This window comes from Chloracidobacterium sp., from assembly GCA_016716305.1.
GTDB lineage: Bacteria > Acidobacteriota > Blastocatellia > Pyrinomonadales > Pyrinomonadaceae > OLB17.
Window position 1 is genome coordinate 346,029 of the sequence record JADJWP010000001.1, and the last position, 57,671, is coordinate 403,699.

The 57,671-nt window shown below is 53.8% G+C and carries 54 protein-coding genes, 2 tRNA genes, 1 other RNA gene and 2 pseudogenes (2 of these 59 cut by a window edge); 27 read left to right on the top strand and 32 right to left on the bottom strand.

The window, feature by feature from the left end:
• On the bottom strand, positions 1-475 hold the 5' portion of the coding sequence (locus IPM28_01455; GenBank protein ID MBK9171665.1) for a sigma-70 family RNA polymerase sigma factor. 83 nt of this gene lie to the left of the window's left edge; only the first 475 of its 558 coding nucleotides appear in the window; its start codon is at positions 473-475; the stop codon falls past the left edge of the window.
• Between the two features lie 184 nt (positions 476-659).
• On the opposite strand from IPM28_01455, the gene IPM28_01460 reads away from it, so the two are divergent.
• Complete coding sequence (locus IPM28_01460; GenBank protein MBK9171666.1) at positions 660-3,956, top strand: VCBS repeat-containing protein; 3,297 nt, start codon at positions 660-662, stop codon at positions 3,954-3,956.
• A gap of 234 nt (positions 3,957-4,190) precedes the next feature.
• Positions 4,191-5,036 (top strand): hypothetical protein, encoded by an 846-nt coding sequence (locus IPM28_01465; protein ID MBK9171667.1) that lies wholly within the window; start codon positions 4,191-4,193, stop codon positions 5,034-5,036.
• 48 nt (positions 5,037-5,084) lie between these two features.
• On the opposite strand, the gene IPM28_01470 is transcribed toward IPM28_01465, so the two are convergent.
• Positions 5,085-7,199 carry a PD40 domain-containing protein gene (locus IPM28_01470; GenBank protein MBK9171668.1) on the bottom strand — a complete coding sequence of 705 codons (2,115 nt, stop codon included), beginning with the start codon at positions 7,197-7,199 and terminating at the stop codon, positions 5,085-5,087.
• 146 nt (positions 7,200-7,345) lie between these two features.
• On the opposite strand from IPM28_01470, the gene IPM28_01475 reads away from it, so the two are divergent.
• The 7 genes from IPM28_01475 (at position 7,346) to IPM28_01505 (ending at position 17,858) form a co-directional block, all read left to right on the top strand.
• Positions 7,346-8,791 carry a YncE family protein gene (locus IPM28_01475; GenBank protein MBK9171669.1) on the top strand — a complete coding sequence of 482 codons (1,446 nt, stop codon included), beginning with the start codon at positions 7,346-7,348 and terminating at the stop codon, positions 8,789-8,791.
• 244 nt (positions 8,792-9,035) lie between these two features.
• Complete coding sequence (locus tag IPM28_01480; protein ID MBK9171670.1) at positions 9,036-12,170, top strand: tail fiber domain-containing protein; 3,135 nt, start codon at positions 9,036-9,038, stop codon at positions 12,168-12,170.
• Positions 12,171-12,243: 73 nt separating this feature from the next.
• Positions 12,244-12,741, top strand: a complete 498-nt coding sequence (locus IPM28_01485; protein MBK9171671.1) for a carboxypeptidase regulatory-like domain-containing protein — start codon at positions 12,244-12,246, stop codon at positions 12,739-12,741.
• 412 nt (positions 12,742-13,153) lie between these two features.
• Complete coding sequence (locus IPM28_01490; protein MBK9171672.1) at positions 13,154-13,675, top strand: hypothetical protein; 522 nt, start codon at positions 13,154-13,156, stop codon at positions 13,673-13,675.
• Positions 13,676-13,781: 106 nt separating this feature from the next.
• On the top strand, positions 13,782-14,138 hold the full coding sequence (locus IPM28_01495) for an iron-sulfur cluster assembly accessory protein (GenBank protein MBK9171673.1): 357 nt from the start codon (positions 13,782-13,784) through the stop codon (positions 14,136-14,138).
• Between the two features lie 470 nt (positions 14,139-14,608).
• On the top strand, positions 14,609-15,310 hold the full coding sequence (locus IPM28_01500; protein ID MBK9171674.1) for a C40 family peptidase: 702 nt from the start codon (positions 14,609-14,611) through the stop codon (positions 15,308-15,310).
• A gap of 463 nt (positions 15,311-15,773) precedes the next feature.
• Positions 15,774-17,858 (top strand): carboxypeptidase regulatory-like domain-containing protein, encoded by a 2,085-nt coding sequence (locus IPM28_01505; protein ID MBK9171675.1) that lies wholly within the window; start codon positions 15,774-15,776, stop codon positions 17,856-17,858.
• A 75-nt stretch (positions 17,859-17,933) separates the two neighbouring features.
• Here the strand turns inward: IPM28_01505 and IPM28_01510 are convergent, their stop codons facing one another.
• Entirely contained in the window at positions 17,934-18,143 is a 210-nt protein-coding gene (locus IPM28_01510) for a hypothetical protein (protein ID MBK9171676.1), read from the bottom strand.
• Positions 18,144-18,417: 274 nt separating this feature from the next.
• On the opposite strand from IPM28_01510, the gene IPM28_01515 reads away from it, so the two are divergent.
• Together IPM28_01515 and IPM28_01520 are read left to right on the top strand one after the other, a co-directional pair.
• Positions 18,418-20,283 carry a S8 family serine peptidase gene (locus tag IPM28_01515; GenBank protein MBK9171677.1) on the top strand — a complete coding sequence of 622 codons (1,866 nt, stop codon included), beginning with the start codon at positions 18,418-18,420 and terminating at the stop codon, positions 20,281-20,283.
• A gap of 477 nt (positions 20,284-20,760) precedes the next feature.
• On the top strand, positions 20,761-21,639 hold the full coding sequence (locus tag IPM28_01520; GenBank protein ID MBK9171678.1) for a carboxypeptidase regulatory-like domain-containing protein: 879 nt from the start codon (positions 20,761-20,763) through the stop codon (positions 21,637-21,639).
• 139 nt (positions 21,640-21,778) lie between these two features.
• Here IPM28_01520 and accC read toward each other — a convergent pair whose 3' ends face one another.
• From accC to IPM28_01555, 7 genes are all read right to left on the bottom strand, one after another.
• Positions 21,779-23,278, bottom strand: coding sequence for an acetyl-CoA carboxylase biotin carboxylase subunit (gene accC, locus IPM28_01525; protein ID MBK9171679.1), 1,500 nt, complete (start codon positions 23,276-23,278; stop codon positions 21,779-21,781).
• A 37-nt stretch (positions 23,279-23,315) separates the two neighbouring features.
• Positions 23,316-23,606: a hypothetical protein gene (locus IPM28_01530; protein MBK9171680.1), complete on the bottom strand. Its 291-nt coding sequence runs from the start codon at positions 23,604-23,606 to the stop codon at positions 23,316-23,318.
• Position 23,607: 1 nt separating this feature from the next.
• Positions 23,608-24,036: a hypothetical protein gene (locus IPM28_01535; GenBank protein MBK9171681.1), complete on the bottom strand. Its 429-nt coding sequence runs from the start codon at positions 24,034-24,036 to the stop codon at positions 23,608-23,610.
• Positions 24,033-24,677 carry a CDP-alcohol phosphatidyltransferase family protein gene (locus IPM28_01540; GenBank protein MBK9171682.1) on the bottom strand — a complete coding sequence of 215 codons (645 nt, stop codon included), beginning with the start codon at positions 24,675-24,677 and terminating at the stop codon, positions 24,033-24,035. The genes IPM28_01535 and IPM28_01540 overlap by 4 nt, the downstream gene beginning before the upstream one ends.
• Before the next feature lie 54 nt (positions 24,678-24,731).
• Positions 24,732-25,199, bottom strand: coding sequence for a transcription elongation factor GreA (locus tag IPM28_01545; GenBank protein ID MBK9171683.1), 468 nt, complete (start codon positions 25,197-25,199; stop codon positions 24,732-24,734).
• A 34-nt stretch (positions 25,200-25,233) separates the two neighbouring features.
• Positions 25,234-26,319, bottom strand: a complete 1,086-nt coding sequence (locus IPM28_01550; GenBank protein ID MBK9171684.1) for a 6-phosphofructokinase — start codon at positions 26,317-26,319, stop codon at positions 25,234-25,236.
• A 143-nt stretch (positions 26,320-26,462) separates the two neighbouring features.
• A complete protein-coding gene (locus IPM28_01555; GenBank protein ID MBK9171685.1) occupies positions 26,463-28,097 on the bottom strand; it encodes a S41 family peptidase in 1,635 nt (544 codons plus the stop codon).
• Positions 28,098-28,317: 220 nt separating this feature from the next.
• Here IPM28_01555 and IPM28_01560 point away from each other — a divergent pair, with 220 nt between their 5' ends.
• From IPM28_01560 to IPM28_01570, 3 genes are read left to right on the top strand one after another with little or no spacing between them, the layout of a single operon-like run.
• Positions 28,318-29,067, top strand: coding sequence for a glycosyltransferase family 2 protein (locus tag IPM28_01560; GenBank protein MBK9171686.1), 750 nt, complete (start codon positions 28,318-28,320; stop codon positions 29,065-29,067).
• Positions 29,051-29,794 carry a pyridoxine 5'-phosphate synthase gene (locus tag IPM28_01565; GenBank protein ID MBK9171687.1) on the top strand — a complete coding sequence of 248 codons (744 nt, stop codon included), beginning with the start codon at positions 29,051-29,053 and terminating at the stop codon, positions 29,792-29,794. Before IPM28_01560 ends, IPM28_01565 begins: the two co-directional genes overlap by 17 nt.
• A gap of 6 nt (positions 29,795-29,800) precedes the next feature.
• Positions 29,801-30,730: a tetratricopeptide repeat protein gene (locus IPM28_01570; GenBank protein ID MBK9171688.1), complete on the top strand. Its 930-nt coding sequence runs from the start codon at positions 29,801-29,803 to the stop codon at positions 30,728-30,730.
• Between the two features lie 6 nt (positions 30,731-30,736).
• Here IPM28_01570 and IPM28_01575 read toward each other — a convergent pair whose 3' ends face one another.
• The 5 genes from IPM28_01575 to IPM28_01595 form a co-directional block, all read right to left on the bottom strand.
• Positions 30,737-31,543: a hypothetical protein gene (locus tag IPM28_01575; GenBank protein ID MBK9171689.1), complete on the bottom strand. Its 807-nt coding sequence runs from the start codon at positions 31,541-31,543 to the stop codon at positions 30,737-30,739.
• 136 nt (positions 31,544-31,679) lie between these two features.
• Positions 31,680-34,583: an excinuclease ABC subunit UvrA gene (gene uvrA / locus IPM28_01580; GenBank protein MBK9171690.1), complete on the bottom strand. Its 2,904-nt coding sequence runs from the start codon at positions 34,581-34,583 to the stop codon at positions 31,680-31,682.
• 50 nt (positions 34,584-34,633) lie between these two features.
• Positions 34,634-35,566 (bottom strand): putative sulfate exporter family transporter, encoded by a 933-nt coding sequence (locus tag IPM28_01585; protein ID MBK9171691.1) that lies wholly within the window; start codon positions 35,564-35,566, stop codon positions 34,634-34,636.
• 85 nt (positions 35,567-35,651) lie between these two features.
• On the bottom strand, positions 35,652-36,392 hold the full coding sequence (gpmA, locus tag IPM28_01590; GenBank protein MBK9171692.1) for a 2,3-diphosphoglycerate-dependent phosphoglycerate mutase: 741 nt from the start codon (positions 36,390-36,392) through the stop codon (positions 35,652-35,654).
• Between the two features lie 31 nt (positions 36,393-36,423).
• Positions 36,424-37,692 (bottom strand): bifunctional folylpolyglutamate synthase/dihydrofolate synthase, encoded by a 1,269-nt coding sequence (locus IPM28_01595; protein MBK9171693.1) that lies wholly within the window; start codon positions 37,690-37,692, stop codon positions 36,424-36,426.
• A 66-nt stretch (positions 37,693-37,758) separates the two neighbouring features.
• Between IPM28_01595 and IPM28_01600 the strand changes: the two genes are divergently transcribed.
• Positions 37,759-38,919: a Gfo/Idh/MocA family oxidoreductase gene (locus IPM28_01600; GenBank protein ID MBK9171694.1), complete on the top strand. Its 1,161-nt coding sequence runs from the start codon at positions 37,759-37,761 to the stop codon at positions 38,917-38,919.
• On the opposite strand, the gene IPM28_01605 is transcribed toward IPM28_01600, so the two are convergent.
• The 7 genes from IPM28_01605 to IPM28_01635 form a co-directional block, all read right to left on the bottom strand.
• A complete protein-coding gene (locus tag IPM28_01605) occupies positions 38,916-39,362 on the bottom strand; it encodes a DUF1572 family protein (protein ID MBK9171695.1) in 447 nt (148 codons plus the stop codon). The two genes, IPM28_01600 and IPM28_01605, sit on opposite strands and share 4 nt — an antisense overlap.
• A 6-nt stretch (positions 39,363-39,368) precedes the next feature.
• Complete coding sequence (locus IPM28_01610) at positions 39,369-40,241, bottom strand: acetyl-CoA carboxylase carboxyltransferase subunit beta (protein MBK9171696.1); 873 nt, start codon at positions 40,239-40,241, stop codon at positions 39,369-39,371.
• A 114-nt stretch (positions 40,242-40,355) separates the two neighbouring features.
• Entirely contained in the window at positions 40,356-41,120 is a 765-nt protein-coding gene (locus IPM28_01615; protein MBK9171697.1) for an inositol monophosphatase, read from the bottom strand.
• A gap of 79 nt (positions 41,121-41,199) precedes the next feature.
• Positions 41,200-42,447 (bottom strand): aminopeptidase P family protein, encoded by a 1,248-nt coding sequence (locus IPM28_01620; GenBank protein MBK9171698.1) that lies wholly within the window; start codon positions 42,445-42,447, stop codon positions 41,200-41,202.
• A gap of 123 nt (positions 42,448-42,570) precedes the next feature.
• Complete coding sequence (locus IPM28_01625) at positions 42,571-43,017, bottom strand: hypothetical protein (protein ID MBK9171699.1); 447 nt, start codon at positions 43,015-43,017, stop codon at positions 42,571-42,573.
• Positions 43,018-43,028: 11 nt separating this feature from the next.
• The gene (locus tag IPM28_01630; protein ID MBK9171700.1) at positions 43,029-43,907 is read right to left on the bottom strand and encodes an esterase family protein; all 879 of its coding nucleotides are present in this window, start codon (positions 43,905-43,907) and stop codon (positions 43,029-43,031) included.
• A gap of 56 nt (positions 43,908-43,963) precedes the next feature.
• Positions 43,964-44,899, bottom strand: a complete 936-nt coding sequence (locus tag IPM28_01635; protein MBK9171701.1) for a DUF2270 domain-containing protein — start codon at positions 44,897-44,899, stop codon at positions 43,964-43,966.
• 145 nt (positions 44,900-45,044) lie between these two features.
• Between IPM28_01635 and IPM28_01640 the strand changes: the two genes are divergently transcribed.
• The 6 genes from IPM28_01640 (at position 45,045) to IPM28_01665 (ending at position 47,976) form a co-directional block, all read left to right on the top strand.
• On the top strand, positions 45,045-45,506 hold the full coding sequence (locus IPM28_01640; protein ID MBK9171702.1) for a nucleoside deaminase: 462 nt from the start codon (positions 45,045-45,047) through the stop codon (positions 45,504-45,506).
• A 37-nt stretch (positions 45,507-45,543) separates the two neighbouring features.
• Positions 45,544-45,633: transfer RNA gene (locus tag IPM28_01645), tRNA-Ser, on the top strand.
• A 156-nt stretch (positions 45,634-45,789) separates the two neighbouring features.
• Entirely contained in the window at positions 45,790-46,548 is a 759-nt protein-coding gene (aqpZ, locus tag IPM28_01650) for an aquaporin Z (protein MBK9171703.1), read from the top strand.
• Between the two features lie 32 nt (positions 46,549-46,580).
• Positions 46,581-46,671: transfer RNA gene (locus tag IPM28_01655), tRNA-Ser, on the top strand.
• 178 nt (positions 46,672-46,849) lie between these two features.
• Positions 46,850-46,948: signal recognition particle sRNA small type (gene ffs, locus IPM28_01660), an RNA gene on the top strand.
• A gap of 143 nt (positions 46,949-47,091) precedes the next feature.
• A complete protein-coding gene (locus tag IPM28_01665) occupies positions 47,092-47,976 on the top strand; it encodes a hypothetical protein (protein MBK9171704.1) in 885 nt (294 codons plus the stop codon).
• Positions 47,977-48,231: 255 nt separating this feature from the next.
• On the opposite strand, the gene IPM28_01670 is transcribed toward IPM28_01665, so the two are convergent.
• The gene (locus tag IPM28_01670; protein ID MBK9171705.1) at positions 48,232-48,378 is read right to left on the bottom strand and encodes a hypothetical protein; all 147 of its coding nucleotides are present in this window, start codon (positions 48,376-48,378) and stop codon (positions 48,232-48,234) included.
• A gap of 110 nt (positions 48,379-48,488) precedes the next feature.
• Here IPM28_01670 and dnaX point away from each other — a divergent pair, with 110 nt between their 5' ends.
• The 4 genes and pseudogenes from dnaX (at position 48,489) to IPM28_01690 (ending at position 52,729) form a co-directional block, all read left to right on the top strand.
• Positions 48,489-50,279 carry a DNA polymerase III subunit gamma/tau gene (gene dnaX / locus IPM28_01675; GenBank protein ID MBK9171706.1) on the top strand — a complete coding sequence of 597 codons (1,791 nt, stop codon included), beginning with the start codon at positions 48,489-48,491 and terminating at the stop codon, positions 50,277-50,279.
• Between the two features lie 135 nt (positions 50,280-50,414).
• Positions 50,415-51,224 carry a TPM domain-containing protein gene (locus tag IPM28_01680; GenBank protein MBK9171707.1) on the top strand — a complete coding sequence of 270 codons (810 nt, stop codon included), beginning with the start codon at positions 50,415-50,417 and terminating at the stop codon, positions 51,222-51,224.
• A gap of 16 nt (positions 51,225-51,240) precedes the next feature.
• Positions 51,241-51,963, top strand: a complete 723-nt coding sequence (locus IPM28_01685) for a hypothetical protein (protein ID MBK9171708.1) — start codon at positions 51,241-51,243, stop codon at positions 51,961-51,963.
• Between the two features lie 68 nt (positions 51,964-52,031).
• A pseudogene (locus IPM28_01690) lies at positions 52,032-52,729 on the top strand (LemA family protein).
• Between the two features lie 22 nt (positions 52,730-52,751).
• Here IPM28_01690 and IPM28_01695 read toward each other — a convergent pair.
• From IPM28_01695 to IPM28_01735, 9 genes are all read right to left on the bottom strand, one after another.
• On the bottom strand, positions 52,752-53,069 hold the full coding sequence (locus IPM28_01695; protein ID MBK9171709.1) for a hypothetical protein: 318 nt from the start codon (positions 53,067-53,069) through the stop codon (positions 52,752-52,754).
• A 9-nt stretch (positions 53,070-53,078) separates the two neighbouring features.
• Positions 53,079-53,360: an ethanolamine utilization protein EutN gene (locus tag IPM28_01700; protein ID MBK9171710.1), complete on the bottom strand. Its 282-nt coding sequence runs from the start codon at positions 53,358-53,360 to the stop codon at positions 53,079-53,081.
• Between the two features lie 9 nt (positions 53,361-53,369).
• On the bottom strand, positions 53,370-53,648 hold the full coding sequence (locus IPM28_01705; protein MBK9171711.1) for a EutN/CcmL family microcompartment protein: 279 nt from the start codon (positions 53,646-53,648) through the stop codon (positions 53,370-53,372).
• Positions 53,649-53,650: 2 nt separating this feature from the next.
• Entirely contained in the window at positions 53,651-54,046 is a 396-nt protein-coding gene (locus IPM28_01710) for a DoxX family protein (protein MBK9171712.1), read from the bottom strand.
• A 1-nt stretch (position 54,047) separates the two neighbouring features.
• Positions 54,048-54,323, bottom strand: coding sequence for a EutN/CcmL family microcompartment protein (locus IPM28_01715; protein MBK9171713.1), 276 nt, complete (start codon positions 54,321-54,323; stop codon positions 54,048-54,050).
• A 73-nt stretch (positions 54,324-54,396) separates the two neighbouring features.
• Entirely contained in the window at positions 54,397-54,675 is a 279-nt protein-coding gene (gene eutM, locus IPM28_01720) for an ethanolamine utilization microcompartment protein EutM (GenBank protein MBK9171714.1), read from the bottom strand.
• Between the two features lie 49 nt (positions 54,676-54,724).
• Positions 54,725-55,525: a class II aldolase/adducin family protein gene (locus IPM28_01725; GenBank protein ID MBK9171715.1), complete on the bottom strand. Its 801-nt coding sequence runs from the start codon at positions 55,523-55,525 to the stop codon at positions 54,725-54,727.
• A 70-nt stretch (positions 55,526-55,595) separates the two neighbouring features.
• The gene (locus IPM28_01730) at positions 55,596-55,931 is read right to left on the bottom strand and encodes a hypothetical protein (protein ID MBK9171716.1); all 336 of its coding nucleotides are present in this window, start codon (positions 55,929-55,931) and stop codon (positions 55,596-55,598) included.
• A 23-nt stretch (positions 55,932-55,954) separates the two neighbouring features.
• Positions 55,955-56,635: a redox-sensing transcriptional repressor Rex gene (locus tag IPM28_01735; protein ID MBK9171717.1), complete on the bottom strand. Its 681-nt coding sequence runs from the start codon at positions 56,633-56,635 to the stop codon at positions 55,955-55,957.
• A 166-nt stretch (positions 56,636-56,801) separates the two neighbouring features.
• Between IPM28_01735 and ruvA the strand changes: the two are divergent.
• Positions 56,802-57,411: pseudogene (gene ruvA, locus IPM28_01740) on the top strand (Holliday junction branch migration protein RuvA).
• A 105-nt stretch (positions 57,412-57,516) separates the two neighbouring features.
• On the top strand, positions 57,517-57,671 hold the 5' end (the start) of the coding sequence (locus tag IPM28_01745) for a CPBP family intramembrane metalloprotease (protein MBK9171718.1). It continues 607 nt past the right edge of the window; 155 of the gene's 762 nt are visible here — the first part of the coding sequence; its start codon is at positions 57,517-57,519; its stop codon lies beyond the right edge, outside the window.

Consider the following 57,671-nt stretch of genomic DNA (forward strand, 5'->3'; position numbering starts at 1 on the left):
CGGCGGTCTCCTCGATTGTAAGGCCGCCGAAATATCGAAGTTCAACGAGGCGTGCCTGATCAGGATCGAACGCGGCCAATTCCCTGAGTGCATCATCAAGTTCGAGCAGCTGCCGGTCGACCGCAACCGGGATGCTCGGCGCGTCATCAAGAGCGAGTTTCTCGGCGTCGCGTTTGCTGGCCTGTCTTGAACGGGCAGCATCGATCAAGATCCGCCGCATGGCCTGAGCTGCGATCGCAAAGAATTGGCCGCGGTTTTCCCAATCGACCGAACGCTGGTTTGTGAGCTTGAAATACGCTTCGTGAACTAACTCGGTCGTCTGGATCGAAGCCGCGTACTCGCGGTTCAAGAAACTGCCCGCAAGACGCCGAAGTTCGTTGTAAACAAGCGGCAAAAGACGGTCAAGTGTTTCACGATCACTTCCTTTTCCATCTTTCCCAAGCTCGTTCAGTAAGATTGTAACTTCAGTCGCCATGCGATTTGCTGGATAAGAGTTTATCACAACGATTGGCAAGGGGTTGCAGTAATTAGTTGCCTATTCCACAGCACCTTCGAGTCGCTCATGTCTGAAGAAAGCAAAATTTGCTTAGTAAATTGAGCCGACCCGGACCATAACTTCGCGTAGCGGTTCGCCAAGACCCTGTTTTAGGAGAATCGCTATGATCAATACGAGAATTTTCGCATCCTTTACGGCCATCATTTCGCTCGTTGCTTTTTGGACGAATACGTCGTTCGCCCAGAACGCATCAGACGGTTTCAAAGGCGATGTAAATGGCGTCGTGGGCCGTGTTGCCATCGACACATCCGGCTCAGTATACATTGCCGGCCAGCTATTTACGTCAGTTAACGGAGTTTCAAAGAGTCATCTTGCACGCCTCAATCGCGACGGCACCCTTGATACGACGTATAACCCAAACCCCAACAGCACACTTCAGGGAATAGCGGTCAGCGGTTCTAAGCTGGTGGTCGTTGGCGGTTTCTCATCGATCGGCGGTGGAGCATCGGGCGGTATTGCGCGTTTGAATTACGACGGAACGAACGACGGAGCATTTACCGCGTCGATCAGCGGTGCAGGAGCACTTGCTGTCGATACAAGTGCCCGCGTGGTCGTCGGCGGGCATTTCACGACCGTAGGCGGGTTGCCGCGAAACAGGCTCGTTCGATTCAACGCTAACGGATCGGTCGATCCGACATTTGCGCCGGACGTCGACAGCGCTGTGTTCGGCATCGCGATCCAACCGGACGGCAAGGTGCTGATCGCCGGTCAATTCAACAACGTCAACGGCCAGCCGCGTTGGCGTTTCGCCCGGCTCAACGTCGATGGCAGCCTCGATAACACGTTCAATGTTAACGCTGCCTATCCCGGTTCGAACGGTACGACGTATTCGATACATGTTCAGGCCGACGGCAAAATAATCGTATGCGGAGGTTTCAGTAGGTTTGGCGATCCGAACATAACGCGCAGCAATATCGTCCGCTTGAATCCGAACGGAACCGTCGACAACTCATTTTCACCGAATTTCGGTTCAGCGACCTACGACGCTCGAATACAGCCTGATGGCAAGATCCTGGTCGTTGGTCTCTTCACCACTGTTAATGGTGCGAATGCTCAGCGGATCGTAAGGTTGAATATGAACGGGACGGTCGACACCGGTTTTGTCGGGTCGGCCGGCGATACGATCCTTGACGTTGATCTTCAGCCGGATGGCAAAATGGTCATTGTCGGGAGTTTCACATCGGTCAATGGCTTTCCTTCGATCAACCGCATCGCAAACCTCTATCCGGACGGACGGTTGAATACAGACACGAACACGACGGTTCTTGGTTCGCCGCCGGCGACAATGTTGTCGCTCGGCAACGGAATGACACTGCTCGGCGGCGGCTTCACAAGCGTTGGCGGAGCCGCCCGACAAGGAATGGCGCGGGTCGGCTGGACCGGAGCCAACGACTCGGCTTTTGCAAACCCGCAGTTGACCGGATGGGTTTATTCGCTCGCCGTTCAGCAGGATGGAAACTATCTCGCGGGCGGCGATTTCACGTCGGCCGGCGGAACACCTCAGGCAAAGCTCGCACGCATAACACCTTCGGGCTCTATCGACGGTTCATTTGCCCCGACATTCGACACCAGCGGCTGGGTCAACGCGATCGCAGTTCAGGGTGACGGCAAGATCGTGATCGGCGGTGGTTTCACGACGGTCAATGGTGTCAGCAAAGGTCGTATTGCCCGCTTGAATGCAACCGGAAGCCTCGATTCGTCGTTCACCGCCACCGCTGACTTCTATGTCGATGTCATCGCGATACAAAGCGACGGCAAGATAGTCATCGGCGGTGCGTTTGAGAACGTGAACGGATCGCCTCGGGCCGGCATTGCCCGCTTGAATGCGAACGGCACGCTGGATACATCATTCAATCCGGTTCTTAACGGCATCGTCCGCGAACTCCTCGATATCAAGATCGACAAGAACGGTAAGATCCTGATAGCCGGAGCTTTCACCGGGGTCAACGGAAATGCGCGGACGAACATTGCCCGGCTGAACGCCGACGGATCGTTTGATGCTTCGTTCATCAATCCGAACCTCGACGGCGCGGTCCACAATATCGCGGAAACGGTCCTGGGGACGATCTATATCTCGGGAAACTTTGAAAATGTGGGTGGTGCCCCTCATGCAAAGATCGCTTTATTAAATACGGACGGGAGTGTAAATCCGCAGTTCGCGAATACGACAGCCAACGATAAGATCCTTGCAATGACCCTTCGCCGAGACGGCAAGATCATGGTCGGTGGTTATTTTACGGCCATCAATGGGCAGGGCCGCGGTCAATTCGCAGCTATAAGTTATCCGCAGCCTGTTATTTACGATCTTCAGGTGACGAACGATCGCATCCGTTGGTATCGATGGTGGTACGCACCCGAAGTCACACGAGTCGTTTTTGAACGCTCGACCGATGGAGTAAACTACGTTCCGCTGGGCAGCGGGTCAAGAACGGCAGGCAACTGGGATCTGAACATCCCGAACGCCAATGCCACAGGATTTATCAGAGCTCGCGGTTACCATGGCGATCATTCTGACCGTGGTTCGTTCACGGAACAAGTTCAGTATGTGGCTAAGGCTTCTCCGAAAGCGGTTCCCTTCGACTTTGACGGAGACGGGAAGACGGATGTCGGGATCTTTCGTCCGGGGCCGGCAGAGTGGTGGTATCGGAGAAGCTCTGACGGACAGGTCCCGGCACTTCAGTTCGGCACGTCGACGGATGCGATCGCACCGGTCGATTACACCGGCGACGGAAAGTCGGATGTGGCGTTCTTCCGGCCGACCACGGGTGAGTGGTTCATTCTGAGATCTGAGGACGGCTCGTTCTATTCGTTCCCGTTCGGCGGAGCGGGCGACACACCCGTCCCGGCCGACTACGACGGCGACGGCAAGGGCGATGTGGCGGTCTTCCGTTCGACCAACAACACATGGTACATCCAGCGTTCGTCCGACCTCGGGGTCTCGATCATCACCTTCGGAGCCTCGGGCGACCTGCCGGTGACGGCCGACTACGACGGCGACGGCAAATCGGACATCGGCATCTTTCGTCCGGGCCCGGGCGAATGGTGGTACCTGCGGTCGTCTGACGGCGGCAACCGTGCTTTCCAGTTCGGGACATCGACCGACAGGACGGTGGTCGGCGACTACACCGGCGACGGCAAGGCAGACGCCGCGTTCTTCAGGCCGACGACCGGTGAATGGTTCATCCTGAGATCGGAGGACGGCTCGTTCTACTCGTTCCCGTTCGGCGGGGCGGGCGACACACCGGTTCCCGGCGACTACGACGGCGACGGCAAGACGGACGCCGCGGTCTTCCGCCCGTCATCGGCGACATGGTTCATGCTCGGCTCGACCTCGGGCACGCAGATCATCCCGTTCGGTGCCGCCACTGACCGCCCGATCCCGAATGCGTTCGTGAGGTAAGCCGGAATCGGCAAGCATCAAGTAGCGGCCGCACCGATCGGGGCGGTCGCATCTTGTTGATGGATCGACCGAGCCGGTTTCTCGCAAATTCTCGCGTTGTGGTATGACTATGATTCTGCGAGATTCGGCGGATGTTAACGAACGATCCCATGGGCCGGGTCTTGGCACGAGACCCATGGCAAACGGTCACATTTTTGAAAATTCTTGAAATAAGTCTGGATAGGAGAAATACAGATGCGAAACCTGATCATAACCTCTATCTTTATTCTCGGTATGTTTGGTGTCTCAGGAAAGGCTCAAACCTGGAATTCGAATGCCGGCGGATACAATACCGGTTACGGAACCGTTTATGGCAGTTTCGGGCTCGCGATGGCGACTCAGAACATATACAACTCGATGCAGATGAACATTCAGCGTGCCACAATGCGGCAGGCAATGATCAACAAATGGGGCCGGGCGGCAGTCGAAAAGGCTGAACGCGAAGCGGCATCACGCTCGCGAACGACGGCTGCATCGCGTAACACCGCGGCAAACAGCGGCCCCGTCGTCGATAGTGTTCCGGCTCCAAAGAACCTTGGAAAGTTCAGGCCATCTGCTGCGGTCGATACCGGCAAGCTGATCGCCGACAGCCTCGGGACCTCGGCTGAGGAAAAGGCTCTGCTCAAACAGATCTTTGTCGGAACAAAGACCGCGTTCGAATCACAGGCCGCGGCTAAAGGCTGGAAGAATGATGTGGCCGGAGCACTCACGTTCTTTATCGTCGGTACGACGACCATATATCATGATTCTGAAGAACCGAGTGATGAGGCAATGGGAGTGTTGTATACGGCCATAAGCCGCTCAATAGACGAGATACCCGAATTCGCAAAGACCACCGACCGCGAGAAGCAGTCGGTCTATGACATTTTGATAGGTTTTACCGGCATACCGCTCGCACTTTATTCTCAAGGTAAACAATCCGGCGATGCCGGCACCGTCGCGACCGCGAGACAGCTCTCGGCAAAGCTGATCGAGATCGTCCTTAAGGGTGATGCTGAGAAGATCAGGTATTCGAACGGGACATTTGTATTTGGGCAGTGATCTTCGAGAACGGCTGACCCGAGAGAACGGACGTCGTGATGCGGCTGGTCAAAGGGTGATCTCGTAGATCGTAAATTCCCCGCTGCGGTTGCTGGCGAAGACTATCTTCGAACCATCGGGTGAAAATTTTGGTTCTACATCTTCGGCGGCGTCACGTGTCAGACGCAACAGCTTGCTGCCGTCAGTATTCATCATGTAGATCTCAAAGTTTCCATCGGCATTGCTTGAAAACACGACCCTTTTTCCGTCTGACGAGACCGATGGAGCAACGTCGTAGCGTATTCTATCGGTAAGGCGTACCGGTGTGGTCTGGGCCGACATCAGACGAAACAACTCAAAATTTCCTACACGTCCCCCGATCCTGTCGTTGGCAAATAGCAGATCGCCGTCAGGTGTCCATATCGGATTGACAGAAGATCCCTCGTCGCGGTAAGCCAGTTGCTGATCGCTGCCGTCCGGGTTCATTGTCCAAATGTCGTATCGTTGAAGATCACCCCCGCGATTGGTCGAAAAAGCGATCTTTCGACCGTCGGGCGACCACGAAGGCATCAGGTCTTTTGACGCATTCCGCGTCAGATTCACCCGATCCTTCCCGTCGACGGAAATCGAAATTATCTCTGTGTTGTCGTCTACAAAATCCGTGAAGAGTATCCTTTTGAAGTCAGGCGATACCGCCGGCTGGCCGTTGAGCCTCTCGACGACCGCCAAAACCTGATCCTGCTTTGAAACCTGATCGAACGACCTAATCTCGCCGCCCTCGTCTCCGATCGGCCTGAAATATACCAAAGAACTGTTATTTCCCAGGTAGTCCGGCTGGGTTGCCGGAAGTTGGGTGATGCCGAAATCGCGCGCGTCGAATGGTTCAACATTCATAAGATAGATGTTCTCAGCACCATCTTTGTCCGAGATCACAAGTAATTGGGTACCGTCGGCCGACCACGGATTGGACGCGGCGTATTCTGTACTCGCCAGGTTCGTAAGTTTTTTTAAGCCGCCGCCGTCAGAGTCCATCAGATAGACGTCGGTGTTTTCGCCTTCGCGGTCAGAATTGAAAACGATCTGGGTTCCGTCGGGCGAAAAGCTTGGATACGAATCGTGGCCTGGATTATCGGTCAGCCGCATTACATTTCCCGTCTCGAGATCTTGCCGATAGATCTCGATGTTTCCGTCGCGGTCGCTGACAAAAAGGATCGAACGTGCATCCGGAGCGAACGACGGGTCACCATCGAATGCCGGATGACTGACAACCGGCTGGAGTTCGCCCGAAGCAAGCGTATAAATAAATATGTCCGAGTTCTTTTTTCCGTCCGGCGTTTCGGACCAAACTTGAAGAACGAGCTTTTTGCTGTCAGGCGACCACGAGGTATTGCCGGCGTTGAATGTGAGCTGCTTTTCATCGCTCCCGTCCGCATTGGCGATAAAAACGGTTGATCCGCCTCCCTCCCGCTGATAGAAGACCTTTGTGCCGTCCGGCGACCAAAGTCCTCGGGCGAGCCCGGGAATAGCTGCTTCGCGTCGGACATCGCTCCCATCCGCATTCATTACGTAGCTATAAGATATCTTTCCCTCCAGCCGTACAAACCTGATCCTGCCGTCAGACGCGAATGTTGGGACCATGTCCGTCGTTGGGTCATTTGTCAGCCTGATCAAGGTGTTCTTGGGGACACCTGCTTTTTTTCCCGGCGTCTGGGGCCTGTAGACAAACGCGGCCGCGAGAAGCGATGCGAAAAGCGCGAGCCCCAAGCCGAGATAAATATATCTGCTTTTCTGCCACGGTTGTGATCCCGGTGATGAACCCCGTTCCGGGCGATCGGGTTCAACACTGACAGCTGCGGCCTCTATCCGAGCAATGAACCGATAACCCTGCTTCGGAACGGTCTCGATAAAATCGCTCCCGTCTGACTGACGCCCGAGTTTTCTGCGAAGCGTTGAAACGGTTCGGTTGACGTTTCCTTCTTCGACGACGGCATCTGACCACACGGTTGCAAGCAGTTCGTCCTTCGTTACGACCTCGCCGGCGTTCTCGATCAGCTTCGCAAGAAGATCAAAGACCCTCGGCGTCAGTTCGATCCGAACCCCATTTTTCATCAGGCTCCGCCGTGAGGCGTTAAATACATAGCCATCGAAACGAAGACCGTCAGACATGCTCGCTGCATCGTGCATTTTCGGAACTTTTCGGAACTTTTCCGGCTGTTTACAGGATTTTTCCGGCTCCCGAAAATTATAAGGTTAGAAGCCATAAGTATCAATAAAAACCGATGCAGCCTGACCGCCGGCTACGTGACTGACCGCAGACCTATACAAACTAAATGGGAGATCAAAACCAAATGCAGCGAGCTCGTGCAATTCTCGTAGGAACCTTTGTACTTCTTGTCAGCATGACCGCAATGGCCCAGAGCTACATATTCACCTATCAGGGCAAGCTGAATGACGGCGGTGCTCCTGCAAATGGCGTTTACGATATCCGTATCACACAGCTCGAGGCCATAGATCAGCCGGCAGGTACCGATACCATATTCGATAACGTACAGGTAACGAACGGCATATTCACCGTCGATATTCCGACAGGTGCACTAATACTTATCGAAAACAGACTTCGCTTCCTTGAGATCGCCGTCAGGCCAGGCAATAGCGAAGGTGCGTTTTCGGTACTCTCACCGCGCCAGGCGGTGAATATGGTTCCTTACGCCGGCCGGTCAGCCTCAGCCGTCGAGGCGAACTATGCTGTAAACGCAACAAACGTAAGCGGCGGAACAGTGTCGGGTAATGGGGCCGGCATCACGAATCTAAATGGTTCTAATATCGCACTCGGCACCGTCGGCCCCGAACAACTGGCACCGAATCTGATCGACGCTCCAAAAAGAAATGCATCACTTCTCGCATCAAAACGATGGGACGTTCTGAGAAGATGGAGAACTTTTCCGGTCGGAACCTCGCCACACGGAATTACCTTTGACGGCAAGCATGTCTGGACAGCAAATTCCGGTTCAAACAACGTTACAAAACTGGACCCGACCGATGGCTCGATAGTAGGCACCTATCCCGTAGGATTGAATCCCAGGGGAATTGTTTACGACGGTTCAAATATTTGGGTGGCAAACTTCGGTAGCAGCAACGTTTCGAGGATCCGTGCAAGCGACGGCACTAACTTAGGTACCTATTCAGTAGGAAACAACCCCATCGCTATTGCTTTCGACGGTACTGATGTTTGGGTAACCAACTCTGCATCAAATAGTGTGACGAGGTTGAGTACAAGCGACGGTTCAGTTGTAGAAACCATCGATGTAGGCGTTGGGCCCGTGGCGATTGTATTTGATGGATACTATCTTTGGACGGCGAACACGGGAAATAGCGTAACTAGAATTCGAGTTACGGGTGGCAACTCATTTGGAACATTCCCCCTTGGAGCTCTGGGGAATGGAACAGGGATTGAGTTTGATGGAACACACATCTATGCCCTGACCCAACTCGGTAATGTCGTTAAGATCAAGCCAAGCGATGGCTCCATAATTTCATCGTTTTTATCAAATTCCTTGGGATTTCTTGCACGCAGCATCCTCTTTGACGGAACAAGCCTGTGGGTTTCGCATGGCAATGGACAGATTCACAAGCTTCGAATAAGCGACGGAGCCCTACTTGCAGAACATACTGCATTAACTGATAGTCGCGGCCTTGTTTTCGACGGGATCAACGTGTGGGCGACTGGTGCTCAAAACGTCGCGGTTAGACTTCCACCGGCATTTCCAGAACCTTGATCGGAGTTCCAACGCCATGTCTCTCAAGTATTTTCAGAACCAAAGTTGGCTTCCAAGGTCAAAACATATCGACGCGTGTTTCCAGTTTTCTGTTTGCTCCTTATCATCGTTGCCGCCTTCGATGAAAGTTTCGCTCAATACGAGATGACCGAGTACGTTATTTCAAATGGTGGCGGGCGGTCGGGCGATGGCTTGAGGCTCAAATATCGTCACCTTTAAAAATAGGAAAGGGAAAGAACGACTTATGCGACTTAAAGTACCAACTGTGATCTTGTTTGCAACCATTGTTTTTGTTGGAACCTTGGCAGCACAGCCCCCCACCTCTACGACCTTTACATATCAAGGAACGCTAAGTGGGACGAATGTTAATCCAAATACCATCTATGAGTTTCAGTTCTTGCTTTTTGATGAGGAGACTGGCGGCGGCCAACTTGGTCCAACTATAACCAGGGGAATATTACTGCGAAACGGCGTGTTCATCGCCCGGTTAGATTTTGGAAATCAGTTCTCAGGAGAACCTCGATATCTTGAGATTCGGGTCAAAGGGCCCGGCGAGCAGATTTTCACGGTTCTCTCTCCTCGCCAATCGGTCGATTGGGTTCCATATTCCGTGCGAAGTAGTACCTCCGACAATTCCGGAACCGTAGGCGGCGTGCCTCTTTCAGGCTTGGTTCAAACGAACGACCCGCGATTGACCGATGCTCGGCAGCCGCTGCCCGGAAGCGTGAGCTACATTCAAAACGATACGAATCCCCAAGCGGCTAACTTCAATATCACGGGTGACGGAACTGCCGCCAATCTCGATGTTACCAGCGAGTACCGGATGAACGGCCAAAGGTTCTTAAAAGCTTCAGGAACTGGTATATCGCTTGGGTTTGACACACTATTGCCTAGCGAGGGCAGCACTTCCGTTGGATTCGGAGCGGGTGGGGGCCTGCCACCAGGCGTTGTACCTGCCGCGAGCACAGCGGCGACCTCTGTCGGGTATGGTGCCGGTGGTGGAAACAACGGGTCGTTCTTCGGGAGACTGGCGGGACGGAGGAACACTGGTGCCGGAAACTCGTTCTTTGGTACGGAAACGGGGCTCAACAATACGGGAGGACAACTCAACTCGTTCTTTGGATATCGGGCAGGCAGGGCAACCACGAATTCGAATCGAAATGTATTTTTCGGAGCCAATGCCGGGCAGGCTAGCACTGACGGGGAATTAAATACCTTAGTTGGCACGGATGCCGGCACCTCACTTGTGAGTGGGAGTCAGAATACGTTTCTCGGCGCGGCGGCGGGCAACGAGATTGTGACTGGAGACTTTAATACATTTATCGGTACCGCTGCAGGAAGCCCAAATGGTTTTGAGAATACGATGCTGGGCGCGAATGCACAGTGCGCACCAGGTGCAATCGGGTGCAACGGCGTAACGCTGATCGGCTCCTTGAGTCGCGCCACCAACGTTAACTGGAATGCGACTGCGATTGGCCACCGGGCGCAAGTTCAACAGGATAACTCGATCGTCCTGGGTTCGATCAACGGAATCAACAGCGCCACCTCAGATACGAATGTCGGCATCGGTACGACTGCTCCGACGCAGCGACTGCATGTGGTCGGGAATTCGGTTCTGACTGGCAATCTGGGCGTTGGGACCACGAGTCCAACAAGCAAACTCCACGTTATAGGCAACGGATTGATCACTGGAAATCTGACCGTCTCGGGAACCATCACAGGCGCGATCAACCTTACTCCAGGCAGTCCGAACTACATTCAAAATACGACAACCCAGCAAGCAACTTCGAACTTCAACATCAGTGGTTCCGGCACGGCCAGTATTTTCAATGCCGGGTCGCAGTTTCAGATCGGCGGCAATCGTGTGCTGTCCATCGCAGGCACAGAGAACGTTTTTGTTGCCAGAAACGCGGGACAGGCAAACACCACCGGGATTTGGAACACGTTTATCGGTTTTGATTCGGGCCTCTCGAATCTTGGTGGCAGCAATAACGTGTTTCTTGGCCACAGTTCTGGCCGATCGAATGTATCGGGCACCGGCAATACCTTTCTTGGAGTCGGAGCCGGGTCCGGCAATACCACCGTTGGCGGCCTGACCTTTATTGGCGAGAATGCCGGTGCGTCAAATACGACCGGAGGCGGAAATGTCTTTGTCGGTGCAGCATCAGGATTTGCGAACGAAAGCGGGTTCGACAACACATTCCTTGGGGTCAATAGCGGCGCAAACAATGTCGGCGGCAGCTCAAACACCTTCGTCGGTATGGGAAGCGGGGCCCCAAATAGCTCAGGTTCGCAGAACACCTTTGTCGGAGTGACGTCTGGAGCTCGCAACACTACCGGTAACAATAACTCTTTCTTCGGTTTTCAGGCAGGATTTTCGACAGTTAGTACCGGCGGAAATTCGTACTTTGGGCACAATGCGGGGATGGCGAGTACCGGAGGTCAGAACTCGTTTTTTGGCGCAAGTTCCGGGCTCGCAAATACCACCGGTTCGGGCAATTCCTTCTTTGGTTACCAGAGCGGAAATGCGACAACCACCGGTGGCGGAAACGCTTTCTTCGGCGTGTTGTCTGGCTTTGCCAATTCGATCGGCGAATCAAACACCTTTGTCGGTGCGAGCGCAGCCGCGAGGAACACGTCCGGCTCTGACAATTCATTTATCGGAGCAAGCGCCGGATTCTTTAACACGACCGGGACCAAGAACATCTTCATAGGCAAAGATTCGGGTCGGGACAATACGACCGGCTCGCAGAACACGATCATCGGCTGGAATGCGACCGTGGCGACCGCGAACATGCAAAATGCCACCGCGATCGGTGCAGATTCGAGATCCTATGCCAGTAACCAGGTTCAACTTGGACGCGGCGGGCTTGATACGGTCTCGATCGGATTACTGGGAACAGGCGGAACTGCACAGGTCTGTCTCAATTCATCGTTGATAAACGGAAACGTTCTAGCCGCCTGCTCGTCCAGCATGCGTTACAAGAATAACGTTTCCGGATTTACGGCGGGCCTCGATCTTATCCGTAACCTCCGGCCCGTAGCGTTCACTTGGAAAGACGGCGGCAAAGCCGACCTTGGTTTGGTCGCAGAAGAGGTAGCTGCGGTCGAACCGCTGCTGACTACAACGAACGACAAAGGCGAGGTCGAAGGCGTGAAATACGATCGCATCGGCGTCGTCGCTGTCAACGCCGTCATTGAACAACAGGCGCAGATCGAGAACCAGAGCCGCGAGATCTCGAAACAGCGGGACGAGATCGAACAGTTGAAAACCGAAAACGATGCGCTCCGCATGACACTTACAGAATTGCGGAACGCATTTTGTGCGACAAATAACGCCGCGGCCATATGCAAGGTAAAAGCTCCGAAGCCCCGATAAATACAATTCGGTTCGGCTGCTTTTTTCCCATCACGACCGAGTGATGTTCACGAATGTTCCCGGAGGCAAAGAAATGAGATTTAACTTTGGAATTTTGGTTGTCGCACTTGTCGCTCTCAGTGGGTCAAGTTCACCCTCGTTCGGTCAATACGAGGTCACGCGGTTTGTCATCTCTACCGGCGGCGGAACGTCGAGCAATGCCCAGTACGAAGTAACAGGCACGTCGGGTCAGCCCGTCTTGGGCCCGCTTGCGTACGGAGCTCCCTATTTTTTACAGAGTGGCTTTTGGAACTTCGATCTCGGACCGACCTCCGCGATGGCAGCCATCGAAGGACGCGTCGTCACGTCTGACGGCCGCCCGCTGGTCAGAACAAGCGTCATCATTATCGATGAGTCGGGCGCCATCAGATCGGCTCTGACCAACCCATTTGGCAGATTTCGTTTCGACGGGCTCGAGGCGGGCCGCACATACGTGATCGAGTTTTCGGCAAAAGGCTTTGTTTCAACGCCGCACGTCATTTTCCTTGCCGAAGACATCGCCGGACTCGAGCTGACGGCATTCCCTCAATGACCGCAAGGATAGAAAAAGGCGGCAATTGATCGGGTCAAATGCGAAAATATGAGGTCTAGATCGGACCAAGCCCGTTAGACGGTCATTGATCATATTGCCCGCCTTCATCGGAACGTGTGGAATTCTCGGTGGTCAGATGATCTTGTGTCTTCCTTCCACGGATAACGGCGAAAGACCGTGCTCGCCGCTCCGATCGAACCTCATCCGCGGCCAGCTGTCGTCTTCCAACCTGACCTGTTATTCTTTACATCTGAGCCCATCTTTGAGCCGGTATTGCGTTCGTCCCCGCGTAGTGCTGCGGTTATGCGAATTTCGGCGCCCAACGGAGATCGAACATGTCAGACGAATCAATAAGCACAACACCCAAGAGCGTTAATGTCCTCGCAGCGGCCTGCCCATATTGGAGGGTCGTATGGCAATAGTAGTCGATGCGATCAGCGGCGCCGATATCGCCAACGTGGTAAATAACAACATCGATGGTGCGGTCGACCTTTCGGGCAAACGCTGCGGTGAATTTTTTGAAGCTCTTGCTGCGCGCGTCGGCGACAAAAAGATCTCGGTTCTCCGGATCTGGGGACACGGAACGACACACTACGCCAGCGGCAGGGATTACGGCAAGGGCAACATGAGATTTGTGGAGGACGAGGTGAGCGATGATACGCTCGCCACATTCGAGCCTCACATCAGAAAACTGACGCCGCTCCTTGATACAGGTTCGCGAGTCGAGATCCGCGGTTGCCAGATCGCATTGGGGACTGGCGAAAAATTGATGCTCAGACTCGCGGACATTTGGAAGGCGGAGGTACAGGGTTCCCCTCGGTCACAACCTTTGCTTTCTTGGACCCCGCCGGTCAAATCGGCATTCCCCGGCGCAACTTCGCTGCGAGGTGCAGTCATTATCGAGTACAACGATGAGCGTTATAAAAAGCGATGACCCTTACTATTTGCTTGCACCTGCGTGGCATTTGTTCTAATATTGATTTTAATGTAAGGATTCGGAGGTTCCGTGTCCTTTATTTTTGATAGGAGCAGCAATTTATATGTCAGCAGTAGCAGCACCAAACGTCGAATTGAATGTGACCGAAGCGGCCGCCGTCGAGATCAAAAAGTTTCTCGCTGGCGAAGATGACCTGCCCGAAACCGCCGGCCTTCGCGTCCGCGTGGTTCCCGGCGGATGTTCGGGCTTTCAGTACAGCCTGAACATCGAAGAAGAGTCGCGACAGGGCGATTTCATCCTCGACAAGTTTGGTATCAAGCTTTTCGTCGATATGTTCTCGGCACAGTATCTGAACGGCGTACAGATCGATTACACGTCGAACATGATGGGGTCAGGCTTTACGTTCGAGAATCCGAATGCTACCGGCGGATGCGGTTGCGGAACCTCTTTCTCGGCGTAGATTACTTCCAGATTCAATAGGAACGGCGACGGTTTATGCCGACGCCGTTTTTGCTTTTTGGAAGCATTGGTTCATTGCATCTATTTCATTGCATACAACGGACAACTAAGGAAGGCATTTGCGGGGAGGTGACGCACGGACAATTCTCGGGAAACCGGGAATTGTCCGACGCCCGCATTGGGGGGTCGCTTTCCGCGCGTTGCAATTTCGTGATCAAAAATGTTAACCTCTTTCTTAGCTGATCAGCCGGACAGTACGAAGCCTTGCGATTTATCCGGCAACGCAAACACGAATTTCGCGTTTCAGCAACGATAAATATACAGACAATTTGAACGTCCATTGGATCCGCTAGACGGATCATCGGATTAATCTTTGCTCCTGGCCTTTGCGTCAATTAGGTGATCCCGGATCACCCTGCCTTCGTTCTTCAAGTCTGAAACAAATAGCAGGAGTCATAAATTTTGATCAATTTGAAACGAGGCTTGGTTTTGTCGCTTTGCGGCCTTTCGGTAGTACTTTCGGCCGACAACGCGGTATTTTCTCAAGATCGGGAACGCGTTGTGCGAACCGTTTCTTCGAGGCCGACAAACCAGCCCGCCGCTCAGCCGCAAGCTGAAAGGCCTGCATCGCTTTCCTCATCCGCACCGGTCAGATCCACAAGCCAACGCCCCGTATTGACCGACAATATCGTCGTCGCGGAACCGTCGAAACCGCTAGTGAAAAAAACCGGCGAATCGAGCCCGTTGACCGTGATGGCAAGGGCCGCGGGCAAACGTTCGATGTATAGTTCGGTCGTTACGAACAGCATGCTCGGAGCTATCCAAAAACGGCTCGGCATTCCGTATCTTTATGGCTCCACCGGGCCGAACCGCTATGACTGTTCCGGTTTTGTATGGGCCGTTTTCAACGATGCAGGTATCAATTTCACGCGGCAAAGTGCCCGCAGCCTGTGGGCAATGTCAGAACCGGTGATGGGCGACGAACGATTCGAGTTCGGTACACTCGTTTTCATGAACAAACTTGGCCATATGGGTATCGTTGCTGACGAAAACGGGTTTTACCACGCCTCATCCAGCAAAGGAATCACGTATTCGCCATTCAAAGGGTATTGGGAGAAACGCATTGTCGGATTTCGCCGCCTGGTCATGCCCGATCCGCACAGCGTAAAATAGGTCGGTAGTTTTTTTTAGGATCGGCCCGGGGCTTATCGGCTCCGGGCTTTTTTGCGCGCCGTTCGATCTCGGCAGTCGTGAACGCGATAAATGTAGTACGTACCGTGGAATTTTACGCTATCAGCCGCGCTCGAGTTCATTTTGCGACGACCACAAGAGAGCCTCGATGCGATAAAAGCGGGCCCAATTTCGATCTTTCTCCCGGGTTGGGCTGGCATTCAAATTGCACTTTAGATCGGTATATAAGCGCGCTCCTCTCCTCTCAAAGCGTCTGGAATTTTCGGATTCGAATCATGCTTTCGTCCGGGTATTGTCCCGATCGCAATGACCTCGCTGCCTGACAAATTATTTTGGATAGTTCGCGGTATTCGCCGTATTGCGTGTGTATCAAGGTAGATTTCTATTGACCTATTAGGCCTATTCGGCCATGCCTGTGCGCCATGCGCATAAATGGAGTAAGAAAATGAGATCAATTAAAGTATTAATATTTCAAAGTATTCGGGTCGCAGTAATTGCTGCGATCGCAACAATCATCGCCGTTGCCCAGCCTGGGACCTCTATTGACGAGACGATACCGAGCGGTTCGCTCGTTATCGCGATGGACAATGCCAAACAAGGCAATTCGACAGGCTGTAACGGACCAGCGTTCAACCTTAAGGCGTATGGATTGGCGGTCCGTCTTCTGCACAACAACATCCCGGTCAAATGGGCGATCGCAAACAAAGCGTCGAAAGACGCGAACGACTTTACCGTGAATGCGACGCGCATCTCCGGGCAATCGTGCCAGACCGGACCGTCGGATTTCGGCTTCTCTGGCGGCCCGTTGGTCGTAGTTCAGGAATACGCGGTTCTCGCCCTTCCGATAATCACGGCGTTCAATAACGAGATCGACGGAACGTCAAATGACGTCCGCGTTTATCAAACGAACGCCGCGGTCAACGCTCCGATAAGGTATACGCTGACACACAAACCCCTTATCGCGGTCGGGCCGGTTGACGGCGGTTGGGGAGGCGATCCGCACACGACCCTCTTCACCGAAGCCAAGCTGACGGGATATTTTGCCCCGGTCGAAGACATCGATATCGGCCCCGGCAGCTGCTATACGATGGCGACCCAGGCCCATGCTACGTCAGCTCCGTTCTATAATTCGTTCCGCGGGTTTGTTGAGAACGGCGGCAACTTCCTGATCCAGTGTGAATCGATAACCCACTACGAACAGAATCAGAACCCGCGATTTCAAACAGCGAACGGATTCAATTTGTTTGGCAACAGCAGTCAGTTCCCCGGTCGGACCATAGGCACCTCGAGTACGCAGGTGACCTACCCGAACCCGGCGATGCCTTTCAGTCAGTTCGTCGGGGCCTTTGCATCAAATGTTGACGGCGCTGTCTCGGAGTTTTCTGTAATTGGCGGAGATGCCAATTTTATCAACAACACACTTTCAGCCGTTAGGAACACCAGCACCGGCTGGACAACGGCACATATCGCCGCGGTCGGACGCATTCCCACATCAACCGGCGGCGGAGGCCACGTCTTCACGATCGGCGGCCACGACTATTACCGCGACACTACGCCGACGAATGCCAGCCTTGAGCGTCGCAATGCCCAGAGGATGATCCTGAACGCGGTACTTGTACCTTCGGAACGCAGCGGATGCTCGCTTTCGATACCGATAGTCAAGGGATTCAAGCAGGTCGAATATCTCCCGAACACGCCTGACGATGCCGTTCCTGTCGGCGTTTTCAATCCCGGCGATACGATCACGTGGACGATCCGTTATATAAACGATGGGCTCGTACCGGTTACGAATTTCCAGATAGTCGACCCGCTGCAATCTGGCCTTATTTATCAGGGACCGCTGGTCGTCACGACAAACGGTTCGGGAACGATCGCGACGGCGAATGCCTCCTACAACGGCACCGGAAACAACAATATGCTCGCCCCGAACGCCGTACTCGGCATTGGTGGGATGATAACGGTAAAGGTCAGAACGACCGTCACACAATGGACGACCTATCTGAACCACCCGACTGCATATGGAACCGGAATGCCCGAAGGCGGCGAACGGACCGACACGGTCGATGCAACAACACCTGGTACGTTCGGCGGCTATCCGATCGGATGTCAGCCGGGTTCGAATTGCTATCCCCAGGAAGATTGGCAAACGCCCAGCCTTGACCCGACGGGTATCCTGCTCGTTGGGCCGACCTCAGCACCGGCTTCCGTTGAAGGACGAGTGATCGATGCCGGAGGCCGAGCGCTCTCACGCATCAACGTCGAGATCTACAACGTCCAGACGGGAGAGATCAAAGCGGTCACGACGGGTTCGTTCGGCACTTTCAAATTTGATTACCTGACGACCGCCCAGTTCTATGTGGTGAGCGTTTCGGGCAAACGTGTGTATTTTCCGATCGATACCCATTCTTTCACTTTGCTCGATAACATTGTCGGATTGACGTTCGTCGCCGGCGAACCGCAGCAGGTGAAGAACTTGTCCGAGGGTACGAAGGGGAAGGTTCCGGCCAGATCAGGCCTGAAAAAGAACTAGGCCCAACGGATCGGGCTTTCTAAATTGCCCGCAACATTTCGGCTCGAACATGGTAAAGCGTGTTCGAGCCATTTTTCATGCAACGAAACCCGGACGAAGATGGTTGTCAGAAACCACGTTGACCGCAGCGATCTTTTCGATCGATATATACAATGTCTTATCTTCATCATCGCGTAGCGAAAGTATCCCGTTTTCAACCTCAAGAACCTCTCCGGTAAATCCTACGGCCGAAGTACAGCTGACGTCGATCTTCTTTCCAACGAGCGATTTAAGTTTCTCTTCCATAAATTGATTGTTGCAAGCAATGTTTGATTCCAGGCGAGATTCTACTATGTAACGACCGCGAAAATCGAATGTCCTGGGATTTTCAATCAAAGCGACCGAATTTCGGTCAGAATGACCGAATACCTCATTGCCGCCCAAACAAAATGTTGACTTCTGTTTAGCAACTATCTACATTGTTATACAGTGATCGGCCCCGCGATCCATCTTCAACGTTCTTTCTGCACCCAACTAAACCAAATAATCTCAACGACTTCCCTGAAGTTCCTACCGACATATGAAACGAACACTCTTCGTCGCCTTCATTATCCTTGGATTTGGCTTCTCGTTGTACCTCGCCGTTGCTCCCGCATCGGGTAAAGACAGCAAACTCATCAGAAGCCGGAACGCCGTTCCCGGCCGATATATCGTAGTGTTCAAGGACGATCGGTCGAAGTCTACCGAAACGGATCCTTCTGCAGCGTCGACTGCCAATGTTCTGGCCGGTGAATACAACGCGATGATCGATACGATCTATGATACGGCGATCAAAGGATTTTCGGCAGAGATGTCTGCTAAGGACGCAGAGGCGTTAAGCCGCGATTCGCGGATCGAGTTTGTCGAGGAAGACTCGGTAGCATATGTCAGTAGTGTAACGACCAATTCAGATTGGGGCCTTGATCGGATAGATCAACGCGAACTGCCGTTGAACGGCGCGTTCATGTATTCCGAGACCGGAGCGAACGTGAACGTTTACGTGATCGATTCGGGCATCAGGCCTACTCATACGGAATTTGGAAATCGCGCGTCGGTAGCGTTCGATGCGCTTACAGACGGTCAAAATGGCATCGACTGCAACGGTCATGGTACACACGTCGCTGGAACGATCGGCAGTTCGACATACGGCGTTGCAAAGAATGCCCGTCTCTACGGCGTCAGAGTGCTGCCGTGTTCCGGGTTTGGTCTGGTTTCGAGCATGATCAGCGGCGTCAACTGGGTCACTGCAAATCGCGTCAATCCGGCGGTCGTCAACATGAGCATTGCCGTCAGCGGCATTTCAAACTCATTGAATAATGCGATCAACAATTCGGTCGCCTCGGGGATCACGTTCATCGTTTCGGCCGGAAACAACGGGAATGATGCTTGCCTTTATTCACCCGCGACCGCGTCTTCGGCATTGGTGGTCGGCGCCACCGGGAACGATGACGCTCGCGCCGGATATTCAAATTTCGGAGCATGTGTTGACATCTTTGCTCCCGGAAACAATATCACTTCGCTCAGCCATCTGAGCGACACCGGAACGCGGCTTATGACCGGAACATCGATGGCAGCGCCGATGGTTGCAGGAGCTGCTGCACTTTATTTGGAGGCCAACCCCAATGCCTCGCCGGCAACCGTCGCCAACCGGATCAAGCTCGATGCCACCTCGGGAAGCGTGACCAACATCGACACCGTTTCGCCGAACAAGCTCCTTTACACTTGGCTGGACGGCGCTCAGCCTCCGACGCCAGGCAGCGTAACCATCATTAAAGAAGTGGTATCGTGGGGCGGCGGGACCTCGTCTTCAGAATCATTTACCTACACGGCCAGCAACTTCGGACTCCCGTCGTTCTCGTTGGTCGACAGCGACGTAGTACCGGCAGACCGTGTTACGAATGCGAACGTGTTTCTCTTTGACGAATCGAATGCGATAACCGTAACCGAAAACGAGACGACGGGTTGGGGACTAACCTCGATCTCTTGTACCGAGACCGGAGCCGAAGGCATGCCGAATTCTCAGAATTCGACGGTTGACCTGCCAAATCGAAAGGCGAATATCGTCGTCGAAGAAGGTGAATCGATCGTATGTACCTTCAGAGGCGAACAATTCGCACCGACCGCCGCTCCCGGATCGATAACCGGACGTTTGATCGATCAACGCGGAACCGGGCTTCGCGGACAGCATGTGACGCTGTTTGACGCGAACACCGGAGAGACGCGAAGCGCGATAACGAACTCGTTCGGGTTCTATTCGTTCGGCGAACTTACCGTTTCCCACTTTTACGTGATATCGGTTAGCAACAGCAAACGGTATCAATTCACACCTGATAGCCACTCGTTCTCTTTGGATGGCGATATGTTCGATATGAACTTCACGGCAACGGAGCATACTCGGGGCAGTTGACGCTGCGATCGAGAAAGCAAAACGGATGGTGAGGCCCGATCGATGATCGGGTCTTTTTTTGACTTGAGGCGTCGAATCAGGCAAAAATACTGCTTCGGGACGAAAACAATTATTGGAAATCGTCCGAATTGCCACTTTATTTGTGCAAATATAAACGGTCTGAGCGTCTTTGTACCAGACGCCGAAGCGGGAATATCTTGTGGTGTGTCCGCTAATGTGTTGCAAGTATTGGGTGTTTGTCGTTTGAATCAACCTGAAACGGAAAGGTTCACACGGAAAAAGAGGGCCGATCTCAAGAAGATGGTTATTGACTTCGATCTAAATATTTGTTAAACAATCGTTTATAGTTTTCTAAGTTTCGAGCAGTCAATTTTTTTTTCGTTCAGTGTTGCCCGTACCCCCGGGCGAGAGCCTCTGGCAAATGCACTAACGTTTTTTCTTCTTAATTGGAGACTACTTCATAGGAGTAACTAGATTATGTATTTCCACCAAGGAAAGTTCACGCATTTCGTTTTAGCTTCGCGAGCAGCCGCATTCACCTTGTGCGTGCTTTTGCTAGCAAACGTCAGTTTCGGCCAGCTCCGAACCCTGGACCCGCGAGCCGGTAAGAGCCAGGCGGAGATCAAGACGAACGACGATTCCCTTCGAACCGGGTTGGGCCCGTATTACATTGAGACGACCTACGAAGGTTGCAAAGCACTGTTTGACAGGGGCGGGCCGGAATATGCCCACATGACCACGTTTTGGGAGATGAGGATCGGGACACCAACGCCGAACGGTAGTTTCCCGCTGGTCAATGCGGCTCCCGTCTCGATTTTTGGTGGCATGACTGAAAATCCGAACCTGGCCATCAATATCAGTTCGAGTGGCAGTAATGTAAATTCGTGGTCGCTCGGTCCTCCACAGTTTCTTGATCGAGCCGTCTCGGCTATCGTTATTAGCGGCGTAAATGGCGGTACAGGCTTGTACGTTTACACATATCCGACCTTAGCGGTGAGCGATGTCGGGCCGTTTTCCACCCCACCGATCGGAAATCAATTTCCGCAGGTGAATGCTGTATCGTTTTGTTTTGAGCCATTTACGGCTCCGTCATCAGCCGACGCAATAATCTCAGGCCGGGCTCTGACGACCGCTGGACGAGGCATTGCGAATGTGAGGATGGAATTGACAGACCTTTCCACCGGCACGGTTCGATACGCAATGACGAATCCGTTCGGTTATTACACGTTCGAAGAGGTTCCGGTTGCTACGCTCTATATGGTTCGGGCATCGCACAAACGCTACACGTTCTTCGACAACGATCGAACGATCACGCTTGAAGATAACTTGACGGGATTGGATTTCGTCGCGGAATGACCGTCCCTGGTATTTGACCGGCGGATAGCCCCTGTCCGCGATCTGAACAACTTGGTGCGATCTCGAACGGGTCTGGATCATTTCAGGCCCGTTTTTTTTCGTGTTCCGTCCGCTTCACGTGTTCGAGGAACAAGAAGGGTCAGCGATTCGAGACCCGCCACGTAGCTGCCCAATCCCCTAGCCGCTCCGATCCCATTGCTTTCTCTTTGATTCCCGTTCGCTGTTCTGAATGACTCAGTGCAGCCGCGACCAATGCCAGATCGCGTTCGATCATGTCCGGTACATGTTCTTTGCGGCGGTCCCGAAACCCGGTGATGAATCCTGTATCCAGATCGCCGTCGATAAATACGCCATCCTCCATCACTTCGCGAAAGAAAGGCAGCGTCGTAGCGATCCCCTCGATCCGGTATTCTGATAGCGCCCTACGCATACGTTCGATCGCCTCGCGCCGGTCACGGCCGAGTACGGCGAATTTCGAGATCATCGGATCGTAATAGATCGACACCTCAGCACCTTCGTAAACGCCACTGTCGTCACGTGTGCCCGGCCCGTGCGGAACCTTCAGCCGCGTTATGCGTCCCGGCGAAGGCATGAAGTTCTGTTCGGGATCCTCGGCATAGATTCTGCATTCTATCGCATGCCCGCGCATCACGATGTCGGCCTGCGTGAACGACAGTTCTTCGCCTGAGGCCACATTTATCTGCTCACGGACCAGATCGATCCCGGTGACCAACTCGGTGACCGGATGCTCTACCTGCAGCCGGGTATTCATTTCGAGAAAATAGAACGATCGGTCGAGGTCTGAAACAAGAAACTCCACCGTTCCCGCGCCAACGTATTTAACGGCCCGCGCGACTTGAACTGCGCACGCTCCCATCGCTTCGCGCAGTTCGGCGGAGTTTATGGGTGACGGTGCTTCCTCGATCACCTTTTGATGACGTCGCTGGATCGAGCATTCGCGTTCACCTAGATGTACGTGATTGCCGTGCTTGTCCGAGAAGACCTGTATTTCGATATGCCGTGGCCGGACGATCGCCTTTTCGATATAGACGGCATCGTCGCCAAAACTGGCAAGCGACTCGGACTGGGCGGTTTCAAGAGCGTTCTTGAGCTCGCTTGCTTCCAGAACCAGCCTCATTCCCTTTCCGCCGCCGCCGGCCGATGCCTTTAACATCACCGGGTATCCGATCTCGGCAGCCGTCGTCGCAGCGTCGTCGAATGATCTGAGTTTTTCGGTAGTCCCCGGAACGACCGGCACACCCGCCTCGATCGCGATCTTGCGGGCCGACATTTTGCCGCCCATTGCTTCCATTGCTTCGGGAGGCGGTCCGATAAAGACGATCCCGGCCGCAGCGACCTGGCGCGCAAAGCCCGCATTTTCGGAAAGAAATCCGTAACCCGGGTGGATCGCTTCGGACCCGGTCCTCGTCGCGACCTCGATCAACTTATCGGCGCACAAATAGCTTTGGTTCGAGGGTGCTGGCCCGATGCAAAATGCCTCATCCGCCAATCTGACATGCATCGCATCCCGATCGGCTTCCGAATAAACAGCAACAGTGGCGATCTTCATTTCGCGACACGCCCTTATCACCCGACAAGCGATCTCGCCGCGATTTGCGATCAATATCTTCTTGAACATATTAATGCTGGAAGAATCCCCGTATAAATGAGGTCCGCTATTCGAGCATCGAATTTCCTTGATTCTTCGGATCGTATCGAACGCCGACCTTTGCTCCAGGAGCGTACTTCAGCGGATCGGCCATCTGCTCCGCAGACAACAGTTCAGACGATTCGAAATCGACGCCATTAAGCGAATAGACGTAGAAGACAAGCTCTTCGCCGCGAGACGTGGTCTCGCTGTCGATTATGCGGCCGTCGGTTATACGTCCATTCGCGAGCAGAAAACGCCGACGCTCGCCATGAATATCGCTCGGCCCTTTGCGTCTTAAGAAATTGAACAGCCCCATGCTAGTCGACGGTCAGCGGCGGTTTATTGAACCTCGCCCTCAATTTATTAGCAGCGGAAAGCACTGCCGGTCTTTGAATGATCCGCGCCTCGAGCGGACGTTTGCCCGGAATATCGAGCATTATCAGCCCGAGCAAGATCGTGAGTACTCCCTGTCCGGGCACACCCGGCAACGATAGCGCAATACCGAGCAAAATAAGAAAAACGCCGAATACGTTTTTCAAGATCACTGCTCCCCAGCGGACGATCCACGGACTATCGGGCAGAAAATCAGCCTTATAATGGCTGCTAAAATAATTGGCCGGCAGTTTGACGAGCACGACCGCGATCGCAGCGAAACTGAAAGTAAGCGATAAAAGAAAGACACCGACCCCGAAAAGCACGTTTCCCAGAGTTAACGAGGCTAGAAATTCAGAAAGCCCATCGATCATCTCAGCTCTCCCTCAGTCTCCAAACGTCGAAACTCTGTCCAAATAAAGTACATTCGGTGGACGAGCGTCCAGATAGAACCAACGGCCAGTACCCACAACACTTGCGGCATCCGGTTGAACCAGTATACTTCTGAGTTCCAATCCCAGGTCGACAGCGCACCGATGATCAGCAGCACGATCCTCTCCGGACGCTGCAAAAAACCAACGTTCGCTTTGACGCCCAAGCTCTCCGACCGGGCCGTCGTATAACTCACCATTACGGATCCGATCATAGCGACGCCGCCCAAGATCACGTTCAGGAGCGAATGCTGCGGCGTGTTGCTGGCATAAAAGACCATGATGCCCAGAAAAGCGACCATGTCCGACAGACGATCAAGTGAAGAATCAAGAAACCCGCCAAACTTGGTAACGTTCCCTGTGAGACGAGCGACGTTACCGTCGAGCATGTCAAAGATGTTTGCGATTATCAGAACGACACCGGCGTAGAAAAACTCGCCCATCCCGAAAAGAATGCCGCAAAAGACATTGATGGAGACACCGATGGTCGTCAAGATGTTCGGCGGGACTCCAAGCGAAGCAAGGCCGCGAACCATCGCGTTGATGATCCACATTGCTCCCCGACCTATACCTTCTCCTAGCATCCTGGTTGCGTCGCCTGTTTTTCCGGGACTGACAGACGCTCAATACTCCGTTCGTTATTCCTGTTCGTGGATCGTCGTCAGGCGGCTGATCTCGAAATTACGCCAACCCGTCGGCGTCTTGACCCTCACCTCATCGCCCTCCTCTTTGCCCATCAGTGCTTGCCCGATCGGCGAAAGGGTTGAGATAAGGCCGTTTTCGGGGTCGCTTTCTTCCGAACTCACCAACCGATAGGTGATCTTCTCTTCTTTTTCTATTTCAAAGAGAACGACGCTCGAACCATATGCCACGCGGTCGGTCGGCAAACGTGTCAGATCGATCGATTCGACCTCGGTCAGCCTTTGACGCACCTGCATTATTCGGGCCTGGACGATCGACTGCCGCTCCATTGCCGCTTTGTATTCCGCGTTTTCACGCAAGTCGCCAAACTCACGTGCCTTCTGGATCTCTTTCGGCAGCCTGAAATGCAGTTCATCTTCCAATGCATCCAGTTCTGCCTTTAGCTTTGCTTTTACTTCTTCCATATTCAAACTTCTTCGCTACTGATGTCGTGCCGAACTAAAGATCTGATTCCTTGGGCGCCGCAAACGAAATTCCGATATCTCGAGCCGTCCGAACCAACTGACCGTCGATCGGTACAGTCTTGATATTCGCGCATGCCTCTGAAAGCGGGACCGTTACGATCGTGCCGGCCTGCAGCGCGACCATTTTTCCCGTCTGCCCATTCGCAAGAGCCCTGACCGCACAGGCCCCAAAATTGGTCCCGAGCATTCGATCGAACGCGTTCGGGCTCCCGCCCCGCTGAAGATGGCCAAGGACGACACAACGGGCTTCTTTCGAGGTCAACTCTTCCACTTTACGACGCACGTAATCGCCTACGCCGCCGAGCCTCAAATTGCCGCTATCGGCATACATTTCCTTTTTGCCCACTTCTGTCGCACCTTCGGCAACGACGATGTTGGTGAACCGCGAACCTTGTTTTTCGCGTTCGTTGACCTTTCTCAGCACCGATTCGAAAGAGAACGGGATCTCGGGGATCAGGATTATGTCGGCACTGCCCGCCAAGCCCGTGTGAAGAGCGATCCAGCCGGTATTCCGGCCCATCACCTCGAGGATCATGACCCGGTCATGCGACGCCGCGGTCGTGTGGAGCCGGTCCAAGGCCTCCGTCGCGACGTCGATCGCGGTCATGAAACCGAACGTCAACTCTGTCGCCGCCAGGTCATTATCGATCGTTTTCGGGACCCCGATCACGGGAAATCCGCGATTGTGAAATTGCTCTGCGATCGCAAGCGTTCCTTCACCGCCTAAAACGATCAGTGCCTCGATCCCGAGAATGTCCAGATTCGCCAATGCCTCGGCGATAGGCATTTCCGGAAAGAAAGGCTGTCCGTCGGTCATCTTAACAAAGCTTCCCTTGTTCCGGGTGCCAAGGATAGTGCCGCCGCGAGGCAATATTCCGCTCACGCTTCGCGGCGTAAGCTTCATCGTTTGGGTCTCACCGAGTATGCCTTCAAAGCTGTCCTCGATCCCGATGACCTTCATTCCAAATTCGCCCACGGCAGTTCTGACCACCGCGCGTATAACCGCGTTGAGGCCAGGTGCGTCGCCGCCGCCGGTCAATATGCCTATCTGTTTGTACATAAAACCCTTAAGTGCAGGTCAAACAAGCATTTTACTTCAACGCAGCCGAAAACTTAAGAGCCGAATGAGGCGGCTAGGCAAAAAAGCAAACGGACGAACCGGCTGAACCAAGTTCGTCCATCTGTTGACCGCTTGAAAATATCCTATTTCTTCGCGAGGTATCGCTCGACCATCTTCTTGGCGTCAGGCATCACCTCGATCGCCCTGAGGACCTGCGGGTCGCTTTCGAGCAGAACCTGAATACCGGCTTCGTTCGAAAAATTGGCCGTCGCCAATTCCTGTCGGATCCGCGTTCTTGCATAATCCGCATTTGCTTTGATGTTCTCTGCTGATAGACCATTGTCCTTGTTCGCGAGGACAAATGCCTCAAATGACTCGAAGAGCTTATCGGTGACCCGAAACGCATCCGAAGATATCGACCATTGATGGTTCTGTTTCTCTACGCGATACGATTCCTGGCCGGCGATCTTGCCCGCGACGAGCTGTCGTACAAAATAGAACGCAGCATCGTTGATCCTGAACCGAAGCGGCGTAAACTCAGGTGCGGCAACAACAACGTCCGGCTCTATCCCCCTGCCGCCCATCAGCACGCGTCCGTCAGGTAAGGTCACCGGCGAACCCGCAGGTTTCGGTTTTGGGGCTTCGCCCGATCCATTTGCCTCGCCGTTCGTATGCGTGAAATATTCATAGATCGAACCGTTCGAATAATCACGCTGGAGCGATCGGCCGAATGGCGTGTAATACCGTGCCGTCGTCAACGTCAAACCCGTCCCGTAAGGCAATGGGAACACGCGTTGAACCAGCCCCTTGCCAAAGCTCTCAGAGCCGACTATCAGGCCGCGGCTATAATCCTGAATTGCTCCGGCGACTATCTCGGACGCCGATGCAGATCCGCCATTGACGAGAACGACCAACGGAGACCGGTCCTGTTGACTCCCTTTTGAACGCAGTTCCTGGCTTACTGCATAACGCGATCTGCCCTTGACCGAAACGACCGTCTGTCCGCTTGGAACGAACCGGCTGACCACCTCGATAGCTTGCGGCAGCAATCCGCCCGGATTTCCGCGGACATCGAGGATAAGGCTGTTCATGCCTTGCTTTTGAAGCGTGGCGATCGCATCGTTCAACTCGGCCGCTGTAGTCTCCTGAAATCCGCCGGTCAGCCCGATATAGCCGACATTATTGGGCAACATGAAATAATTTCTGATCGAGGGCAGCGGCACGCCGCCTCGAACCAGTTCAAGCTCGATCGGCGCGTTCGAGGCCGCGCGTTCGATCTTGATCTTTACCGGTGTTCCCCGTTCGCCGCGTACATTTTTTGAAACCTCTGCGCTCGTCCATTCTTTGGCGTTCTTTCCGTCCACCTCGAGAAACCGGTCGCCATAACGGACGCCGGCCTTGTCTGCCGGAGTGCCGGGTATCACGCTCTGGACATAGACACCGTCACGATGCTGGAGTATCGAAACGCCGATGCCATAAAACTGCGATGCCTGTTCTTCGTATAGTTTTCGGAATTCCTCGCGTGTAAAGAACTGCGAATGCGGATCGAGCGACCACAGCATTCCCTGAATCGACGAATCCGACAGTTGCTCGTAATTGATCGTACCGCCGTAGTTTTTCTGCATCACATCGACGGCCTCGCGGTAATCGGCGACGATCTTACCGGTGGTCACGCTGCTGTCAGCCGACGTGGAAGCCGGAAACTTCCCGAAAAGGCCGCCAAGGAGGGCTCCGAATCCGATGGTTACTAGTGCACAGGCTGCGAATTTACCTTTCATTGCTAAATACTACAAACTTCATAATCATACCATATCTTTGTGTCCGTAAATTGAATTCACGTTGCCGTAGATTCTGGTGAAATTCTGTCGGAAATCAGGGTGCATAACGCCGGCCAAAAATTCCTGGAGCTTTTGCAGCACGTACCGACCCGGGCCGTGCAGAACATATACGTTCGTGTTTTACTTTAGTTTAGCGAAGCCCTAACATTGTGATTTTTGGATGAATCAAAAGACCTCGATTGTCATACCCGCATTTAATGAAGAAGACCGTGTTGGCGCTTCGATATCGACGATTCTCGCGTATATCAATGCGAACGGGATCAATGCAGAACTGATCGTTGTCGACGATGGATCGAGTGACAGAACTTCTGAGACCGCCGAGGCCGCCTGCAGCAAGTTTCCAGAGATACCTTCGCGCGTTATCCGCTACGAGCCGAATCGCGGTAAAGGCTTTGCCGTGAAGACCGGGATTCTCGCGGCCGAAGGCGAGATTGCACTTTTTTCCGATGCAGACCTGTCGACGCCCATCGAAGAGATGCCAAAACTCGTCGACCCGATAAAGGCCGGCGATCTGGACGTCACTCTGGGTTCGCGTGCGCTCGACCGCTCATTGATCGGTACGCATCAGCCATGGCGGCGTGAGCAGGGCGGAAAGGTCTTCAATCTGGTCGTCAGACTGATGACGGGAATGCCTTTTTGGGATACGCAGTGTGGGTTCAAAGCTTTCAACGTCGCGAAGTTTCGTCCGTTGCTCGATATGATGCAGATCGAACGGTTCGGATTTGACGTCGAGTTCCTGTATGTCGCCCAGCTGCACGGCCTTAGGCTAAAAGAGATCCCGGTCCGTTGGAACAACGACGACCGCAGCAAAGTAAATGTACTCCGCGACAGCATCCGTATGTTTGACGAGGTGCGTCAAATCAGGCGCAATGCCAGAAAGGGAGTTTACGGCAATGTCAGCACGCCTTAACGTCAACATCGATCACGTCGCGACCATTCGCGAAGCCCGCAAGACCATCGAGCCAAGCATCATCACCGCCGCGGTCATTTGCGAACAGGCAGGAGCCAACGGCATCACGGTCCATCTCCGCGGCGACCGCCGTCACATACAGGACCGCGACATCGAGCTGCTCCGCGACGTCGTCACGACCTATTTGAACGTCGAGATGGCCGCGACCGAGGAGATGCTTACCATCGCCGAACGCACACGGCCTGACGCTGTCTCGCTTGTCCCCGAAAAGCCAAATGAAGTGACCACCGAAGGCGGGCTGGATGTCATCGGCAATCTTGAGGCGATCAAGAACGCCGTCGAGCGCCTAAAAGCGGCGGGCGTTTTTGTCAGCATCTTCATCGACCCCGCGACCGATCAGATCGAGGCCGCAAAGAACGCCGGCGCTCAGCAGGTCGAGCTCTGCACCGGCGAATATGCCGAACTCACACTCGGCTCGCGGGCGATGCATGGCGACGGCGAACGCCGCGCCGCCGCCGAGGTCGAACGGATTCGCACCGCCGCCGTCCACGCCCGCTCGCTCGGTCTCATTGTTGCTGCCGGCCATGGGCTCACCTATCGAAACATCGCCGCCCTCGCCGCCATTCCCGAAATAACCGAGTTCAACATCGGCCACAACATCATCTCGCGCTCGGTCTTTGTTGGGTTGAATCGGGCAGTAAGAGAAATGATAGATGCGATCACGTAGCATGTTATGGTCAAACCCGCAGGCATAATTATCATCACGATCTTGATGCTATTTGCTGGAAAGGGATTTGCCTGCCTTTGGCCGGTGGGCGAGCGATATACGGTAGGAAAGCCTATCGACCTCGAAAACGTTAGCGAAACCGAGTACATTCGGCGATTGACTACAACTGACTCCCGGGAGTACTGGGACGACCTTCTTAAACAGCTATATGATCAAAAGAAGAAAGAAGCGATGATCGATGTCGAAACCAATATCGCCGTTGCTTTAGTTCATCTAGGTCAATATCAAGAAGCACTTAAAATATTCAAGGGGGAGGAACGGTCTTATAAGGCCTATAACACAGCGGCAAATATTGGGACTACGTACGAGTTGTTGGGTCAGAATGATAAGGCATTGCACTGGATAAAAGAGGGACTCACCCGAGATCCCGGTTCCCATTATCGAACCGAATGGCTCCACGTCAAAATCCTCGAAGCCAAGATCGCATTAGAAAGGGACCCAAAATGGTTGGAAAAGAACACCGTTTTAGGAATTGATTGGGAGTCCGTAAATCGCAATCCGTCAGCGGAACTTACGGTGACCGACCATCGAGGACAAGTAAAGTCGGCAAAAGAGATCGAAGACGCTCTTGCATATCAGTTGCACGAGCGTATGGAATTTGTAAAACCACCGGATCAGGTCGTTGCTCAGTTGCTGTTCGATCTAAGCAATGTCCTTAGAAGGTCAAGATCATCCGAACACGCCACAGCCGTCCATAAGCTTGCGATAGATTACGGACATAAATCCATTCTGCCAGCCGTAGCCGCTCCCGTAAAAACAGATTTGGAAGCTCCAACTGTGGTTCCGGCAAGGTTTTCCGGTTTCACCGTCGTTGGAGCTTCCGTCCTGGCAGTCGTACTTTTAGCAACTGGCTATTATTTTTGCCGACGCCGATAAAGCTGCTTACTTCGGAGCCGCCCCGGTCACAGTAAACTTCATGTCCTGCGAAGTTTGCGAGAGCTTGCGATCATTTGCGTTGAACGCCTCGACCTTGGCGGTGTAGTTTCCTGGAACCAAAGGCTTGTCAAGACTTACCGACGTACCATCCACGCGTTTGCTTATATAATCAAAATTGGTCTCAGCTCCGCTGGCGCTATCAGCATGAATGCTGTATTTGTAATAAGCCGCGTCCGGATATGCGTCCCACTTTATCTCGATACCCGCAGCTGCGACTTTTGAACCAGCTTTGGGGCTCACCAGCTTTAAGTCATTCTTGTAGAGGTGCGTATCCGGAGCAAAAAAAGTCTTACCGTCCTCGATATTGTATTTTGCCGCAGAAATGATGCCTGAGGTAGCAAAAACAAAATAGGGTGTATCAAAAACCTTGACCGTAAGCCCTTCATAAATACCAGGGGGAACATCTTTTATCAAATACTCTCCTGAATCATCTGTTTTAGTGGTCAATGCATCTGCGCCGCAGCCGCCCATATACTGGTTGAAAGTTTTACAAAGCTTGACCTCTACTCCAGCCGCCGGCTTTTCGTTAAAGAATGCCTTACCTTGAACATTTGCTTTTCCGGCAGCTGGCTTCTCCTTTTCGACCCCAGTGCCTGATGGGATGGTTCCGTCTTTGTTTGGTTGTACGGCCGCTTTGTTCGAATTCGCCGATGCAGAACTGGCATTAGTTTGGCTGGGATCAGATCCACAACCTCCAGTGATCAACGAAACCACTACAAACCCTACACACGCTAACGTATTTACTCTCGACATTGGTCTTTACTCCATTAAGCTGAGGGAAAGGCAAACAAACGGTCACACCCGTTTTCCAAGCATTATAGGTTTGAACGCGTTAAGCGCAAAGTTATTGCACGGGCAGAGTCTGTAGTCCGGACGCCGTTGGAAAACTCTAATCCAACATCGCCTTCAAAGCCTGTCCGGTGAACGACCTCCTGACCTTTGCAACCTCCTCGGGCGTTCCCGTTGCGACCACCTTACCGCCGCCAGAGCCGCCTTCGGGACCGAGGTCGATTATATAATCGGCTGATTTTATCACGTCCAGATGATGCTCGATAACGATCACCGTGTTTCCCGTATCGACGAGCTTTTGCAGAACATCGAGCAGCCTGTGAACATCGGCAAAATGAAGCCCTGTGGTCGGTTCATCAAGGATGTAAATAGTTTTTCCGGTCGCTCGTTTTGATAACTCCTTGGCGAGTTTGATCCGTTGTGCCTCGCCGCCGGAGAGCGTGGTCGATGATTGCCCGACCTTGATATAGCCAAGGCCGACGTCTAGCAGGGTCTCCAGCTTTTGCCTGATCTGCGGAATGTTCTCAAGCAGCGGCAAAGCGTCTTCGATCGTCGTGTCGAGCAGGTCAGCGATCGAGAGCCCTTTGTATTTGACGGCGAGCGTTTCGCGGTTATAGCGGTGGCCTCGGCAAACGTCGCAGGTGACGTAAACATCCGGCAGGAAATTCATCTCTATCCGCTTCATCCCATCGCCTTCGCAGGCTTCGCAGCGGCCGCCCTTTACATTGAACGAGAAACGGCCGGCCTTATAACCTCGCTGCCGCGATTCGGGCAGCATGGCATATAGGTCACGTATCGGCGAGAACAGTCCCGTATATGTCGCGGGATTCGAACGCGGCGTGCGCCCGATCGGCGATTGATCGATCTCGATTATCTTGTCTACGAGATCGATGCCCTCGATCGAATCGTGTTCTAACGGCTGCAAATTCGATCTATAAACCTGTTTGTAGAGCGCCGGATACAGAATATCCTCGACCAGGGTCGATTTGCCCGAGCCCGAAACGCCCGTAACCACCGTCAAAAGCCCGAGCGGGAATTCGACGTCAATATTCTTGAGGTTGTGCGCGCGTGCCCCTTTTACTTTGATCCGGCTGCCGTTCGGCAATCGACGAAACTCAGGAATCTCGATCTTCACTTCGCCCTTGAGATATTTGCCCGTCAATGAGGCTTCGGTGTTTTTGATCTCGCTCGGTGAACCGACAGCGATGACCTCGCCGCCGTGCGTCCCGGCCATTGGCCCAAGATCGATGACGTAATCTGCGTTTTCGATCGTTTCTTCGTCGTGTTCAACGACCAGGACCGTATTGCCGAGGTCGCGAAGCTTTTGAAGCGTATCCAGCAGCTTTCTGTTGTCGCGCGGATGGAGCCCGATGCTCGGTTCATCCAATACGTACAACACACCTCGGAGATGTGATCCGATCTGCGTTGCCAGCCTTATGCGTTGACCTTCGCCGCCCGATAGCGTCCCGGATCCGCGATCGAGCGTCAGATATCCGAGCCCGACCGCATCAAGAAACTGCAGCCGGCCATTTATCTCTTTGAGGACAAGTCCGGCGATCTTTTCTTCGCGCTTCGTTAGCTTGATCTCGGCGAATCGTTTGACGGCCTCGGTGATCGGCAACGCGGTATATTCGCCGATACCTCGTCCGTTTATCCTTACGGCAAGGCTTTCGGGCTGGAGCCGAGCACCGTTGCAGATCGGACATGGAACGGGAGCGACCAATTCGATCAGGGCCTCACGCGTTTTCTCGGACGGCGGATTCTCGAGCCGCTCCTTCATCGCCTTCAATGCACCTTTCCAGTCGCTCTCGTATTTATACTCGCCCTGGCGAAATGTCAGCCGTTTCTTTGTTCCGAAAAGAAAGGCGTTTCGGATCTCTTCAGGAAGTTCGGCGAACGGAGTTTCGATCAGGCTCTTATGACCGTCTGCTTCCGTAATGACATCCGCCTTTTTTCGTTTTCCTTTCTTCCGTGCCCTCGCTCCCTCGACCGGCGGTTCGAGCTTGTCTCCGTCGACGAATCGTTCGATGATGGCCAGCAACGCTGATCGTAGAAACGATGCTCCCGAACGGTCAGCTCCGCTGAGAAACTCGATCTTTCCGGCAGCGATCGAAGGGTCGGGTACGATCTTATTGACATCGATCTCCATCACCGTCCCTATCCCCTGACAATGTTTACACGCCCCGTAGGCCGAGTTGAACGAAAACGATCGCGGCTCAAGCGTGGCGATGTTGATTCCGCAATCGACGCACGCCATCTTTTCCGAATAGAGCTTTTCGTCGCCATCGACGATCGAAACAAGTACGCCTCCGTTCGCCAGTTTTAGCGCGGTTCTGACCGATTCATTCAGACGGTCCTTTACGCCGTCTTTTATCAAAAGCCGGTCGACGACGATCTCGATCGTGTGATTTCGACGTTTATCGAGGATTATCTCCTCGTCGAGCTGCCGCATCTCGCCGTCGATCCGGGCTCTGACAAAGCCGTCTTTGTGAAACTTTTCCAGCTCCTTTTTGAATTCACCCTTTCGGCCGCGAACGACCGGGGCAAGGATCATTACCCGTTCACCGTTCGGGAGTTCAAGGATCCCGCCGACGATCTGTTCTACTGTTTGCCTTGTGATCGGCGCACCGCATTGGTGGCAATGAGGCTGACCGATCGACGAGAACAGAAGTCTCAGGTAATCGTATATTTCGGTAACGGTACCAACAGTTGAACGAGGGCTTCGAGAAACGGTCTTTTGTTCGATCGAGATCGCAGGGCTTAAACCTTCGATCGAATCGACATCCGGCTTTTCGAGCTGATCAAGGAATTGACGGGCGTAAGCCGACAACGATTCGACATAACGCCTCTGGCCCTCGGCGTAGATCGTATCGAATGCAAGCGACGATTTACCCGAGCCTGAAAGGCCGGTGATCACGGTGAACTTATCGCGAGGGATCTCGACGTCGATGTTTTTGAGGTTATGTTGGCGTGCCCCGCGGACAGTGATCTGCTTGATGCTCATTACGGTGTAAAACTCTGTCTAGTACCGAAACGAGCATTATATCAATCCGGTCAGCTAAACGTAAGCACCGCCCATAGCGAAACGGATGCGATGATGACCCAGAGCAGCGTACCCTGCAGGAAAGGACGCCACCCGACCCGCTTCAGCATCTTTCTTGAAAGGCTAAGGCCGATCAGGAAAAGCGTGACCGTAAAACCGGCCTTTGCGAGGTTCACCAACGAATCAAAGACGCTCGGGAAAACGAATAGCGGGGCGTAAGTTCGAATTGCAGCCGCAGCCACGAATAGAAAAATGAACCACGGGATCGCGATCTTCGTTTTCGAACCACCCTCGTGGTAAACGAATGCAAGAACGATAGCAAGCGGGGCGATCCACAGCGCCCGGGCAAGCTTTACCGTGGCGGCAACTGCAAGCGCTTCGGGGCCATATACCGTCGAGGCTCCGACGACCGAGCTTGTATCCTGTATGGCCACCGCCGCCCAAAGACCGAACTGATTCTGAGTAAGCCCCAGGAAATGCCCGATCATCGGAAAAGCGACCAACGCGATCGAGTTCAGGACAAAGATCGTCCCGAGCGAGACCGACATCTCGTCGTTCTCGGCCTTGATCGCCGGCCCGATCGCCGCGATCGCACTTCCGCCGCAGATCGCAGTTCCTGAAGAGATAAGCGTCGAGACCCTCGCCGGGATCTTGAGAAGTTTCCCTATCGCGTAGCCAAGGAACAGGGCTCCAAAAACGACGCCAAGAATAAAGAAAATTCCGCTTTTGCCGGCTTGATAGACAGCTCCGAGATTCATCCCAAAGCCGAGCATGGCGACCGATGCCTGGAGCAGGTATTTTGCCGGTTTGCCTGACAGCTCGGGGAAAGGATTTCCGATCGTCAGGGCAACGAACAGCCCAAGTGCGAGTGCCGCTGCGGGCGAGCCCCACGGGGATAAAATGAACACGATCAGAACGAAAAAGAGAGCTTTTTGCCAGGACATACGAAGTGACAAAGTATAAAAGTGAAAGGGCGAAAATGGAAATCGAACATCTCCTTTTCGCCCTTTCTCTTATGTGTCGATTGCCCTACTTTGCCTTCCCCTGGTTTGCCACGGCCTCCTGTGCAGCTTTGATGGCCTCAGCGTCGCCCAGGTAATAGCTGTTGAGCCGCTTTAGATCATCGTCGAGTTCATAGACGAGCGGCACACCGGTCGGGATATTCAGCTTGACGATCTCGTCATCCGAAATTCCATCGAGGTGCTTGACCAGGGCACGCAGGCTGTTGCCGTGCGCCGCGACGATCAGGCGTTTACCCGCTTTGACTTTAGGCCCGATCTCGCTTTCCCAGTAAGGTACGACGCGGGCGACTGTGTCCTTGAGGCACTCGGTCTTTGGAAAATTCACGATATCGGCATAGCGCGGATCGTTGCCAAGATACCGTTCGTCCGATTCGTCCAATTCCGGCGGCGGAATGTCATAACTCCGACGCCAGACCAACACCTGCTCGTCACCGTATTTCGCGGCCGTTTCGGCCTTGTCGAGCCCCTGCAGACCGCCGTAATGCCGTTCGTTGAGCAGCCACGATTTGGTCTCCGGGATCCACATCTGGTCCATTTCGCTCAGCACAAGCCAAAGCGTCCGGATCGCCCGTTTCAGCACCGAAGTGTACGCCTCGTCAAACGCAAAACCTTCGGCCTTCAGCAATTCGCCCGCAGCCTTTGCCTCCGCAATTCCCTTTTCGGAAAGATCGACATCCTTCCAACCCGTGAACCTGTTCTCTTTGTTCCACTGGCTCTCGCCGTGGCGTATCAGTACTATTTTGTGCATAACTGGAACGCCGGCGTTTTGCAGGCGATGTTCAATTATTGAACAACTTCTTAACTTCACCAACCAGGTAAAGAGATCCGGTGACTAAAATCATGCCTCCCGGAGGTGTAACTTCTCGAGCTTTTTCGAGAGCATCGGCCACGTTTTCGGTTTTAACTACTTTGGATCTATCAATACTCGCCGGCGCCTGAGCCAAAAGTCCATCAGGTGACAAGGCTCTTATATTTGCCGGCCGCGTCAATATCACTCGCTCGGCCCGCGGCCATAAAATTTTGGCGATCTTGCTTATGTCCTTCTCTTTCATCGCGCCAAAGATCATTGTGATCGGCTTGTCTACAAACTCATCGAGGTAAGCAGCAAGGGCCTCGGCTCCGGCAACGTTGTGCGCACCGTCGAGCAAGAAATTGTCCTGGTATTCAAGCCGTCCGGGATGGATCGCAGATCTCAGGCCCGCGCTAATATCCTGGTCTCTTATCGAAAAATGCGTTCGCAACGCATCTGCCACAAGTATCGCAACTTCGGCATTCTCGACCTGGTGAGCACCGCGAAGGCTCAGGCTCCCGACAAGAGATCGCAGCGGCATCCCGAGTGCGCTTTCGTCGAAAACCACGGCTGTCTCACGAACAAAAACGCCTCTACGGTGAGCCTCTCCGATCACGTCACGGAGGACATTCATTACTGGCGGAGATTGCCGGCCGATCAATACGGCTTCCGTCTGTTCACGGATTATTGCCGCCTTTTCCGCTGCGATCTCTTCGATCGTGTCGCCGAGGTATTCCTGATGGTCCAGGCCGATCCGAGTTATCGCGGCTATCTCTGCGTTGGCGGCAGTCGTTGCGTCTAGCCGACCTCCGAGGCCGGTTTCGAGAATTGCGAGTTCGACCTTCGCTTCGGCAAAAGCCGTCAGAGCGATCGCCGTTACCTGTTCAAAGAAAGTGGGCGTGTAGGTCAGCTTGCCCTCGGCAAGAAGCCTTTCGGAGGTCTCGCGGACCAACGCAGCAAGCCTGGCAAAATCGCTCTCGCTGATATCGTCACCGTCTATCTTTATGCGTTCGGTGATCGAAACAAGGTGCGGCGAAGTATAGAGCCCACGCCGAATGCCAGCCTCGCCGCAGATCGAATCCAGAAACGCGCACACCGAGCCTTTTCCGTTGGTCCCCGCAACTTGAACCTTGAGATAATTCTCATGCGGTTCCCCAAGAGCAGTTAGAAGCGTCCGTATATTCTCCAACCCGAGCTTCATCGCCTCGACCTCGTTGCCGAGCGATAAAAGATAACCGTTTGCTTCGTCAAAATTCATCGGGATCCGCAGGTTTCACTTAGGGTTCAAAACACTTTCCTATAAAATAGACCGAAAAATCGAAATATGACGACCAAAACAGATCGCAGAGAATTTCTAGTGACAACGGCCGGATTAGCGGCCGTACCCGCGTTGCTGTCTGCCCCGAACGCGAAGGCCCAAAACGGCCCGAAGGCAGGTTGGGCGATCGTCGGCCTTGGCAACTATGCGCAGTATGCGATGCAGCGTTTCGCTCCGTCAAACACGTCCCGGATCGCGGCTCTTGTTAGCAGCGACCGGGCCAAGGCCGAACAATTCGCTATCCGGTACAGCGTAAGGTCCGACAGCATTTACAATTACGAGAATTTCGACTCCATCAAAGATAACAAAGATGTTTCGGTCGTTTACATCATAACCCCAAACGGCACTCATGCCGACTTAGCTATTCGGGCGATGGAAGCGGGCAAACACGTGATCGTCGAGAAGACGATGGCCGCGACAACTGTCGACGCTATCAGAATGATCAATGCGGCAAAGCGGCTGAACAAAAAGCTGATGGTCGCCTACAGGGCGAGGTTCGAACCGTTCAATCAGAACGTGATCCGCATGGCCCGTGAAGAGGAATTCGGAAAGATCACTTCGATCGTCGCACACAAAGGCTTTGCGATCGGCAATGCTCTCGGCAAGAACAACTGGCGCCTCGACCGAAAGCTGATCGGCGGCGGATCGCTAGTTGACATCGGTGTTTACAGCGTTCAGGCGTGCCGTTATATCGCCGGTGCGGAACCGGTCGAAGTGACGGCCAGCATCAGTAATACATCCGGCGATCCGCGATTTAAGGACGTGGAAGAAAGCATTGCATTCACGCTGAAGTTTCCGAACGGATGTCTTGCGACCGGATCCGCAAGTTGGAATTATTCACTGCAGAATTATTTCCGTGCCGTCGGCACAAAGGGATGGGTGGAACTTGATCCGGCGACGAGCAATGCAAATCTGCGGATGTTCGCCTCGAAAGATGTCGTTCGATCGGGTCCGGCGCCACAGCCGAGCCGCGTCGTCGAAGAACGTTTTTTCCCGAGCGTCGATCAATTGCCCGTGATGTTCGATCACTTCTCCGATTGCGTCCTTAACGATAAACAGCCGATGCTGGCGATGGAAGAAGGCCTCCGTGACCTCGAGGTCATCGAGGCGATCTACGAGAGCGCCCGGACGGGCAAAGCCGTTACGCCGAAATATGCCGCGATCTAGCTGCCGAGCAGCCGTCGATGATAGTTGATCTGGCCAAGGTGGTAGTTGAGGTGTGTGGCGAGATGGACGAGGAAGAATTCCGTCGTCATTGGATGGCCGAAGACCTCGATCGGATAAGTTCTTGTAAGATCGTCAGCCGTAAGTTTCTCCAGCGTAGCGAGCACATCGGCTACCGCTTGATCGACGCCGGCAAGTAGATCGGCCCGCGAAACTCTTACATCTGAGAATTCTCTATCGCGGTCACGAACGTATCCGGTATCGCCGAGCACTGCACCAAAGAAATGCCGGAGATTGCCAACAAGATGCAGAGTCAGATTTCCCGCCGAATTTGCTATCTTGCCGTCTACCCGCCAGAGATCGGCCTCGTTCAAATACAACTCGATCTCGGCCTTGAGCTTCGCAAGGTCGCGCCTGTATATGTCGATAAGTATCTGATTCAGCATATGCGCTCAAGCTTTGGCAGCAGCTGCGGGGTTCATCATGAACTCAAGCACCCTGACAATGGTGTCTTTCATCTCGCGTCGGTCGACGACGATGTCCACCATCCCGTGTTCGAGCAGGAATTCGCTGCGTTGAAATCCTTTGGGCAGTTTCTGGCGGATGGTCTGTTCGATCACGCGTGGGCCGGCGAAGCCGATCAGGGCCTTTGGCTCCGCGATTATCACATCGCCAAGCATCGCAAAGCTCGCGGTGACGCCGCCCGTGGTCGGGTCGGTGAGAACCGAAATGAAAGGTAACCTCGCTTCGTGGAGCAACGAAAGGGCGGCCGAGATCTTGCCCATCTGCATCAACGAAAGCGTTCCTTCCTGCATCCGGGCGCCGCCCGACGCTGCAAAGATAACCACTGCCCCGCGATTCTCCAATGCACGTTCGATCTGACGGGTGATCTTTTCGCCGACAGCCGAGCCCATCGATCCGCCGATGAACGACATATCCATCGCACCTGCGTAAACAAGATGTCCGCCGACCTTACCGGCACCCGAGACTATCGCTTCCGGCAGCCCGGAGCTCTCCTTTGCTGCCTCGATACGTTGAATGTAAGGTTTTGTATCGACAAACCCGAGCGGATCGCCTGAGGTGACCTCCTGGTCGAGGAGTTCGAATTTTCCGTCGTCAAACAGCGCGGCGAGACGGTTCATCGCCGGGTACCTGAAGTGATAATCGCAATGTGTGCAAACCTGATGAGATTCGATCAGCTCGCGCTTATAGAGCGGATTTTCGCATTCCGGGCACTTCACGAAGATCCCTTCGGTCCTGACGTTGCGCTCTCCGCCATCGGGCTGATTGTCTATCTTGGGTTTGTCTCTTCGAAGCCATGACATAATTCGGTGGCCGAACGCTGGCAGCACAAGAAAAAAGATCGATCGATCGCGCGGCAAGTCAGCTGTTACGGTTAACCTAGACTAGCATAAGCGGCGGCGGCTTGTCGCAGGCGGCTATTTGAGAATCCCGGTCATTTGTTCGTGAATAAGGCCGTTGCTCGCGACGATCGGCGGCGTGTAGATACTGAATTTCGCACCGTCATAATAGCTGACCACTCCGCCGGCTTCTTCGATAAGGAGCTTACCCGCCGCTACGTCCCAAGGATTGAGCCCTTCTTCCCAGAAGCCGTCGAAACGGCCGCATGCGACATATGCCATGTCGATCGCCGCCGAACCGTCGCGCCGAACGCCCCGCGACGCAAGCAGGAATTCCGTCAAATGCCGGGCAAATTTCTCACGGACCTTGAAGTCGTATGGAAAACCTGTGACGAGAAGCGCGTTGCCAAGTTCCGCCGTGGCCGAAACGCGTATCGGCTTGCCATTGAGCGTTGCACCGCGGCCTTTTTCGGCCGCAAAAAGCTCGTCTCGCGTCGGGTCATATGTAACACCCGAAACGATCTCGCCATTGTGTTCCAGCGCGATCGTCACGCAAAAGCACGGGTAGCCATGTGCGTAATTGGTCGTGCCGTCGAGCGGGTCGATGATCCATTTGAATTCCGAATTACCTCCGATCACGATCGCCTCGCCCGATTCTTCGGCAAGAATGGCGTGACGCGGAAAATGCGATCGTATCCGCTCGATGATCAACGCCTCCGAAGCAAGATCGGCCTCGGTGACCAGATTGATGTCGCCTTTTTTTGTGATCGTTTCGATCCGGCCAAATTTCTCAAGTAAAACCCGCCCGGCATCGCGGGCGGTTTCGATAGCAAAATTGAGCATTTGTTTATTCGATCGCAGAACCTGCAGAGTCAGCCAAAACGAAATTCTCCCACTGTTCCCCTGGTCCGCCGAAGAACCATCACTTCAGAATAGCAACGATCTCGGTCTGATGCGGAGCAGTGATCAGAACGTCCTTTCCGTCGATGTAGACATCGATCTCCGATCGTATGCCGAACCTACCGCTGAGGTAAATTCCGGGCTCGATCGAAAACGCCGTTCCGGCGATCAGCCGACGCGAATCGCGCGTCTCGAGATTATCGATGTTAGCGCCGTTCCCGTGCCCTTCCTCGCCGATCGAGTGGCCCGTTCGGTGCAGGAATTGATCGGCGTATCCTGCCTTCGCGATAACACCGCGTGCTACGTCGTCAGCCTCGGCCCCGGTGATCTGCCGCCCGTTCTTGAACGCCTCTCGGATTGCCTTCAACGCCGATTGCTGTGCATCGAATACGATATTCCAGACCTTCGCATATTCCTCAGGAACGGTCTCGCCGACATAGCCGACCCACGTCAGATCTGCGGCCGGAGATCTCGGTTTTTTCACTTTTGTCACCGTATCTATCAGAACTAGATCTCCCCGATTTATCGGAGATCCTTTTCCCGCCCGCGGAAAATAATGCGGTGACGCCGCATTCGCGTTGACCGCCACAATCATCGGCGACGGGTTCATTCCCTCTTCCTCGTACCGTTTCATCATGAACTGCTGCACGTCGTTCTCGGTCGTCGGGATGCCGGCATTTATGCGGCGTTTGATCTCAGCAAACGCTTCGATGATGATCTTCTGCATCTTGGTCGCCGCTTCGGTATGCATCTGAAGCTGTTCCGGCGTCCAGACCGCCTCGAACTGCTGCACCAGATCAGCGCTTGAGTCGATCGAGACACCCAGGGATCGAACCATCTCGATCGTTCCGGCATCGACCCGCGAGATATATGGAATGTCGTTGTTCGGCGAATATTGCATCGCGAGACGAAACTTGCCTTTCGGCCGCTTTTGCGAATAGACCGCGGCCTCGACCTGTTTCTTGAGCAGCGACCATTCGCGATAGATCAGCTTCTTACCCGGCAATGCGTCAAGCTGGCCCGGCTCGATGGTATGAACGACCTTCACCGGCTCACCATCTGCCGGAACAAAATAGAACCACCGCCGCGATCCGCTAAGCCGTTCGGTCTTAAGGATACGCGGTATGAGAATGTCGCTTCCCCGAAAATCGTAAAAGAGCCAGCCGTCAAACCCTTGCTGTTTCAGCGCGGCCTGTATCTCGAGGACGCGCTTTTCTTGTTCGGTTTGAACCTGAAAAGGGACCACGTCGATGCCTTCGATCTCGATCATCGAAGGTGACGCTGGCGTTCTGTTCACATGCTGACCATCGGCGGTGGCGAATAACAGGAATAATGCTGCAAAAATAACGAAAAGGTACTTCATATTCTGATGCCTGACGAATGCTCAACGTCGTTATCGAAAATAGATGTCAACGTAATCCGTCACAGGGTCGCAAGGATTACCCATTTGCATCAGCCGCCAATATTTCCGCGTGCCGGTTATCTTGAACGTGAATTCGCCTTCGCGCATACACGGTTCGCCGCCGTTTATGTGACTCACCTGTGTGACGATCGTACCGCTGAATGTGAATTCCTTCGTGTCTATCCGCGAAATGGTTCCGTCGATCGTGACAAAGTCGGTATTCCCGCGGCCGCGCTGCTCGCCTTTCAAGGCATAAACGCCTTTCTTGTTCGTAACGGTCGCGGTTCCGAAGTAGTCCCAGCTGATCCATTGGAGGGACAGCATATGCTTGCCAAGCAGACGCTTCGCCGCAGCGGCGTCGGCGACCGCGGTCCTTGTCTGAGGGAAGACAGCCAATGGGAGGATCAGCAAAATGGTTACGAGCAATATCTTCTTCATAATGTCACCCTTTACCGGAGCATCCGGCCCGCCACCTGGAGGAATTCCTTCACCTGTTTATCCCAGTAAGGCCAGTTGTGAGCACCCGGCAGCTGCCGATATTCATGCGGTATCCTCTTTTCGGTCAACAACGTAACGAAATCGCGGTTATTTTGAACCAGAAAATCCTCGGTGCCGCAATCGAGATAGATGAACGGCAGGGTTTTGATCTTTTCAGGCGTCGCCCGCCGGACGATGTCGAAAATGTCATTTGCTTTTCGCAGTTCGCCATCGATCGGGCCCATGATCTCATCGATCGACCTGCCGATAGCTCCGGCACGCGATCTTTCCGTGAACTCCGCTGCACTGAGCGCTCCGCTGAAGCTGCCGACGAGGACGAACATTTCTGGGTATTTAAGTCCGAACTTGATCGCACCGTAACCGCCCATGGACAGGCCGGCTATCGCACGATGTTCGCGTCGCTTATCGGTGCGAAACTTCTTGTCGATCTCCGGGATCAGTTCCTTGATGATATAGCTCTCGTATTTGTCGTTTTCCTTAGAAAGGCTGTCAGTATACCAACCGTTTCCGCCCTCCGGGGTGACGATTATTGCGTCGTGCCCGGCGGCGTATTTTGCGAGCGCCGTTCGCGAGAGCCAGTTGTCGAACCGGCCGGTCAGTCCGTGCAGAAGATAGATGACCGGGTAAATGCGTCCGCTTTCTTCCTTCAGGTTGTATTTTTCGGGAACGACGACCAGATACGGCATCTTCCGTCCCATCAGGCGGCTGTCGAGCTCGAGCGGCGTTCCGGCCACGCGGGGATCGATGGTCTGCACGGTCGCGTTTTGCTGCGAATATCCGCCGAGCGCGAGCAGGAACAGCAACAGAAAGAGGAAACTCGTCCGTTTCATATAGGTTAGTTTAAGTTAGAGTAACAAAATTCTTATCGGCCGTTTTCCGCGCCATATCAACTCTCGGTCTTGTGCACCGATCGCATTCGCTGACGAGCTTTTTTCGAGCGTCGAATGGTTCCTTTTCTCGTAAGGCTCGAACCGGCCCAATCAGATACCTGCTTGAAGGGATGCCATTCAAAGCTCTCGAGCGGCAGCACCTCGCTCGAAGCATCGCGGAGCTTGAGCGTACTGAATGCGACGAAAAAGATCAGAAAATTGAATACTGCGCCGACAGTTACCACCAGCCATCCCGGAGCCAGGCCGACCTGAGCCCGGTCGAACAGCAATTCCCAGAATCGCTCGCGATCAACCGGCGAGGTGGTCGGGATCGGCGACGGGTGAATATATATCTTCAGCGACCATGAAAGAGCGAGTAGGATAAAGATCCAAAGATAGTTTGCACGCAGCCGCCGGCCGATGGCCTCCCACTCGCTGATCGTGAAATGCGGCGAGATAAGATCGGCGGAAATGTGATCTGCCCATTCCTTATCCGGCGGGATCGTCCGATGCGAGAGCATCGGTGCAAAATAACCGGTCTCGAGTATCCTTACTCGATTTGCCCAGACCTCGTAATACCGGTAACGCCTTGCTTCCATGAACAGAAATATGGAAACAAGAATAGTATTGATCGGTATCGCGAAATGCGGGTTATCCGGCGAACTGAATACGAACGAGAGCGTTGCGCCGGCCGTGATAACTGCCCAGTTCGTGGTCGCGTCGAGCCGATTGCGCCAAATATTCGAACGCTGTATCTCGCCCCGGTAAAAGTGCACCATCGCCGTGTTGAACTCGGCCGGAGCCAATTTCTGCGGTATCGTCAGCGGCGTCGTCCTGGGTTTTTGGTTGCGCTTGCGAACCTCTTCGGCAAAGGCCTTGAAGGAGTCGGGGACTGAGGTTATATGGATGTCTTCGTCGGCTGTTTGGGAACCAAGCCGAACATCGTCTTTCATATAGCGTAGGCTGACCGGGTAAACATCGAGGTGGCTTCATAAAGCCCAAATCACAGAATATTCCTTTCGCGTTGCCGATGCAAGAAATTCGGCCGCCGCCCAGCCTGGTTTCGCTATCCGGGCCGCGTTGTTTAGAATCCTTCTGATGCACGATGACGTTCATTGGATGGATATCGCCCTTGGCGAGGCCCGCCGGGCCGGATCGCTTGACGAGGTGCCGGTCGGCGCAGTCATTGTCGACAGCGGCGGCGATCTTCTGGCTGCGGCCTCGAACCGCACGATCTCCGATCGTGACCCGACCGCCCATGCCGAGATACTTGCCATCCGCAAGGCAGCTGCCAAGATCGGGAATTACCGCCTCATCGGGGCGACCGCCTACTCGACCGTCGAACCGTGTGCAATGTGTGCCGGTGCCCTTGTCAACGCGCGTATTCGTCGGCTCGTATTCGGCACCGCCGACGAGCGTTTCGGAGCCGTTGTGACGCAATTTCAGCTTTGCGACAGCCCGAGGCTCAACCACAGGCTTGAGATAACCGCCGGCATACGTGCCGACGAATGCCGTGAGCTGATGCAGGCATTTTTCCGCGAAAGGCGTGGGCGCACTTGAAATTTCACGCTTCAAGAACGTAGAATTGGGGATTCGCGGAGAGGTGCGAGAGTGGTTGAATCGGACGGTCTCGAAAATCGTTGTACCCTAACGGGTACCGTGGGTTCGAATCCCACCCTCTCCGCCATGTCGATTTTGTTTTGAGGATCTAAGCTACGTTTTGACATAAACGCGGGTTCGTCGATGCCGCATCGCTTGTTCAGGACTCGGCAGTTCGCAATGCATTTACAGACAAGGCCCGTCTACACTGCTTCATCGTTATAAAAGGGAGGACAATTGATCTATGCCTTTAAGTAAGAGGTTGACGGCAGAGTTTATCGGTACACTTTGGCTCGTTTTGGGCGGATGCGGAAGCGCCGTGCTGGCAACGGCATATCCGAGCCTTGGCATCGGTTTCGCAGGCGTTTCGCTGGCATTCGGCTTGACCGTCCTCACGGGCGCGTTCGCTCTCGGCCACATTTCGGGCGGGCATTTCAACCCGGCGGTCTCGATCGGGCTGTGGGCCGGAAAGCGCTTTGACGCAAAAGATCTGCTTCCGTATATCATCGCTCAGGTACTCGGGGCGATCGCTGCCGCGGGGATAATTTACCTGATCGCAAGCGGCAAGGCCGGATTCTCTGTCGCGGGCGGATTTGCGGCAAATGGTTTTGAAGCCAATTCACCGGGCAGCTATTCGGCGCTTTCGGCGTTCGTTGCCGAGGTCGTGATGACGTTCTTCTTTTTGATCGTCATTCTCGGAGCGACCAGCCGGCGTGCCCCGGCAGGGTTCGCCCCTATCGCCATCGGCCTCTGTTTGACGCTGATCCATTTGGTAACCATCCCGGTGACCAACACATCGGTTAACCCGGCACGCTCGACCGGACCGGCGCTCTTTGTAGGCGGGTGGGCGATCTCGCAGCTTTGGATGTTTTGGGTCGCCCCGATCCTCGGTGCCGCCCTTGCCGGCTTCTTTTACAGTTGGCTCGGCGACGAAGATGACGGCGGAGCGGCGGTGGTCGAGACCGTCGAAGAGATAGTGGTGATCGAGACCGAAGAGGCTTGATCCGGACTTTTTGATCTTTAAAAATTCAATTCGGAAAGGTGCAAGAGTGGTTGAATTGGCAGCATTGGAAATGCTGTGAGCCTCAAAAGGGTTCCGTGGGTTCGAATCCCACCCTTTCCGCCAGAATTGACAGCGAAGGGAGAGAGGTTGCCGGAGAGTTTGTTTTTCTCCTGCGATCTTTCCCTTTGCTTTTTTTGACCCTATTATCTTCCAATAACCGTGCCGCGCACGCCTCCGGTTCGAGATTTCCACTTTTCCGTTTTTCTCTTTTTGGCTTTTGGTCTGCTATTCTTTAGCTTGGCTCCAGGCTCCGCACAAGGGCTGTGGTGTGAACTCCGCTAGGCGAGGAATCGAGCAACGGTAGCATTTTCACCCTGTGTTGCGGTTAAGTCTGGGGCCATCTTCTTATTTCGGCCCGCCGAGCGCGGGCTTTTCTCTTGTGTCCTTCCGGAAACTGCGATACCATTCGGCAACTTCATCCCCGAAACCTCACTTTTCATCGATGATCGCTCCATATTTCTTTGTCAGGAGTAGAAGATGAGTATGCGATTTCCCCGATCCTTGCAGCTGACGTTGATCGCTGCCTTTGCGGTCATTGGAGCCGCCGCCCAGTCGGCCGTCAAGTACAATTACGAATACAAGTGTCCCGAAACAGTGATCGTAAACTATTGTCGCAACGATAGCGGACAGAAGGTCCATGAGGATGACAATTATTGCAACGTTGAGTATCCCGACCGACCGCGGAGGGTCCCGACGATCCCCGTTTCCCGTTCAGTAGTAAGATCGGTTCTAGCGGTTGAGTTAAAGAACTGCAAAGGACCGGCGGCGGACGACCCCGCGATCGCAAAAGCGGCCGCGGCAAAGGTTGACACTGAGGTTTTCGGGATTCAGCTTGGCGATCCGTTCACCCTTCCCGCATGTCCAGTGTTTCAGGTCGGCGGGGCGGGACTCCAGACCTGCCACGGAGCACTCGACGACATGTTGGCAAAGTTCGCCCGGCCCGGCGGCCTAAATCCAGATCCGGTCGATATTAAAACCGTGTATCTTGCGACCGACAAATGTCCCTCCTGGGTAAACCAGTGCACGTTGGTCGTTCGTTCGGATGCGGGCAAGGTCGGGTTCATCGGCGTGTTCACAAAGGGCCCGGGCGTCGACGTTCAGGTGCGAAACGTCCTTGCAGAAAAATACGGCGGCTGGTCGCTAAAAGGCGATGCCACGGTAACTCCCGGCAATACGGACAGGCAGCCGTTCAAAATAACTCAGTATTGGTGGAATCTTCCGGGCCTTTACGTTCATTACCAGCCCGTTTGGTCGACTGACGATGGCGAGACACCAAACATCCGCGAAGGCCTGATCAGGATCGAGACCGAAACGGCGAGAAAACTTCGCTTGGCCGATGAGGCAAGAAAACCAAAGCCAAAGATGTAAGCCAGATCGGTCGTGCCTCATAGCGGTGATCGTTAAGTGATAAACGGGCAGTAAACTCGTTCGAGCTGAGATGTTGCTGAATAACGATGTATCGCGGATTACGAGTGCATTTTCGGTAAATCGGCCGATCCCGACCTATTGTGCCGACCCGGTGAAGATCGTGATCGTTCGGAGTCCGACGATATGAATGACTCGGATGTTCGTCAGATGGCTTGGATATCGGTCAGAGTTTCGACGGCGGAACATCATTAGCCGTCATGCGAACCGCATGAAACGGCCATCATCGCCGACGATGCGCCGTCCCGCACGCCAATGCGGCCGTTTACCGGTCAATGCGTGCGACCGGTATGCGACGAACATCGGCAAACAGCCGGGAAAGTTCCTCACTTGTTCGTGTAGCATCGGTAAACACTGGCTGAAACGGCGCCGTCACCGCGCCGTGGACCTGTTTTTCGGTCGAACGATGCGCCGAGCTTTATCGTTTCGCGAATATCCATTATTCTATGTAGCGAATGTCCTACCAGGTTATTGCCCGAAAATGGCGGCCGCAGGCTTTTGACGAGGTCACCGGCCAGGAGCATATTACGCAGACGCTTCGTAATGCGATCGAGCACGGGCGGCTGCATCATGCTTACCTGTTTTCGGGGGCGAGAGGTGTCGGAAAGACGACGACCGCTCGTCTGCTGGCAAAGGCGCTCAACTGCCATAAGACCGAGAAACCGACCGTAAGCCCCTGCCGGGTCGACGATCCCGAGGCGTGTCCGTCGTGCAGAGAAATCACCGAAAGCCGTTCGATAGACGTGCTCGAATTCGACGCCGCTTCGAATACGCAGGTCGATAAGATCCGCGACATCATTCTCGAGAACATAAACATCGCGCCGGCACGCGACCGCTGCAAGATCTTCATAATCGACGAGGTTCATATGCTTTCGGGCTCGTCGTTCAACGCATTACTTAAAACCGTCGAAGAGCCGCCGCCGGGCGTAGTCTTCATAATGGCGACGACCGAGCTCCAAAAGGTGCCTGATACGATAACCTCGAGGTGTCAGGAGTTTCAGTTCCGTACCATACCTCAGCAAAAGATATATGAACGCCTGCGGTCGATCGCCGATGCCGAAAAGATCGATGCAGACGACGCCGCACTTCGCGAAATAGCGCGCTCTGGCGAAGGCTCGATGCGTGACGCCCAATCGAATTTCGACCAGGTCATATCATTCTCCGACGGCAAGGTCTCGGCCGCTGATGTGTCGAATGCCCTCGGGATCGCAAGTATCGACATCCTCATTGCGACCATCAAGGCGATCGCCTCGAACGAACCTCGCCGAATGATCGAGATCGTCGGCGAACTCGATGCTCGCGGACAGGATCTGCGAAGTTTTTGCCGCGACCTTCTAGCTTTGCTTCGCGACATGATGGTCGCAAAGATAGCCGGTGATGCCGAAGGTGTTCTGGATAATGCCGTGATCCGCCGCGACGAGCTGGTCGGTCTTGGCATCGACCTTTCTGAATCAGACGTCCTGCGGCTTTTTAATTCTCTCGCCGCGACCGAATCAAAGCTCAAAGACGCCTCAAACCCGCGTTTCGCTCTGGAGATCGGACTTGTAAAGCTTGTCGAAATGCGTCGGATCGTCCCGATCGAAACACTCATTGATCGGCTGAATGAGCTAACGATGGGTTCGGTTCCCGCCGACGCACGCTTGGCATCGCCGGCTGGGCCCGAAACGAGGGCCGCCGCTGCCGCCGAGGAAAAAAAAACTCTAGATTCTGAGCCGCCTCCCCTTTCTGATTGGCCCGAGTCGGTCAGTTCGGTCATTCACGCTGAACCTGAGGATCTCGTTTTCGCCGATCCGGAAGCCGATACTGTCCCGATATCCGCCAAAAGGCCTGCCATCGATCTTTCGTTCATCGAGAATTTACCGTCAAAGCTGCCCCCTCTGACACCTGACGACCTCGCGCATACTGACGACGCGTGGCTTGACGACGCCTATGAGCAGGCGTTAACGACCAGCGGCGACGACCTGATGCCGATCGCTTCGGCGGTTGAGTTCGCTCGGGCCTTTGCCGAACCACACGCTGCAGCTCATGCCGCCGCCGGATCCGGCAGTAACACGGTAAAGACCTCTGAACTATCTTTCATCCCTCCGCGACGTGACGATTCTGACGACGACACGATGCCCGTAACCGAACTCTCCGCCGATCCGACGGATGAGGAACTTCTAGAATACGCTCGCCAATTACCGACCGTTCGCCGTGTAACGCGGATCTTCCGGGCAGAGATCGTTGGCATCGAAAAGCGAAAGTAACTGCGAACATCAAGGTCGAAACTTTCGTATTAGTGTAAGATTTGACACAATTGTCATAATCGAATGAAACTCCGACGATTCCCAAGACCTTTTAGGTTCTTCGCCGCCACATTACTGACTCTCACGGCAGTCGTCATGTCATTTTCGCAAGACGACTCATGGTCGGTGAACCGTTCGCCGCTGCCTGCACCGACCGGTTTTGTAAACGATTACGCCGGTGTCATCGACGAAGCCTCCAGACAGGCTCTTGAAACAAAACTTAAGGATTTTAAGGACAAGTACGGTGTCGAGATAGCGGTTGCGGTCGTAAAAACGACCGGTGACCGGCCTATTTTTGAATATTCGCTCGCGGTCGCCCGCGGTTGGGGAATAGGATCGAAAGAAGACGACAACCCCGGAGCCCTTCTCTTTGTTGCGATCGACGATCGAAAGTATTTCACCCAGGTCAGCAAAGATCTCGAGGACGAACTCCCCGATGGCATAGCGGGCAACCTGCAAAGGCAGTTTCTCGTCCCGGAGTTCAGAAAGGGGAATTACGCAAAAGGCATCAGCGACACGGTCGACGCGTATCTTTACACGATCGAAAGCCGTCGCTCGGGTGTTGCGATCCCGACGCCTTCACCGAAGGCTGAGGATAGTGGCGGGGTTACGCAAAGTGCGCTGAGCGTTTTCTGCTGTCTCGCCCTAGTCATCTTTGTTATCGTGATCATCGCCGCCAACCGCTCGGGCGGAAAGTCAAAAAACGATCAGGATCGTTGGGGCGGCGGCGGCTTTGGCGGAGGGGGCGGCGTGCTTCCCTGGATCATCTTGGGCGGTTCGAGCGGGTCCTCGAGCGGATCGTCATCTTCATCTTGGGATTGGGGCGGCAGCAGCGGCGGCAGCGATTGGGGCGGATTTGGCGGCGGCGGCGATTTCGGCGGAGGAGGAGCCGGCGGCGATTGGTGATCGCGGGACATATTGAATGATGAAGCAGCATTTTGCACCATTTATTGACGATCTTAGAACGACCCACGGCAAGAACCTTGCTTCGGTCATTCTGTACGGTTCGGCTGCGGCGGGCGATTTTATCCCGAATCAATCGGACTACAATATTCTGATCGCGTTACACAAGATCACGCCGAAAGACCTTCGCGAGGCTCACGCGTGCGTCCGGGAATGGCACAAAATGGGTCATCCGGTGCCTGTGTACTTTACTGTGTCGGAGCTAAAGAATGCTGCGGACGTTTTTCCGATCGAGTTTCATCAGATGCAGGTCGCGCATAAGGTGCTTTACGGAACAGACGTGCTTGCCGGTCTCGACGTTTCGGACCGCTTTCTGAGACATCAGATCGAATATGAACTGCGCAGTAAGCTTTTGTTGCTGCGGCGCCAGTACATTCCGGCGTCCGTTTCGGTCGACGGACTCAAACGGCTGATGGGCGAGAGCCTGACGAGTTTTGCTGCTTTGTTTCGAGCGGTGCTTCTGATGCGAGGGATCTCACCGCCTTCTACGAAACATGAGATCGTTGCATTGACGGTCACGACGCTTGGATTGAATGGAATACCATTTGAAAAGATATTCAATATTCGCGAAGATAATTTCGCCGATACATTGAGCGATGCTGAAGCGAACGAACTCTTCGGCGAATATATGGAAGAGATCGAACGGGTCATCGATTCGGTCGATTCGTCAGGAAACGAATAGGCGGACTATTCGGAGTGGAGACGAAAGGTATGTTTCGGATCAAACGATCGACATTGGGGAGAAAAAATATGAGAAGAGCGATTTTATTTAGTATTGCGATGTTTGCAGCATTTGGCCTGAGCGGATGCAGCTACAACGAATTGACTGCGAAACAGCAGAACGTCAAAGGCAAATGGGCCAACGTTGAAAGCTCAATGCAGCGACGGGCCGATCTGATCCCGAATCTCGTTGAAGCTGCCAAGATGTCAGCCGTCCAGGAACAGGAAGTCTTTGGCCAGATCGCCGACGCTCGATCGCGGCTGCTGAACGCCCAGCAAGCAGCGCCGCAGGGCGAGGGTGGCGACAAAGCCCCGAGCAAAAACAGGCTGTGATCGAAGCTAACAACAGTTTTGGCGGTACGATCGGAAGACTCCTTATGCTTCAGGAGCAATATCCTCAGCTGCGTTCGAACGATGCGTTCATGAAAGTTCAAGATGAACTCTCAGGCACTGAGAACCGCATCAATACCGCTCGTCTCGATTACAACGATGCCGTTACCGATTACAACACTACGCGGAATTCATTTCCGGCAGTGTTGACCGCCGGTCTGCTCGGTTTCAAAGAGGAACCGTTCTTTAAGGCTGAGGAGGGATCGCGAACTGTTCCGAATATCGGGAACGCAAATGACCTGCGGCGTAATCAAGCCCCGGCAAATAACGCCCCGCCGACGGCAAATCCGCCCGCGGCCAACGCTCCGGCGTCGAACGGTCCGGCCTCAAATAATTGACTTTGGATGGTTAAATGACCGATCAGAATCCGCGCGAACTGCACATCGCGCAGTGGTCGCAAGGCCTGGCGTTCGGTTCGAACGTACAGGCCTTTTCATTTTGCGGCCTGCCAAATACCTCGTCAGCGATCGCCTCGGCGATAGTGAAGCGGTTCTGGGAAGGATGTTGCGAAGTTGTTATTTGCGAGCCGATCTTCGGTATCGCAGTTGCGCCTTCAAGTTTATCGAGCCGGTGATTTATCTTCTCAAGACTGGCAAAGATGGGCGCGAGTCTGTCTGTTGATTCGTCTGCTTCCAGCAGCCTTGCGATCTTTGCAGCGAGTTTTTGATTTTCACTCATGATCATTTACTAAAGATCTGAAAGCAAGTCGATGTAGTCAACAACACCTACGATCGCTGAATCGATGGCGGCTCCCGGACGCCCGGTCGCGGCAGTTGATGCGGACCAACCCTCCTGGGCAATTATCACCAGGTCGCCTTCGCCCGAATTGACCGAATCAAGCGCGAGGCATGTGTAATCCATATCAATGCCGTCGGGCGTCACCTGACGACACAGCATTATTCGCGTTCCCTCGTAACGCTGGTTCTTTTGCGAGGCAACTACGTTGCCGATTACGCGGGCTATCAGCATAACTGGATCTCACGCTCGCTGAAACACATGTTTTTCTGAATCGATTATCCCGACTATTGTGCAGTCGGTAGGCGTTTCGTCACGCTTGAATGGAAACGACGCTTCTTTGCCGCGGCACCAAAAGACAAGCTCACCAATACCGGCTCCGACCGCATCAAGAGCGACCATCGGACTGCCCTTCGGCCTAAGGTCGGCATCGAGCGTTTGCACAAGAAGGAACTTTCGGCCCTCGAGCGTTCCATTCTTTATGGTCGAAACGACCGTTCCAATCACTCGTGCTATCTGCATATCTACTTTGCCTGGCTTCGATAGGTCGCAAGTGCGGTCGCCAAAAAACATGCGATGAGTAAGACACTGTACTCCATTCCGTTTCGGCCCGCTCCGACGACGAACCAGCCTTCTTTCCAATGGACCATTGCAACCCCGGCCGAAAGTTGTGCTGCAAAGACCAGAGCTATGACCCAGGCATAGAAACCTGCGGCAAACAACACGCTGCCGATCAATTCGAACAATGTTATGGCCCACGCCAGATAAAATCCCAAAGGGAATCCCTGAGCACCAAGGAAACCGCCGAGATCATCGACCGTACCATTCCCTATTCGGGCGGCTCCGTGGATGAACATCAAAACTGCGAGGATGATTCGTAGGAAGACAAGGGCGGTTGATCTGTTGTCGCCGAATCTCATTCTACTCAGCCTTAGTAAAGTCGATTGTATCTATCACCCCGATGATCGCTGAATCGACCGGGCAGTCCTTGTTGCCCTCAGCCATTCGGGCCGACGAACCGCCTACGACAATGACCTTTTCATGATAGCCGGCTCCGACCGTATCGACCGCGACAACATAGCCGCTCTGATCTTTTCCGTCAAGATCGATCGGTTTGACGATGAGGAGCTTCTTTCCCTCCAATCGCTCATCTTTCTGGGTCGAAACGACCGTCCCTAAAATTCGTCCAATTATCATTATTTGTGTAGAACGAGAACCGTCGACCGCCGCGGTGCCCGCCACCGTCGCCGACCACGTACACAGAGCCGGTCTACTTCATTACGACAGGGAGCCGTTCGTCGACACTTGCGTGCGGCCTCGGAATAACGTGGACGCTTACCAACTCACCGACCCGTCGGGCGGCTGCGGCTCCGGCGTCCGTGGCAGCTTTGACCGCTGCGACATCACCGCGAACGATAGCCGTTACAAATCCGGCCCCGATCTTTTCGTAGCCGACTAGCTGTACGTTCGCCGCCTTCACCATTGCGTCTGCTGCCTCGATCATTGCAACGAGACCTTTTGTCTCAACCATTCCTAATGCTTCCTGCATTTAGTTCGTGCTCCTGATTGCGATTGGAAAATTCAAATGCCCCGATAGTTTAACCCAGATTCGCTGCCTGGCTCAAAAGCTCGATCAATTCTTCACGGGTAAACGACACCTTTTCCCCGTTTGATGCCTTTCCGGCCGGATACTGGACCTCCAACTCGCAGGAGATACCTGCATCATGAAGGTAGCCGCATGCCTGACAACGAGCGTTTTCGCGTAGGTATCCGGCCTTTTCGCGGATATTTATCAGCTTTTCGATCGCATCCTGAGGCAGGTCGTTCGCTCCGCCGAGTGCTTTGGCAAGAATAGCGATCCTTGCGGTATGTTCCAATGTTTCAAGCCTGTCGAATGCTTGCCAAAGATCATCACCGTAAGCAACAGCTCCATGATTCGCCATAAGAAGCGCGTTGTGATGCTCAACAAAGGGCTTCATCGCCTCTGTCAGCTCGTTGGTCGACGGCGTTCCGTAATCAGTGAGCGGCACGCAGCCAAGCGTGAGGATCACCTCCGAAAGGATCGGTTTGTCGATCGCCAGGCCCGCAACAGCAAACGCCGTCCCGTGCGGCGGATGCGCATGACATACGGCCTTGATGTCCGGTCTCATCTTATAGATAAGCAAGTGCATTGCCAGCTCTGACGAAGCTCGCTTGTCCGAAAGCGGCCTGCCTTCCATATCCGTTAAGGCAAGGCAATCTTCGGTCATCCGTCCTTTGCAGGTCATCGTCGGTGTCGCAAGTACTGTATTCTCGTCGAGCCTGATACTCACGTTGCCGTCAGATGAGACAACGTAGCTCCTCTCATAGAGCAGCTTGCCGATCTCCACGATCAGTTTTCGTGCTGATTGTTCGTCCATAAAGCAAGAAACCACAGATTAACACAACTCGAATGTTGCGTTAACCTGTGGCCTTGGTTCTTCAAGAAAACTATTTGACCGTAACGGTCTTCATTTTGATCTCTTTGACGGGTGGTGCCGGTGGGGCCGGTACGTCAAGTTCCTTCGGGATCGTCAATTCGACCTCAGAGACCTCGGTCGCCCGCCGCAGTTCTTCTAACTGCTGACGCAGCCTTATGTTTTCGTTACGAAGTTCCTTGTAATGCGGACGCTTTTTCTTACAGTCGCTGTGTCCATAGCTTGTCGATCCGCTGCGCGATTCGATTGTCGGGACACTTAATGGCACAAAAATACTTGCGATCAACAATCCCGCTCCGAAAGTCAAAGCGAAGGGAATGGCTCTCTTAAATACTGCGGTCAAATTCATACTTCACCTCTTGATTAATACTACTAGCGTTTACGGCGGGTATTTCGTTTTGGTTTCAACCCGGAGCCATTTATACTCTCGGTTCCCGCAAGAAAGAATGACAAGCTTTCAAGACACGTCGTCAGATCGACCGTTCGAACCTTCAGGTGGTCTGTCGCTTTCAGCGGAACGGGTGCGAAATTCATCACGGCCTTTATACCGGCTTTCGCAACGAGTTCGAGTACCCGTTCGGCGGAATCTGCAGGGACGGCGATCACCGCAATATCTATGTTATTCCTTTTTACGACAGACTGAAAGTTTTTTATGTCAAAAATCTCAGCTCCGCCCACTTTTTTTCCGATCTTTTTCGCATCCGCATCGAACAGGGCCTTGACCGAAAAATTCGATTTGCGAAAACCGTTGTAATCAGCCAGCGCCGTGCCGAGTCTTCCCGAACCGATAATGCATACATTATGATCATGATCCAGACCGAGAATGGTCCGCAAATTATCGATCAGCGTATCAACATAATAACCGACCCCGCGAATACCGAATTCGCCGAAGTAAGCAAGGTCCTTACGTATCTGAGCTGAGTTCAAATGAAACCGCTTGGCAAGGGCCGCGGACGAGACCGTACTCTGTCCTTCCGATCGAAGCTCCAGCAAACAGCGGAGATAGATGCTCAAACGATTGGTGGTGAGTTCTGAGATCTTTTCGGCTTTCATTCAATTCTAATAAATCAAAACGATTGCGGGATAGCAAGGATGGACTGTCTCATTGATGATGTACGCCGCCGCTCGCGTTGCCCTATATTGAGAATTGCACTACTATGTTTCAGGTGTGAAACAGGAACCTCGTGCGAGGAAATAAGCTCCGATCGGCCGCCGAACTATGATCGCCTATTTATCGGGTACGATTCTCGAAAAAACCGCAGGAACCGTGATCGTCGACGTAGGTGGCGTCGGCTATGACGTAACGATCCCATTGTCGACATTTTATGAGCTTGGCGAGGTCGGCAGCGAGGTTTCGCTGAGGATCTATACATACGTTCGCGAAGACGCTTCAGCTTTTCGGGTTCAAGACCGCACGCGAGCGTGAACTTTACCTGAAATTGATATCAGTTCAGGGCGTCGGGGCAAAATCGGGAATCACAATGCTTTCGGGTATGAACGCCGACGAGATCATTGCGGCCATCAGGACGGATGATCTCGCAAAGTTGACTGCGATACCGGGTGTCGGGCGAAAAACGGCGGAACGACTCGTGATCGAACTCCGCGATAAGGTCGGCGAACTCTCGCATTCCACTGCCGCCGGCAGTCATCAGTCGACATCCGCCGGAAGCGCCGGCGAAGAAGTACTCGACGACGCGCTTTCGGCCCTGACAAATCTCGGATACAAAAAGGACGCTGCTGAAAAGGCACTCCAACAGGCGATCAAAGATGGAACCGAGCTTAACGTACAAAAACTGCTCCGGGCGGCTCTCCAACGACTCGCGAAATAGTGCTTTATCGTTGCAAGCATGAATTTTGGTTCGCGATAATGGCATTTTGGTCCGCAGAAGGGTTTTTTTCGCATGCGAAAATGAACGTTTGTTACACCTAACTGGTTGATGCGCAATGTTCTGCAGCAATTTTCCAAGGATCTGGCCATTCTTGATCGAAAAGCCGTGATCTCGCTTGTTTACGCGGCATTCGGACTGACGTGTATCTTTTATCTTAAGAACCAACCGGCGGTCGCCTCCTTTTTTGCTGGTACCTCACT

Bases quoted from the DNA above. Each gene is read 5' to 3' on its own strand.
- dnaX (MBK9171706.1), top strand. From the start codon at position 48,489: ATGTCCTACCAGGTTATTGCCCGAAAATGGCGGCCGCAGGCTTTTGAC.
- IPM28_01535 (MBK9171681.1), bottom strand. From the start codon at position 24,036: ATGATCGATGGGCTTTCTGAATTTCTAGCCTCGTTAACTCTGGGAAAC.
- IPM28_01575 (MBK9171689.1), bottom strand. From the start codon at position 31,543: ATGTCGAGAGTAAATACGTTAGCGTGTGTAGGGTTTGTAGTGGTTTCG.
- IPM28_01680 (MBK9171707.1), top strand. From the start codon at position 50,415: ATGTCATTTTCGCAAGACGACTCATGGTCGGTGAACCGTTCGCCGCTG.
- IPM28_01730 (MBK9171716.1), bottom strand. From the start codon at position 55,931: ATGAATTTGACCGCAGTATTTAAGAGAGCCATTCCCTTCGCTTTGACT.
- eutM (MBK9171714.1), bottom strand. From the start codon at position 54,675: ATGCAGGAAGCATTAGGAATGGTTGAGACAAAAGGTCTCGTTGCAATG.
- IPM28_01565 (MBK9171687.1), top strand. From the start codon at position 29,051: ATGTCAGCACGCCTTAACGTCAACATCGATCACGTCGCGACCATTCGC.
- IPM28_01495 (MBK9171673.1), top strand. From the start codon at position 13,782: ATGTCAGCAGTAGCAGCACCAAACGTCGAATTGAATGTGACCGAAGCG.
- IPM28_01605 (MBK9171695.1), bottom strand. From the start codon at position 39,362: ATGCTGAATCAGATACTTATCGACATATACAGGCGCGACCTTGCGAAG.
- IPM28_01515 (MBK9171677.1), top strand. From the start codon at position 18,418: ATGAAACGAACACTCTTCGTCGCCTTCATTATCCTTGGATTTGGCTTC.
- IPM28_01510 (MBK9171676.1), bottom strand. From the start codon at position 18,143: ATGGAAGAGAAACTTAAATCGCTCGTTGGAAAGAAGATCGACGTCAGC.
- IPM28_01610 (MBK9171696.1), bottom strand. From the start codon at position 40,241: ATGTCATGGCTTCGAAGAGACAAACCCAAGATAGACAATCAGCCCGAT.
- IPM28_01540 (MBK9171682.1), bottom strand. From the start codon at position 24,677: ATGCTAGGAGAAGGTATAGGTCGGGGAGCAATGTGGATCATCAACGCG.
- IPM28_01550 (MBK9171684.1), bottom strand. From the start codon at position 26,319: ATGTACAAACAGATAGGCATATTGACCGGCGGCGGCGACGCACCTGGC.
- IPM28_01530 (MBK9171680.1), bottom strand. From the start codon at position 23,606: ATGGGGCTGTTCAATTTCTTAAGACGCAAAGGGCCGAGCGATATTCAT.
- IPM28_01685 (MBK9171708.1), top strand. From the start codon at position 51,241: ATGATGAAGCAGCATTTTGCACCATTTATTGACGATCTTAGAACGACC.
- IPM28_01460 (MBK9171666.1), top strand. From the start codon at position 660: ATGATCAATACGAGAATTTTCGCATCCTTTACGGCCATCATTTCGCTC.
- IPM28_01700 (MBK9171710.1), bottom strand. From the start codon at position 53,360: ATGCTGATAGCCCGCGTAATCGGCAACGTAGTTGCCTCGCAAAAGAAC.
- aqpZ (MBK9171703.1), top strand. From the start codon at position 45,790: ATGCCTTTAAGTAAGAGGTTGACGGCAGAGTTTATCGGTACACTTTGG.
- IPM28_01640 (MBK9171702.1), top strand. From the start codon at position 45,045: ATGCACGATGACGTTCATTGGATGGATATCGCCCTTGGCGAGGCCCGC.
- IPM28_01470 (MBK9171668.1), bottom strand. From the start codon at position 7,199: ATGCACGATGCAGCGAGCATGTCTGACGGTCTTCGTTTCGATGGCTAT.
- IPM28_01465 (MBK9171667.1), top strand. From the start codon at position 4,191: ATGCGAAACCTGATCATAACCTCTATCTTTATTCTCGGTATGTTTGGT.
- IPM28_01625 (MBK9171699.1), bottom strand. From the start codon at position 43,017: ATGAAGAAGATATTGCTCGTAACCATTTTGCTGATCCTCCCATTGGCT.
- IPM28_01595 (MBK9171693.1), bottom strand. From the start codon at position 37,692: ATGAATTTTGACGAAGCAAACGGTTATCTTTTATCGCTCGGCAACGAG.
- IPM28_01560 (MBK9171686.1), top strand. From the start codon at position 28,318: ATGAATCAAAAGACCTCGATTGTCATACCCGCATTTAATGAAGAAGAC.
- IPM28_01735 (MBK9171717.1), bottom strand. From the start codon at position 56,635: ATGAAAGCCGAAAAGATCTCAGAACTCACCACCAATCGTTTGAGCATC.
- IPM28_01570 (MBK9171688.1), top strand. From the start codon at position 29,801: ATGGTCAAACCCGCAGGCATAATTATCATCACGATCTTGATGCTATTT.
- IPM28_01485 (MBK9171671.1), top strand. From the start codon at position 12,244: ATGAGATTTAACTTTGGAATTTTGGTTGTCGCACTTGTCGCTCTCAGT.
- IPM28_01620 (MBK9171698.1), bottom strand. From the start codon at position 42,447: ATGATCGAGATCGAAGGCATCGACGTGGTCCCTTTTCAGGTTCAAACC.
- IPM28_01695 (MBK9171709.1), bottom strand. From the start codon at position 53,069: ATGAGTGAAAATCAAAAACTCGCTGCAAAGATCGCAAGGCTGCTGGAA.
- IPM28_01670 (MBK9171705.1), bottom strand. From the start codon at position 48,378: ATGCTACACGAACAAGTGAGGAACTTTCCCGGCTGTTTGCCGATGTTC.
- IPM28_01705 (MBK9171711.1), bottom strand. From the start codon at position 53,648: ATGCAGATAGCACGAGTGATTGGAACGGTCGTTTCGACCATAAAGAAT.
- accC (MBK9171679.1), bottom strand. From the start codon at position 23,278: ATGTTCAAGAAGATATTGATCGCAAATCGCGGCGAGATCGCTTGTCGG.
- IPM28_01520 (MBK9171678.1), top strand. From the start codon at position 20,761: ATGTATTTCCACCAAGGAAAGTTCACGCATTTCGTTTTAGCTTCGCGA.
- IPM28_01635 (MBK9171701.1), bottom strand. From the start codon at position 44,899: ATGAAAGACGATGTTCGGCTTGGTTCCCAAACAGCCGACGAAGACATC.
- IPM28_01600 (MBK9171694.1), top strand. From the start codon at position 37,759: ATGACGACCAAAACAGATCGCAGAGAATTTCTAGTGACAACGGCCGGA.
- IPM28_01490 (MBK9171672.1), top strand. From the start codon at position 13,154: ATGGCAATAGTAGTCGATGCGATCAGCGGCGCCGATATCGCCAACGTG.
- IPM28_01505 (MBK9171675.1), top strand. From the start codon at position 15,774: ATGAGATCAATTAAAGTATTAATATTTCAAAGTATTCGGGTCGCAGTA.
- IPM28_01615 (MBK9171697.1), bottom strand. From the start codon at position 41,120: ATGCTCAATTTTGCTATCGAAACCGCCCGCGATGCCGGGCGGGTTTTA.
- IPM28_01725 (MBK9171715.1), bottom strand. From the start codon at position 55,525: ATGGACGAACAATCAGCACGAAAACTGATCGTGGAGATCGGCAAGCTG.
- IPM28_01585 (MBK9171691.1), bottom strand. From the start codon at position 35,566: ATGTCCTGGCAAAAAGCTCTCTTTTTCGTTCTGATCGTGTTCATTTTA.
- IPM28_01710 (MBK9171712.1), bottom strand. From the start codon at position 54,046: ATGAGATTCGGCGACAACAGATCAACCGCCCTTGTCTTCCTACGAATC.
- gpmA (MBK9171692.1), bottom strand. From the start codon at position 36,392: ATGCACAAAATAGTACTGATACGCCACGGCGAGAGCCAGTGGAACAAA.
- IPM28_01715 (MBK9171713.1), bottom strand. From the start codon at position 54,323: ATGATAATTGGACGAATTTTAGGGACGGTCGTTTCGACCCAGAAAGAT.
- IPM28_01630 (MBK9171700.1), bottom strand. From the start codon at position 43,907: ATGAAACGGACGAGTTTCCTCTTTCTGTTGCTGTTCCTGCTCGCGCTC.
- IPM28_01555 (MBK9171685.1), bottom strand. From the start codon at position 28,097: ATGAAAGGTAAATTCGCAGCCTGTGCACTAGTAACCATCGGATTCGGA.
- IPM28_01475 (MBK9171669.1), top strand. From the start codon at position 7,346: ATGGGAGATCAAAACCAAATGCAGCGAGCTCGTGCAATTCTCGTAGGA.
- IPM28_01665 (MBK9171704.1), top strand. From the start codon at position 47,092: ATGCGATTTCCCCGATCCTTGCAGCTGACGTTGATCGCTGCCTTTGCG.
- IPM28_01545 (MBK9171683.1), bottom strand. From the start codon at position 25,199: ATGGAAGAAGTAAAAGCAAAGCTAAAGGCAGAACTGGATGCATTGGAA.
- IPM28_01480 (MBK9171670.1), top strand. From the start codon at position 9,036: ATGCGACTTAAAGTACCAACTGTGATCTTGTTTGCAACCATTGTTTTT.
- uvrA (MBK9171690.1), bottom strand. From the start codon at position 34,583: ATGAGCATCAAGCAGATCACTGTCCGCGGGGCACGCCAACATAACCTC.